At 71.0% G+C, this 56897-nt stretch carries 51 protein-coding genes and 3 pseudogenes (2 of these 54 only partly in view); 27 read left to right on the top strand and 27 right to left on the bottom strand.

Annotated elements, in window-relative coordinates:
- Both AC5P1B_RS22305 and AC5P1B_RS22300 read left to right on the top strand, forming a co-directional pair.
- A protein-coding gene (locus tag AC5P1B_RS22305; RefSeq protein ID WP_493889120.1) for a sensor histidine kinase crosses the window boundary here: on the top strand, positions 1 to 57 show its 3' portion. Its footprint begins 1224 nt before the window's first position; only the last 57 of its 1281 coding nucleotides appear in the window; its start codon lies off the left edge, out of view; its stop codon occupies positions 55 to 57.
- Positions 58 to 211: 154 nt separating this feature from the next.
- The gene (locus tag AC5P1B_RS22300; protein ID WP_493889119.1) at positions 212 to 1015 is read left to right on the top strand and encodes an RluA family pseudouridine synthase; all 804 of its coding nucleotides are present in this window, start codon (positions 212 to 214) and stop codon (positions 1013 to 1015) included.
- 143 nt (positions 1016 to 1158) lie between these two features.
- On the opposite strand, the gene AC5P1B_RS22295 is transcribed toward AC5P1B_RS22300, so the two are convergent.
- From AC5P1B_RS22295 to AC5P1B_RS22280, 4 genes are all read right to left on the bottom strand, one after another.
- On the bottom strand, positions 1159 to 1581 hold the full coding sequence (locus tag AC5P1B_RS22295; RefSeq protein WP_493889118.1) for a hypothetical protein: 423 nt from the start codon (positions 1579 to 1581) through the stop codon (positions 1159 to 1161).
- Between the two features lie 89 nt (positions 1582 to 1670).
- A complete protein-coding gene (locus AC5P1B_RS22290) occupies positions 1671 to 2261 on the bottom strand; it encodes a hypothetical protein (RefSeq protein WP_493889117.1) in 591 nt (196 codons plus the stop codon).
- Entirely contained in the window at positions 2258 to 2569 is a 312-nt protein-coding gene (locus AC5P1B_RS22285; protein WP_493889116.1) for a hypothetical protein, read from the bottom strand. Before AC5P1B_RS22285 ends, AC5P1B_RS22290 begins: the two co-directional genes overlap by 4 nt.
- 196 nt (positions 2570 to 2765) lie before the next feature.
- Positions 2766 to 3998 (bottom strand): helix-turn-helix domain-containing protein, encoded by a 1233-nt coding sequence (locus AC5P1B_RS22280; RefSeq protein WP_493889115.1) that lies wholly within the window; start codon positions 3996 to 3998, stop codon positions 2766 to 2768.
- Positions 3999 to 4290: 292 nt separating this feature from the next.
- Between AC5P1B_RS22280 and AC5P1B_RS22275 the strand changes: the two genes are divergently transcribed.
- The 10 genes from AC5P1B_RS22275 (at position 4291) to AC5P1B_RS22230 (ending at position 16604) form a co-directional block, all read left to right on the top strand.
- On the top strand, positions 4291 to 4845 hold the full coding sequence (locus tag AC5P1B_RS22275; protein ID WP_493889114.1) for a GNAT family N-acetyltransferase: 555 nt from the start codon (positions 4291 to 4293) through the stop codon (positions 4843 to 4845).
- Positions 4846 to 4977: 132 nt separating this feature from the next.
- Positions 4978 to 5625, top strand: a complete 648-nt coding sequence (locus AC5P1B_RS22270; RefSeq protein WP_493889113.1) for a response regulator transcription factor — start codon at positions 4978 to 4980, stop codon at positions 5623 to 5625.
- A gap of 149 nt (positions 5626 to 5774) precedes the next feature.
- On the top strand, positions 5775 to 8972 hold the full coding sequence (locus tag AC5P1B_RS22265; protein WP_493889111.1) for an alpha-N-acetylglucosaminidase: 3198 nt from the start codon (positions 5775 to 5777) through the stop codon (positions 8970 to 8972).
- Positions 8973 to 9201: 229 nt separating this feature from the next.
- The gene (locus AC5P1B_RS22260) at positions 9202 to 11190 is read left to right on the top strand and encodes a hypothetical protein (protein WP_493889110.1); all 1989 of its coding nucleotides are present in this window, start codon (positions 9202 to 9204) and stop codon (positions 11188 to 11190) included.
- 258 nt (positions 11191 to 11448) lie between these two features.
- Positions 11449 to 12375, top strand: a complete 927-nt coding sequence (locus AC5P1B_RS22255) for a metal-dependent hydrolase (protein WP_493889109.1) — start codon at positions 11449 to 11451, stop codon at positions 12373 to 12375.
- Between the two features lies 1 nt (position 12376).
- Positions 12377 to 13477: a PDR/VanB family oxidoreductase gene (locus AC5P1B_RS22250; protein WP_493889108.1), complete on the top strand. Its 1101-nt coding sequence runs from the start codon at positions 12377 to 12379 to the stop codon at positions 13475 to 13477.
- A 158-nt stretch (positions 13478 to 13635) separates the two neighbouring features.
- Positions 13636 to 14358 carry a TetR/AcrR family transcriptional regulator gene (locus AC5P1B_RS22245; RefSeq protein WP_493889107.1) on the top strand — a complete coding sequence of 241 codons (723 nt, stop codon included), beginning with the start codon at positions 13636 to 13638 and terminating at the stop codon, positions 14356 to 14358.
- Positions 14359 to 14544: 186 nt separating this feature from the next.
- The gene (locus tag AC5P1B_RS22240; RefSeq protein ID WP_493889106.1) at positions 14545 to 15429 is read left to right on the top strand and encodes a DUF4253 domain-containing protein; all 885 of its coding nucleotides are present in this window, start codon (positions 14545 to 14547) and stop codon (positions 15427 to 15429) included.
- A gap of 564 nt (positions 15430 to 15993) precedes the next feature.
- Positions 15994 to 16362, top strand: a complete 369-nt coding sequence (locus AC5P1B_RS22235; RefSeq protein WP_493889105.1) for a hypothetical protein — start codon at positions 15994 to 15996, stop codon at positions 16360 to 16362.
- Positions 16359 to 16604, top strand: coding sequence for a DUF7848 domain-containing protein (locus tag AC5P1B_RS22230; RefSeq protein WP_493889104.1), 246 nt, complete (start codon positions 16359 to 16361; stop codon positions 16602 to 16604). Before AC5P1B_RS22235 ends, AC5P1B_RS22230 begins: the two co-directional genes overlap by 4 nt.
- Positions 16605 to 16718: 114 nt before the next feature.
- Here AC5P1B_RS22230 and pulA read toward each other — a convergent pair whose 3' ends face one another.
- The 7 genes and pseudogenes from pulA to AC5P1B_RS22195 form a co-directional block, all read right to left on the bottom strand.
- The gene (pulA, locus tag AC5P1B_RS22225) at positions 16719 to 19466 is read right to left on the bottom strand and encodes a pullulanase-type alpha-1,6-glucosidase (protein WP_493889103.1); all 2748 of its coding nucleotides are present in this window, start codon (positions 19464 to 19466) and stop codon (positions 16719 to 16721) included.
- Between the two features lie 182 nt (positions 19467 to 19648).
- A pseudogene (locus tag AC5P1B_RS22220) lies at positions 19649 to 21073 on the bottom strand (alpha-amylase); the annotation flags it as partial.
- A 323-nt stretch (positions 21074 to 21396) separates the two neighbouring features.
- Entirely contained in the window at positions 21397 to 22431 is a 1035-nt protein-coding gene (locus AC5P1B_RS22215; protein WP_493889102.1) for a LacI family DNA-binding transcriptional regulator, read from the bottom strand.
- On the bottom strand, positions 22419 to 24098 hold the full coding sequence (locus AC5P1B_RS22210; protein ID WP_493889101.1) for a glycoside hydrolase family 13 protein: 1680 nt from the start codon (positions 24096 to 24098) through the stop codon (positions 22419 to 22421). Before AC5P1B_RS22210 ends, AC5P1B_RS22215 begins: the two co-directional genes overlap by 13 nt.
- 100 nt (positions 24099 to 24198) lie before the next feature.
- On the bottom strand, positions 24199 to 24990 hold the full coding sequence (locus AC5P1B_RS22205) for a sugar ABC transporter permease (protein ID WP_493889209.1): 792 nt from the start codon (positions 24988 to 24990) through the stop codon (positions 24199 to 24201).
- Between the two features lie 164 nt (positions 24991 to 25154).
- Positions 25155 to 26165 carry a carbohydrate ABC transporter permease gene (locus tag AC5P1B_RS22200; protein WP_493889100.1) on the bottom strand — a complete coding sequence of 337 codons (1011 nt, stop codon included), beginning with the start codon at positions 26163 to 26165 and terminating at the stop codon, positions 25155 to 25157.
- Between the two features lie 11 nt (positions 26166 to 26176).
- Positions 26177 to 27451: an extracellular solute-binding protein gene (locus tag AC5P1B_RS22195; protein ID WP_493889099.1), complete on the bottom strand. Its 1275-nt coding sequence runs from the start codon at positions 27449 to 27451 to the stop codon at positions 26177 to 26179.
- A 522-nt stretch (positions 27452 to 27973) separates the two neighbouring features.
- Here AC5P1B_RS22195 and AC5P1B_RS22190 point away from each other — a divergent pair.
- Complete coding sequence (locus AC5P1B_RS22190) at positions 27974 to 29041, top strand: LacI family DNA-binding transcriptional regulator (RefSeq protein WP_493889098.1); 1068 nt, start codon at positions 27974 to 27976, stop codon at positions 29039 to 29041.
- Positions 29042 to 29123: 82 nt separating this feature from the next.
- Positions 29124 to 30116 carry a phosphatase PAP2 family protein gene (locus AC5P1B_RS22185; RefSeq protein ID WP_493889097.1) on the top strand — a complete coding sequence of 331 codons (993 nt, stop codon included), beginning with the start codon at positions 29124 to 29126 and terminating at the stop codon, positions 30114 to 30116.
- A gap of 80 nt (positions 30117 to 30196) precedes the next feature.
- Here the strand turns inward: AC5P1B_RS22185 and AC5P1B_RS22180 are convergent, their stop codons facing one another.
- Both AC5P1B_RS22180 and glnA read right to left on the bottom strand, forming a co-directional pair.
- A complete protein-coding gene (locus AC5P1B_RS22180; RefSeq protein WP_493889096.1) occupies positions 30197 to 33451 on the bottom strand; it encodes a bifunctional [glutamine synthetase] adenylyltransferase/[glutamine synthetase]-adenylyl-L-tyrosine phosphorylase in 3255 nt (1084 codons plus the stop codon).
- A 391-nt stretch (positions 33452 to 33842) separates the two neighbouring features.
- A complete protein-coding gene (gene glnA, locus AC5P1B_RS22175) occupies positions 33843 to 35204 on the bottom strand; it encodes a type I glutamate--ammonia ligase (protein WP_493889095.1) in 1362 nt (453 codons plus the stop codon).
- Between the two features lie 335 nt (positions 35205 to 35539).
- Here glnA and AC5P1B_RS22170 point away from each other — a divergent pair, with 335 nt between their 5' ends.
- Both AC5P1B_RS22170 and AC5P1B_RS22165 read left to right on the top strand, forming a co-directional pair.
- Positions 35540 to 37516, top strand: coding sequence for a collagenase (locus AC5P1B_RS22170; protein WP_493889094.1), 1977 nt, complete (start codon positions 35540 to 35542; stop codon positions 37514 to 37516).
- A gap of 173 nt (positions 37517 to 37689) precedes the next feature.
- Entirely contained in the window at positions 37690 to 38361 is a 672-nt protein-coding gene (locus tag AC5P1B_RS22165; RefSeq protein WP_493889093.1) for a GntR family transcriptional regulator, read from the top strand.
- 292 nt (positions 38362 to 38653) lie between these two features.
- Here AC5P1B_RS22165 and AC5P1B_RS22160 read toward each other — a convergent pair whose 3' ends face one another.
- Both AC5P1B_RS22160 and AC5P1B_RS22155 read right to left on the bottom strand, forming a co-directional pair.
- Positions 38654 to 40117 (bottom strand): membrane-associated oxidoreductase, encoded by a 1464-nt coding sequence (locus tag AC5P1B_RS22160; RefSeq protein WP_493889092.1) that lies wholly within the window; start codon positions 40115 to 40117, stop codon positions 38654 to 38656.
- Positions 40118 to 40359: 242 nt separating this feature from the next.
- Positions 40360 to 41397 (bottom strand): D-alanine--D-alanine ligase family protein, encoded by a 1038-nt coding sequence (locus AC5P1B_RS22155; protein ID WP_493889091.1) that lies wholly within the window; start codon positions 41395 to 41397, stop codon positions 40360 to 40362.
- A 169-nt stretch (positions 41398 to 41566) separates the two neighbouring features.
- Between AC5P1B_RS22155 and AC5P1B_RS22150 the strand changes: the two genes are divergently transcribed.
- Entirely contained in the window at positions 41567 to 42106 is a 540-nt protein-coding gene (locus AC5P1B_RS22150; RefSeq protein ID WP_493889090.1) for a hypothetical protein, read from the top strand.
- Between the two features lie 163 nt (positions 42107 to 42269).
- The gene (locus AC5P1B_RS22145; protein ID WP_493889089.1) at positions 42270 to 43949 is read left to right on the top strand and encodes a multicopper oxidase family protein; all 1680 of its coding nucleotides are present in this window, start codon (positions 42270 to 42272) and stop codon (positions 43947 to 43949) included.
- Between the two features lie 40 nt (positions 43950 to 43989).
- Here the strand turns inward: AC5P1B_RS22145 and AC5P1B_RS22140 are convergent, their stop codons facing one another.
- Complete coding sequence (locus tag AC5P1B_RS22140; RefSeq protein WP_493889088.1) at positions 43990 to 44403, bottom strand: type II toxin-antitoxin system VapC family toxin; 414 nt, start codon at positions 44401 to 44403, stop codon at positions 43990 to 43992.
- Positions 44403 to 44669, bottom strand: a complete 267-nt coding sequence (locus AC5P1B_RS22135) for a type II toxin-antitoxin system Phd/YefM family antitoxin (RefSeq protein WP_493889087.1) — start codon at positions 44667 to 44669, stop codon at positions 44403 to 44405. The genes AC5P1B_RS22140 and AC5P1B_RS22135 overlap by 1 nt, the downstream gene beginning before the upstream one ends.
- A gap of 161 nt (positions 44670 to 44830) precedes the next feature.
- On the opposite strand from AC5P1B_RS22135, the gene AC5P1B_RS22130 reads away from it, so the two are divergent.
- Positions 44831 to 46585 (top strand): NAD+ synthase, encoded by a 1755-nt coding sequence (locus tag AC5P1B_RS22130; protein ID WP_493889086.1) that lies wholly within the window; start codon positions 44831 to 44833, stop codon positions 46583 to 46585.
- Positions 46586 to 46674: 89 nt separating this feature from the next.
- Here AC5P1B_RS22130 and AC5P1B_RS22125 read toward each other — a convergent pair whose 3' ends face one another.
- The 3 genes from AC5P1B_RS22125 to AC5P1B_RS22115 are packed head-to-tail and all read right to left on the bottom strand — an operon-like array spanning position 46675 to position 47425.
- Positions 46675 to 46929 (bottom strand): DUF7848 domain-containing protein, encoded by a 255-nt coding sequence (locus AC5P1B_RS22125; RefSeq protein WP_493889085.1) that lies wholly within the window; start codon positions 46927 to 46929, stop codon positions 46675 to 46677.
- Complete coding sequence (locus AC5P1B_RS22120; protein ID WP_493889084.1) at positions 46929 to 47168, bottom strand: DUF7848 domain-containing protein; 240 nt, start codon at positions 47166 to 47168, stop codon at positions 46929 to 46931. Before AC5P1B_RS22120 ends, AC5P1B_RS22125 begins: the two co-directional genes overlap by 1 nt.
- Positions 47165 to 47425: a hypothetical protein gene (locus tag AC5P1B_RS22115; protein WP_493889083.1), complete on the bottom strand. Its 261-nt coding sequence runs from the start codon at positions 47423 to 47425 to the stop codon at positions 47165 to 47167. The genes AC5P1B_RS22120 and AC5P1B_RS22115 overlap by 4 nt, the downstream gene beginning before the upstream one ends.
- 143 nt (positions 47426 to 47568) lie before the next feature.
- On the opposite strand from AC5P1B_RS22115, the gene AC5P1B_RS22110 reads away from it, so the two are divergent.
- From AC5P1B_RS22110 to AC5P1B_RS22095, 4 genes and pseudogenes are all read left to right on the top strand, one after another.
- Positions 47569 to 48435, top strand: a complete 867-nt coding sequence (locus tag AC5P1B_RS22110) for a helix-turn-helix domain-containing protein (RefSeq protein ID WP_493889082.1) — start codon at positions 47569 to 47571, stop codon at positions 48433 to 48435.
- Positions 48392 to 48595, top strand: a complete 204-nt coding sequence (locus AC5P1B_RS22105) for a DUF397 domain-containing protein (protein ID WP_493889081.1) — start codon at positions 48392 to 48394, stop codon at positions 48593 to 48595. Before AC5P1B_RS22110 ends, AC5P1B_RS22105 begins: the two co-directional genes overlap by 44 nt.
- A 221-nt stretch (positions 48596 to 48816) precedes the next feature.
- A pseudogene (locus AC5P1B_RS22100) lies at positions 48817 to 48978 on the top strand (DUF397 domain-containing protein); the annotation flags it as partial.
- Positions 48979 to 49372: 394 nt separating this feature from the next.
- On the top strand, positions 49373 to 49921 hold the full coding sequence (locus tag AC5P1B_RS22095; RefSeq protein ID WP_493889080.1) for a hypothetical protein: 549 nt from the start codon (positions 49373 to 49375) through the stop codon (positions 49919 to 49921).
- 143 nt (positions 49922 to 50064) lie between these two features.
- Here AC5P1B_RS22095 and AC5P1B_RS22090 read toward each other — a convergent pair whose 3' ends face one another.
- On the bottom strand, positions 50065 to 50334 hold the full coding sequence (locus AC5P1B_RS22090) for a transcriptional regulator (protein WP_493889078.1): 270 nt from the start codon (positions 50332 to 50334) through the stop codon (positions 50065 to 50067).
- Between the two features lie 37 nt (positions 50335 to 50371).
- Positions 50372 to 50785, bottom strand: a complete 414-nt coding sequence (locus AC5P1B_RS22085; protein ID WP_493889077.1) for a hypothetical protein — start codon at positions 50783 to 50785, stop codon at positions 50372 to 50374.
- A 56-nt stretch (positions 50786 to 50841) separates the two neighbouring features.
- Between AC5P1B_RS22085 and AC5P1B_RS22080 the strand changes: the two genes are divergently transcribed.
- Together AC5P1B_RS22080 and AC5P1B_RS22075 are read left to right on the top strand one after the other, a co-directional pair.
- Entirely contained in the window at positions 50842 to 51195 is a 354-nt protein-coding gene (locus AC5P1B_RS22080; protein WP_493889076.1) for a UCP032817 domain-containing protein, read from the top strand.
- A gap of 69 nt (positions 51196 to 51264) precedes the next feature.
- Entirely contained in the window at positions 51265 to 52161 is an 897-nt protein-coding gene (locus AC5P1B_RS22075) for a class I SAM-dependent methyltransferase (RefSeq protein WP_493889075.1), read from the top strand.
- Here AC5P1B_RS22075 and AC5P1B_RS22070 read toward each other — a convergent pair.
- Positions 52119 to 53006, bottom strand: coding sequence for an SDR family oxidoreductase (locus tag AC5P1B_RS22070; RefSeq protein WP_493889074.1), 888 nt, complete (start codon positions 53004 to 53006; stop codon positions 52119 to 52121). The two genes, AC5P1B_RS22075 and AC5P1B_RS22070, sit on opposite strands and share 43 nt — an antisense overlap.
- Positions 53007 to 53145: 139 nt before the next feature.
- Between AC5P1B_RS22070 and AC5P1B_RS22065 the strand changes: the two are divergent.
- Positions 53146 to 53332, top strand: a pseudogene (locus tag AC5P1B_RS22065) (IS256 family transposase); the annotation flags it as partial.
- Here the strand turns inward: AC5P1B_RS22065 and AC5P1B_RS22060 are convergent.
- Positions 53329 to 53574: a hypothetical protein gene (locus tag AC5P1B_RS22060; RefSeq protein ID WP_493889073.1), complete on the bottom strand. Its 246-nt coding sequence runs from the start codon at positions 53572 to 53574 to the stop codon at positions 53329 to 53331. The pseudogene AC5P1B_RS22065 and the gene AC5P1B_RS22060 overlap by 4 nt on opposite strands.
- 104 nt (positions 53575 to 53678) lie before the next feature.
- Entirely contained in the window at positions 53679 to 54548 is an 870-nt protein-coding gene (locus AC5P1B_RS22055; RefSeq protein ID WP_493889072.1) for an AraC family transcriptional regulator, read from the bottom strand.
- A 385-nt stretch (positions 54549 to 54933) separates the two neighbouring features.
- Here AC5P1B_RS22055 and AC5P1B_RS22050 point away from each other — a divergent pair, with 385 nt between their 5' ends.
- Entirely contained in the window at positions 54934 to 55719 is a 786-nt protein-coding gene (locus AC5P1B_RS22050; RefSeq protein ID WP_493889071.1) for a DsbA family oxidoreductase, read from the top strand.
- A 120-nt stretch (positions 55720 to 55839) separates the two neighbouring features.
- On the opposite strand, the gene AC5P1B_RS22045 is transcribed toward AC5P1B_RS22050, so the two are convergent.
- Entirely contained in the window at positions 55840 to 56673 is an 834-nt protein-coding gene (locus AC5P1B_RS22045) for a class I SAM-dependent methyltransferase (protein ID WP_493889070.1), read from the bottom strand.
- Positions 56674 to 56858: 185 nt separating this feature from the next.
- Positions 56859 to 56897, bottom strand: partial view of an MFS transporter gene (locus AC5P1B_RS22040; RefSeq protein WP_493889069.1) — the final stretch only. The gene runs 1182 nt beyond the window's last position; the window shows 39 of its 1221 coding nt (coding positions 1183-1221); its start codon lies beyond the right edge, outside the window — the gene reads right to left on this strand; the stop codon is at positions 56859 to 56861.

Here is a 56897-nt window from a genome sequence, read left to right as displayed (position 1 = left end):
ATGGTGACCATGGAAATCCCGTGCCCGCTGCTACCCGGACGGCCTCCGGCCTCCTGACGCCACGGTTTCCGGCGGCGGGTCTCGGCAGCGGGTCCCGTACGCGGATTCCGGGCCCCGGCCCCCTCCCCCGATTTCGCGCCTGCCGCACCGTTTGGGAGCATGAGCCGAACGCTGGCGGACGGCCGCGTCGAGAACGTGAGACGGGCAGCACATGAACGAGTGGACCGAGATCCGGGGCCGTGCCGGTGCCATCGTCCGGGAGGACGGGACGTATCTCGTCCTGAACAAACCCGCCGGGATCTCGGTCATGGGCGAACGGCATGAGACCGACCTGGTCAGGCTGGCCGAGGAGGTCGGCGAGACGCTGATCCCCTGCCACCGGATCGACAAGGTGACCTCCGGCGCCGTGCTGTTCGCCAAGGAGCAGCGCGTCCAGTCCGAGGTGACCCGGCAGTTCAACAAGCGCACCGTCGCCAAGACGTATCTCGCCATCGTGCCGACGGGCGGGCTGCCCGGCGGCCTTCCGGTGCACGGCACGATCGACATGCCGCTGAGCGTGGGCCGTAAGAACCGGGTACGGGTGGGCGCCCAGCGCGAGGACATCACGGCGAAGCTGGAGGGCTCCGCCGACCCCCAGCACGGCACCTGGTCGGTGCCGGAGGAGAAGGTGTTCTCGCACGTCAGGACGTATCCGTCGATCACGCACTTCACCCGGCTGTGGGCGGACGACCAGCACACCCTGCTCGCCATCGAGCCCGTCACCGGCCGCCGCCACCAGATCCGGGTCCACCTGGCGTGGATCGGCCTCCCCATCGTGGGCGACCCCCTCTTCGACAAGCAGAGCGCGGCCCGCGGCGAGCGCACTTGCCTGCACTCCTGGCGCCTGGCCTTCGACGCCACCTGGGAGGGCGGCGAGCGAGTGGAGGTCTCGGCGACTCCGGGCGACGACTTCTGGACCCCGATCGCGACCCGCCTCCCCGAGGGCGGGGCGGCGGGGGTGCTGTCGGGGGCGTGAGGGGGCGCCTTCCGGGGCGGGTTCACCGGATGCCCTCCTGTGTGATCAGGCCCGCCATGCGCGCGCACAGCGGGTGGGCGCCGGTGCCCAGGGTTGCTACCGGGTTGTGCGGTCCGGAGCCGTGCCGCCCGGAAGGGCCAGAGCTAGAGCACCCGGGCGTAAATCTTCGCGCCGGAGTGAAAGCGCAGGGTGAGCCCGCGATGGTCGGCCTTGGCACCGTCGCGACGTGACCAGAGTTCGACGGACTGGATTTCGCGGTTACCACTGGCGGAGAGCACGGTCCCGAGCCACGCCTCAGCGTCCGCGGATGACGGCTCGCGGGTGGCCGGGGCGGCTTCCACAGGGGGTGCGGGGTCGCCCTCGACGGGAGCCTCAGTCTCGCTGTACTTGTCGCCGGGAGCGGACTCCGCGATGAACTGCCACCGCACTTCGCTGCCCGCGACGGTCACGACGAGACCGAACGGGTGCTTGGTGTCACCGGCGTCCGCGAGGGTCAAGACCCGCCCGGCCGTAGGAGCGTTCTTGACCAAGTCGAGCGCGAAGCTCTGGAAGCGGTCGGGGCGCATATGTGATCTTTCCTTCCACCGGCGGCGGTCTCAGCTTAGAAGGAATCACGAGGGGCCGAGCCCCGATCCGGCGGCGGCCCGGGGCGGGTTCACCGGGTGCCCTCCTGTGTGATCAAGCCCGCCATGCGCGCGCACGCGGGGTGGGCGCTTAGGCGCCGTGGCGGTGGATCGCCGGGGCGCGGTGGGCGGATCGCGGCTACCGCTTCGTCGCGGGCCACCGCCCGGTCGCAGACCTTGCACTGGAGCGCCAGAGCATCGAGCCCGTGCACGGACATCACGGCGGGAGCCAGCACGCTGGAGAGGAAATACGGGCTGATGAGGTAGCGGCCCGACCAGTTGTCGGGGAGGTGCCAGTGCGGGCCCCAGCCCGCGCGTCGGTACGCGGGCGGTACGCCCACGTAGTGGACGCTGGCCCCCTCAGCCAGCAGCGCTACGTGTCGGTGCAGCCGCTCCCACTCCACGAACGGCGCCAGGGAGGCGATGCGAGGGGGCATCAGCCAGTAGACCGCATCGGTGTTGGGGTCGATGATCGAGGCCGCGTTGCCCTCGCCGTCGAGAAGCTGGAACGCCCACTCGGCGACCGCCGTACTCGTACGCGCGGCATCCCACTGGCGGCCTGCGGGGAGCAGCATCACGTCGTCGGATGGCGGCGGAAACCAGTCGAAAGGCATCGCCGTCATGAGGCTGACTCGTTCCGGATCTTCTCCCGCACCGTGCCGAGCGCCTCAAGCAGCCGGTCGAGGTCGGTCAACAGCCGGTCGGGGCTGGGCTTGACGCGCCAGTAGGTGGTGCGGTCGCGTTCCATGCCGGGGACGAACATCATGGTGCCGTCGTCGCCGGGCGTGTCGGCGCCCTCCGGTAGCTCGTGGCCGTCGGCCGCGCCGCGCGGGATGAGCCACGTCATGGTGCGCGCGAGATCGTCGCGGATCACGGCGCCGCTGTCCTCGCCGAGATCGGCGAGGACTCGTTCACCGCGCCACTGGGCCACGGTGACGGCGTGCCAGCCATTGTTTGCCGATGGGCACCCAGTTCACGCCGTTACCAGGCGGAATCCACTCGTACGGGCTGGCGGGAAGGGTCGCTTCGGTCGGCATGGCGCAGCCTCCGGCGTCATCGGTGATCGCTTGATGACTGACCGTATGAGCCGCGAGGGGCGGTCAGGGACACAGAGTGTCTCCCTGCCGTCACAGCACGCCGAGACGCATTCCGAACTCGGACATGCCGGTTCGGCGCCGCGCGTTCAGCATGGTGTTCACCGTCTCGCGGACCGCCGGGTGCATCCGGGTAGCCTGCGGCGCCAGCCGCTCAGCCTTCAAGAAGGCGTCCAGCGCCGCGTCGTTCTGGCCGTTGTAGTGGTGCGCCCGGCCTACATCGATGAAGTAATGGCTCCGCCGTTCCCGTGCGTAATCGGGCGGTAGATCCGGTGTCACCTGCTCAGCCCGGGATACCGCTTGGTGGCCCTGCCCCATTTCGACGGGCAGCGTCACTGACCAGATCGCGACGTTTGTAGGACCGAACTGCATCTCGAAGTCATTCCGGTCATCGCCCAGCGCTTGGGCTTGGCGGTCCGCCTTCGCAAGGTGCGCTTTCGCGGCTTCCTTGTCGCTGGCCCGGGCGTAGTTCAGGCTGGCTTTCAGATGAAAGGCGCCCATCAGCGATATCTGTTCCGGGCGTCCGGTACGCAACCGGCCGAGTTCGGTGAGCGCGCCGTCGATGATGGCGCCGGCCTCGTCATGCTCACCAATAGCGAGGAACTCGCCGCTCTGGTACCAGTGCCCGGACAGGGACCGCAACGGATCGCCGGTCTCCTCAGCCGACCAGACCACCCGCTCGGTAGCCAGCGTGGCATCCGAGCTGCGCCCGAGCTTGTAGAGGTACTGCATGGCGCACTCGTAAGCTGAGGCCAGCAAGTCGTACGCCTCATTCCGGTCGCTCATGTCGCAGACCTCTACGGCGACTTGCAGATCGCGGAGTAGGGCAGGCAGCAACTGGCCGCTCTTCGAGAGTGCGGCCTTTTGCCGGTAGCTGTTGGCGGAGGCGACACGGGCGCGGAGGTCGCACAGGTCGACTTCGGCGGCTTCCTGTTCCGAGGGCCGAGCAGGTCGGCCATGGCGCAGGATCGCACGGCGGACAGCGGCCACGGACAGTACGGCGGACTGCCCTTCGAAGTCGGTTTCCGGAGGAGCGTAGGGCTGGCCGGTGATCTCAGTGGGATGGCAGTCAAGTGCTTTGGCGAAACGGAGGATGACATCCGCGCGGTCCAAGGAACGTCGGCCTTGCTCGAACTTCTTCACGGCGGAGAGGGAATATCCGCTCTCCGTAGAGAGTCGCGTCTGATTCCAGCGGCGTCGTTCACGCAGTCGCGCGAGGCGCTGGCCATTGGTGAGTGTGCTTTCGGGAACGCCAGAGTGAAGCATAATGGCTCCTCGTCCTGAAGCTGCGTCACATGAAACGGTACTCCCGGCGAGCACGCGGTGTTCCACGCAATCGACGCTACGTGCTCGTGTCTTGGCGCCCATGCAGGCGCCCGCACGCCCCCGGAGGAGTGCGCCCGCACACCGGTCACCGGTCGGCCGGGGCTGACAACGTCCCTACTGGTCCCGCTGGAACGTTGCCACCATGGCGACGAAACGCCGGTGGTCGAGTCGGTACGGACGCTGTTCGCTGACACCGGTCTGCGAACTGATCGTCAAGGGTAGGGGGCATCCCATGACGCAGCACGGAGCCGTCGCCGTCGAGTGCCTGGACGGTGCGGCCGCCGCGCGGGCAGTGGACGCGTTCCGGTTGATCTATGCCGAGGTGTTCGTCGAGCCGCCCTATAACGAGACCGAGGACGGCGTCGCGGCTACCTTCCGGCGCTTCCGTGCGCAGACCCGCAAACGTGCCTTCCGCGCCGCCCTCGCCCGCGCGGACGATGGCACGCCGGTCGGCACGGCCTACGGCTACCCGCTCGGGCCCGACACGGGCTGGTGGGACCAACTCACCCAACCCGTACCCAATGACATGCGCCGCGAGGATGGACACCGGACGTTCGGTCTCATGGAGCTTGCCGTACGCGGACCGTGGCGAGGGCGGGGGATCGCGCGTCGGCTGCACGAGAGCGTGCTCGACGGCGCCGAGGTCGAACGCGTGCTGCTCAACGTCCATCCGGAGAGCACAGCGGCACAGGCGGCGTACCGGGCATGGGGATACCGCAAAGTCGGCGAGGCCCGGCCGTGGGAGGGCGCCGACCCGCACGACGTCATGATGCTGACCTTGCGGTGAACCGCTCCGGACAACTACATGACAAAGCCGCCCCGGCGGCACCCCCGCACCCCCTCGGTAGAGTGCGACCGCACATCTCTCACCGTTCGTCGGCTCGCGCCGACATCCCTACCTGTCCCGCTGGAGCCCGAAGTGCGCGTTGTCATCGCCGAAGACCTCTTCCTGCTGCGGGACGGTCTCGTGCGGATGCTGGAGGCGTTCGACTTCGAGATCGCCGCAGCGGTGGAGAGCGGGCCCGAACTCAGCCGTGCACTGGCCGAATTGCGACCCGATGTCGCCGTCGTCGATGTCCGGCTGCCGCCGTCGTTCACCGACGAGGGGCTACAGTGCGCGCTCGCCGCCCGCCGGGCCACCCCGGGACTGCCGATTCTGGTGCTCTCCCAACACGTCGAACAGCTGTACGCGAGGGAGTTGCTGGCCGACGGCAGCGGCGGCATCGGGTATCTGCTCAAGGACCGGGTCTTCGACGCCGACCAGTTCATCGACGCGGTCCGGCGGGTCGCCGGGGGTGGCACGGCGATGGACCCGCAGGTCATCTCGCAGCTGCTCTCGCGGCGATCCCAGGACAAGCCCCTGGGGAATCTGACTCCACGGGAGCGCGAGGTGATGGAGCTGATGGCGCAGGGCCGGTCCAACGCGGCCATCGCCGCCCAGCTCTTCGTCACCGAACGGGCCGTCGCCAAGCACACCTCCAACATCTTCGGGAAGCTCGACCTGCCGCCGTCCGACGACGACAACCGGCGCGTTCTGGCCGTTCTCGCCTACCTCGACCGAGGCTGACGCACCCCCGGACGCCCCCCGCGCGGCCCGTCGCGGCCGGTCCGGCTCGCCGGACACAAGTGCCTACGGGTACCTCGACCCCGGATGGGTCAGCGGTTACCGTGCCCCTCGCATGTGTCTGTTGATCCTGCCGAGTCGTGGGGGCATACGTGAGTGACCTGACCAGACGCACCGTCCTGGGCACCGCCGGAGCCATCGGCATCGGAGCCGCCCTGGCAGCACACGGCACCGAGGCCGCCATCGGGGCGCCACGCTCAGCCGCCGACGAGAAGGCCGCGAGCGAGCCGTTCAGCAGCGCGCCCGCGCGCGCCGCCCTGAACAGGCTGCTGCCCGACCACGCCAGGCAGTTCCGGCTGATCCCGCTCGCAGACGGAGGGGGCGCAGGGGGCGGCGGCGCGCACGGCGCGACACATGGCGGAGGCGGCGGCAGCGGCGGACCCGACCGGTGGACCGTCACCGGGTCGGCGGGCCGGATCGTGGTGGCGGGCACCAGCCCGGCCGCGCAGCTGACCGGGGTGCACTGGTACCTCAAGTACGTGTGCCAGGCGCATATCTCCTGGTCCGGCAGCCAGCTCGACCTGCCGGACAAGCTGCCGTCGCCCGGCCGCCGTGAGGTGCGCCGCTCCACCGCGCTGCCGCACCGCTTCGCGTTCAACGACACCCATGACGGCTACACCGCGCCGTACGCCGACTGGGGGCGCTGGGAGCGGCTGATCGACGTCCTGGCCCTGCACGGCTGCAACGAGGTGCTGGTCACCGCCGGTCAGGAGGCCGTCTACCACCGGCTGCTCCAGGACTTCGGCTATACCGACGCCGAGCTGCGGACCTGGCTGCCCGCGCCCTCCCACCAGCCGTGGTGGATGCTGCAGAACATGAGCGAGTACGGCGGCCCGGTCAGCCCCGAACTGCTCGCCAAGCGCGTCGCGCTGGGCCGCCGCATCGCCGACCGGCTGCGTGAGCTGGGCATGTCGCCCATCTTCCCCGGCTACTTCGGCACCGTCCCCGCCGGTTTCGCCGAGCGCAACCCCGGCGGCCGCACCATCGAGCAGGGCACCTGGAACGGGCTGCCCCGCCCGGACTGGCTGGACCCGCGCACCCCCGTCTTCGCCGACGTCGCCGCCGCCTTCTACCGCTACCAGGAGGAGCTGTTCGGCCCGGCCGAAGGGTTCAAGATGGACCTCCTGCACGAGGGGGGCAACGCCGGGGACGTCCCGGTGCCCGCGGCGGCCCGCGCCGTGGAGAGCGCTTTGCAGACCGCGCGGCCCGGCGCCACCTGGATGATTCTCGGCTGGCAGGAGAACCCCCGCAGGGAGCTTCTGGACGCCGTCGAGCACCGGGACCGGATGCTGGTCGTCGACGGGCTCTCGGACCTGGAGACGGTCACCGACAGGGAACGGGACTGGGGCGGCACCCCGTACGCCTTCGGCACCATCCCGAACTTCGGTGGGCGCACCACGATCGGCGCCAAGACCCATATGTGGGCGGATCGTTTCACCGCCTGGCGCGACAAGCCCGGCAGCAAGCTGACCGGCACCGCGTACATGCCCGAGTCCGCCGAGCGCGACCCGGCCGCCTTCGAGCTGTTCAGCGAGCTGGCGTGGCGGGACGATCCGGTGGACCGGGCGGAGTGGTTCGACGGGTACGCGGACGCGCGGTACGGAGGCAGGGACGCCCGCGCCCGCGAGGCGTTCGCCGCGCTGCGCGAGACGACGTACGAGATCAGCAGCCGTGACGGCCGCCCGCACGACTCGATCTTCGCCGCCCGGCCCAGCCTCACCGCCCGCTCCGGCACGTACTACGCCACGCACACCCCCGCCTTCGACTCCGCCGGATTCGACGCCGCCTTCGGCGCGCTGCTCGGCGTCCGCCCCGCGCTGCGCGGCTCCGACGCCTACCGGCACGACCTGACCGACCTCGGGCGGCAGGCGCTGGCCAACCGCTCCTGGCAGTTGCTCCCGCAACTCCAGGACGCCTTCGAACGCAAGGACCTGACGACCTTCCGTGCCCTGTCCCGGCTGTGGCTAAGGCTGATGGGGCTGAGCGAGGAGATGGCCGGGGCGCACCGCCGCTTCCTGCTCGGGCCGTGGCTGGCCGACGCGAAGCGGATGGCGTCCAGTGAGGCGGAGGAGGCGCAGCTGGAGCACACCGCCCGGGCGCTGATCACCACCTGGGCGGATCGTTCCACCGCCGACGCGGGCCGCCTCGCCAACTACGCCAACCGCGACTGGCAGGGCCTCATCGGCGACTTCCACCTGCCGCAGTGGCAGCGCTTCCTCGACGAGCTTGAGGACGCCCTCGCCGAGGGCCGCGAGCCGAAGACCTTCGACTGGTACGCGATCGAGGAGCCGTGGACGCGGGAGCGCAAGAGCTATCCGGAGCGGCCGGTCCGCGACGCGTACCGCACGGCCAGACGGGTGCGTGAGGTGCTGGCGAAGGCCCCGTACCAGGGCACCGTCACAGTCACCGCCCAGCCCCCCGCGCCGGAGCCGGGCGGCACCGCGGTCGTCACCGCCGCCTTCCGCAACGTCAACGGCCTCTGCGCGACCGGCCGCGTGGACTTCACGCTCACCGGTCTCGACGCACAGCCGCAGGGTCCGGTGTCGCTGCCCGGCGTGGAGCCGGGCGGGCGCGGCGAGGCCCGGTGGCGGGTCACGGCGCCAAGCACCCCGCTGGAGCAGCCGCTGAAGCCGCTGCCGTACGAACTGAGCACGGCGTACGGCCCGAAGGGCGAGCCCAGGGTGACGGCCGTCCACCACGGCACTCTCTTCGTCGCCGGTCCGCTGGAGCAGGGCTGGAAGACGGTCACCAACAACGCCGCCGTCTTCGGGCAGCTCGGCGACCGGTTCGCCATCAACGGGGCGGGCCAGGACCTGTGGAGGGCCACCGCGGAGTTCGGCGCGCTCTACCGCGAGGGCGTGCTCACGGCGGGCGGATCGGTGACCGTACGCGTGGACAGCCAGCCCGCCACGGGCCCTTGGGCGCGCGCGGGCATCATCGTACGCAACGCCCTCGCCACGACGGGCTCGCCCGGTTTCCTGAACCTGTCGGTCACGCCAGCGAACGGTGTCGTGCTGTCCTACGACACCAACGGCGACGGCACCCTGGACGCGTACAAGCGGATCACCGGCATCAAGGCCCCGGTCCTGCTGCGGCTGACGCGCGAGTCCTCCGGCGCGTACACCGGGGCCTGTTCGACGGACGACGGCGCCACCTGGCGCACGGTCGCGACGGTCACCGTGCCCGGCGCGGCGGTCACCCAGGACGCGGGGCTGTTCATGACCGCGACCCACGGGGGCACCGGGGCGCGGGGCACGGTGGAGTTCGGCGGCTGGAAGACAGCGGGTTAGCCGCCGGCGGCGGGCCGCTTCCCCAGCGCCCGGACGGGCCGGCAATTCCCGGCCCGTCCGGGCGCTTTCCGGCGATGGCGAGGGGGCGCGGCGCCGCAGAAGGGCCGCTCCCGCGCCCGCCGGCACCGCCCGCGGCGCGCGTCTCCCGCCCGGGCCCGCGGCCCGGGCGCGGGGTGCCGCCCCGCCGGGCTCTGGTGACCAACACCCCCCTTCACTCGTTCAACGGACCGTGGAACAGCAGCAGGCGACAGCGCCCCCCTCCGAGTCCGTCGGCACCATCGACGGCCCCGTCGATGTCGAACTTGCCGAAGCAGCGATCGTCGAGCACTACCCACGGCTCGTACGGCTCGGCTACCTCATCTTGCCGACGAGCCTGGGCCGTACCCGGCGCGTGATGACCGCGCACTCGCTCGCGCAGCGCGCCTTGCCGCGCGGCCGTCTTGGCAGCACCGACGCGGGCGAGGGAGGCACCGGCGCGGCCGGGATGCCGGGGCAGCGCGGGGCGGGCGGGACCGCTGGGGAGGAGAACAGCGGCTCCGGTTACGCGTATGTGCGGCTCCGGGTGCTGCGCTCCGCGCTGGAAGCGGGACGGCCGCGCCGCCGGTGGGAGCTGCCGCGCCGCAGCCAGTTGCCACCGCTGCTGCCCCAGGTCTGGGGGCTGCGGCTGTTCCCGCGCGCGGGCGGGAGCGATGAGCTCGACCTGGAGAGATCACTGGGCGCGCTGTCGGGCCCCGGCCGCGCCGCGTACGTCCTGCGCGGGCTTGAGGCGCTGAACGACCGTGACGTGCGCAAGGTCCTCCAGTCGGCCGGAGTGGCGGACCCGCGTGCCGCGCTGGCCGAGGCGGACACGGTGCGCACCCCGGCGGGCAGCACCGACCACTCGCTGCTGAAGTCACCCGAGTTCGACCCGTGCGCGCTACGGGCCCGGCCCACCGACCTGATGCGGCGGCGGCAGCACACGCGGGCGGCCCTCGCCGCGGCCGCCGCCATCGTCGTGTGCGGCACGCTGCTCGGCATGCCCGGGGAGGGATGGGGTCCCGACGGCGCGGCGGCTCCGTCGTACGCGCGCAACCCCGCGGCCGAGGCGGCGCTCGACCCGGAACGGCTGACGCGAGCCGAGCCCGCCGCGTGGCGGCGTGCCACCCGGGCCGGTTTCGGCGCCTGGCCCGCGCGCGGCGAACGGATCGGCGACAGGGCCCTGCTGCGCCGCGCGCTCGCGGTGTGGGCACGGCCCGGGGGCTCGGTCCAGGTGTCGGCGACGACCGGTACCCAGCCGGGCCCGCCCGCCGGTCCGGCCCAGCTGCTGTACGCGGGGGACATCGACCAGGCCGCTGTGGTGCTGCTGTACGACGGGCTGCGGGTGGTCAGATACGCGGAGCCCAAGGGCAGCGAGGGCGGCGAAGCCTCGCTCGACCTGGCGCGCACCGACGCCGCCGACGCGGCGTCGGCCTCGGCGCTCCTCATCAGCCGGACCGACGGGAACGTCCGCTATCTGACCGCTCCCTGGGTGGGTTCCGCGGCCGTACGTGATCTGCTGCGGCCCACCGTGGAAGCACGCCCGCTGCGCCGGGACGCGAAGGGTGTGACCGTGCCGGTGCGCAGTCCCGCCGAGGCGAGGAACTGTGAGACGTGGCCCGCCCTCCAGTTCGGCTCGCGGCTGGTGACGGATCTGGGCGAGCTGACGCCCGCGCGGCTGACGTACGGCCCGCCGCGCGGCGCGGGCGACGTGACGGGCCCGCTGGCCCGGGCGAGCTGGGCGCGCGGGGCCTGCCATCTGCCCGCTCTGCGCGCCGGCGGGGTGCGCAGCGTGAACTCCTGGGAGTTCGCGACGCAGCCGCTCCCCGAGGGGGTGGGCAACGCGACGTGGGTGTGCACCAGGGCGGAGACCTGGCGCGGCCCGGGTGCGCGGACGCTGGCCCAGTTCCAGCCGCCCGCGAAGCAGCCGTACGCCCCCGGTGCCGCCGTCGCCCGCGCCGAGGACTCAGCGGCGTGCGGGCCGCGCGCGCCCCGGGTGCTCGCGGGTGTGCTGTGGAAGTCGCCGGGCAAGCGGTGGTATCTGCTGGCGGCGGGCAGCCGTCAGGTCACGAAGATCACGCTGAGCGGCGGGAGGCACGGCGAGGTGGAGGGCAATCTCCTGGCTCAGCCCGCCAAGCCTGGCGAGCGGCCGGAGCTGCGGGCGCGGCTCGCGAACGGCGGCCAGCTGTCGGCTCTGCGCTGAGCCGTGTGCGGCGGATGGTGCGATGGTGCTTGGGGGCTGTCTCTGTCCGTGCGTCGCGGAGTGGCGGGTGTGTTGTGGCTGGGTACGCGGTTCCCCGCGCCCCTTACGGGGCACCCCCTCGCCGTGCCAGGGCTGGCCGGCGGCGGCCAGCCCTCGGCCCCGCGCTGCCGCGGTGGGGTGGAGCCTTGTCGGCGCGTGGCGAAAAAGTCGTCCGCGCATACCTGTTGCCAGCGGCTTACTCGCCAGTACATTGACAGCATGTCTAATACGGCCAAGGCGCAGCCCGCCCCCGTAGCCTCGGAGTACATACCGCTCAAGGCTCGCAACGTCGCCTTCGACTGGTCGCGTACGCCCCTGCACTGGGTGCCCGGCGATCCCGCGACCACGCACACGATCAACGTGCTCCACTTGCTGCTTCCGGCCGGTGAACGCTGGTTCGTGCACGTCTACAAGCAGGTCTTGCCGTACATCCGTGATGAGCGGCTGCGCGAGGACGTCCTCGGGTTCATCGGGCAGGAGGCCATGCACTCCCAGGCCCACGACGACGTGCTGCCGCACCTGAAGAAGCTCGGCCTCGATCCGACCCCGTACACCGCCCAGGTCGACTGGCTCTTCGAGAAGCTGCTGGGCGACCGGACGCTGCCGCCGGGCAAGGCACGCGAGTGGTGGCTGATGGAGCGGGTCGCGATGATCGCGGCGATCGAGCACTACACCGCGTTCCTCGGCGACTGGGTCCTGAACGCCGAAGCCCTGGACCGCAAGGGCTCCGACCCGGTGATGCTCGACCTGCTGCGCTGGCACGGGGCCGAGGAGGTCGAGCACCGCTCGGTGGCCTTCGACCTGTTCACGCACGTCGACGGCAGCTACCGGCGGCGCATCCGCACCTGGGCGACCGGGTTCGCCGCGCTGGTGTTTCTGTGGCAGCGCGGGACCCGCTTCTTCATGGAGAACGACCCCACGCTGCTGGACGGCAAGGCCAGCTTCAGGGAGTTCTTCCGGGCCGGGCGGGAGGGCGTGCTGCCGCACAGCAAGGCCGTCGCCCGTTCCATCCCGGCCTATCTGAGCCGGAGCTACCACCCCTCACAGGAGTGCAGCACCGCTCAGGCCGTGGCGTATCTCGCCGGTTCTCCCGCGGCGACCGCCGCCGAGGCCAAGACCCCCGCCCGCACGACCGGAGGTGCCTGACATGACCCGCGTGCCCCTGCCCCGCGTCCGGACCGTCCTCGTCGCCGCCGGTGCCGCGCTGCTCGTCAAGCGCGCCATGGGCCGCCGCGTCGAGAAGTCGCCGCTGTGGCCGATGCCCGCCCTGGAGAACCCCATATCGGGGCGGGGCCGGACCGCGCTCGGCACCACCCTGAGCGTGATGATCACCGAGCGGCACGAGGAGGCGGAGGGCGTCGTCCGGCTGCGGCTGGCGGGCACCGGCCTCCCCGCGTGGGAGCCCGGCGCCCACCTCGACCTGGTGCTGCCCTCGGGCACCGTCCGGCAGTACTCACTGTGCGGCGACCCGGCCGACGGCGACACGTACACCATCGCGACCCGGCTGATCGAGGACGGCAGGGGCGGCTCCCGCGAGGTCCACGAACATCTGCTTGAGGGCGAGGAGATCCAGATCCGGGGGCCGCGCAACCGCTTCCCGCTGGTCGAAGCGCCCGGCTACGTCTTCGTCGCGGGCGGCATCGGGATCACCCCGATCCTGCCGATGCTGCGGGCCGTGGAGGAGTCCGGCGCGCCGTGGCGGCTGCTGTACGGGGGGCGTTCGCTGGCCACCATGCCGTTTGTGACCCAGGTGGAGAAGCTCGGCGGCCCCGAGAAGGTCACCCTGGTGCCGGAGGACGAGCAGGGTTTCCTCGATCTGGCGGGTGCGCTCGCCGAGGCACCGGAGGGAGCCGCGGTCTACTGCTGCGGCCCGGACGGGCTGATGGACGCGGTCGCCGAGCTGTGCGAGGCCGCACCACCCGGCGGTGGCCTGCACATGGAGCGCTTCGCGCCGGGCGGCGGCAGGCGGGGTCCCGGTGCGGACGGCGGGTTCGAGGTCGAGCTGCGCCGTACGGGGGCGACGGTGACCGTCCCCGCCGGGACCAGCGTGCTGGACGCTATCCGCGCCGAGGCCATGCCCGACCTGGCGTACTCCTGCGCGCAGGGCTTCTGCGGCACGTGCCTCCAGCGGGTGGTCTCCGGCGACATCGACCACCGCGACGAGCTGCTGACGGACGCCGAGCGCGATGACCAGATGCTGATCTGCGTCTCGCGCGTGCACGGCGACCGGCTCGTGCTCGACCTCTAGCGCGGGCCCGAGAAACACCGTCACGAGCAGCACCGGCACCAGGGGGCACCGCCGCATCGCGTACGGGGGCCGGGACGGCTTGAGGCGCCGCCCCGGCCCCCGTGCTCACCGAGCGCCGCCCCGGTCCGCCCTGCCGTGCCGCCAACTAGGATGGCCGCATGGCAAACGGCGTGCGCCGCAGAATGGGCGTTGAGCAGCGACGCGAGCAGCTGATAACGGTGGCGCTCGACCTGTTCAGCCACCGCTCCCCCGACGACGTCTCCATCGACGAGATCGCCGAGCGGGCCGGAATCTCACGGCCGTTGGTCTACCACTACTTCCCCGGCAAGCAGAGCCTGTACGAGGCGGCGCTGCGGCGCGCGGCAGACGAGCTGACCGCACGGTTCGTCGAGCCGCACGAAGGACCGCTGGGCGAACGGCTGCTGCGCGTGATGGGACGGTTCTTCGACTTCGTCGAGGACTACGGGCCCGGCTTCTCGGCGCTGATGCGCGGCGGCCCCGCCGCCTCCGTCAGCGGCGGCGGCCGACCCCGGGAGCCTGGCAGCCCCAGCGCGATGATCGACGACGTCCGGCAGGCCGCGTACGAGCAGATACTCGCCCACCTCGAAGTCGAGCGCCCCAGCGCGCGGATCGAGTTGGTCGTCCGCTCCTGGGTCTCGCTCGCCGAGACGACGGCCCTGCTGTGGCTGGACGGCCGCCGGGTGCCACGCGCGGAGCTGGAGCGCCAGCTCGTCCACGACTTCGCGGCGCTGACGGCGGTGAGCGGCGCGTACGACGAGGACACGGCCGCACTGCTGCGGCGGATTCTCGAACAGGAACCCCCGGACGGCATGTTCGCCGACCTGGTCGCCCGGCTGTTCGCGCTGACCCCCCAGGGCTGAGGCGGCCCCCCAGCGCTGAGGCGGCGCGGTCGCGTCCCGCCGCGTATCCGCCCCGAGCCGCCAGCGCCGCGTGCCGCCACCGCCGCGTGCCGCCCGCCCGCACTGTGACGTGATCGTTCAGTGACGTTCGCCGTGCGACGCCTGTTCGACGCTGAGTTGTCAGACACTGGCGGTAGCGTCACCCTCGTGACCACGCACGCGACGCCTCCAAACCCGCTTTTCGCCCTGGCTTCCGACCCCACGGGCCGCTCCCTGGGCCTCGATTTCGACCTGCCGCCGGGGACATTGCACCGCCTCACTCCCGACGGCCCGTGGCATGTGCCGCTGCTGTGGCGCTCCACAGAGCCCGCCACGGAGGACTCCTGGGAGCGGCTGCTGCCCGCGCTGAAGGCGGCGGGTCTGTATCCCGTCCTGCTCGGCGGGACGCGGGAGAGCGATGGAGAGCACCCCTGGGACAGCGAGCTCGGCCCGGACATGGCCACGGACCCGGAGGACTTCGACGCCGCCGAGCTGCTGGCCGACTGGTGGGCGGACAACACGGCGCCCCCGGAGGACGAGGACACCGGCGGAGGCGCCGCTGACAGCGGCAGGGCCGAGGACGACGACGCGCTGACGCTGGCCCCTTTCGGCCTGGACTGGCCCGGCCTCGCGGAGGCCCGGGAGCCGCTGGTGGACCCGGATGAACGGGCGGCGGAAGTGGCCGCCGCGCTCGTCGAGTACGACATCCTGACCGCTCCGCGGATAGCGCTGGTCCCCGCCAGTCGCGGCGCGGACGCGCTGGCCGCCATCGGCTGGCTCGGCCCGCTCAACTACGACAACGACGCCGCCCCGTTCTCCGCCGTGCTGCGCTCCTGGGAGGATCGTTTCGGCGTGCGCGTGGTGGCCCTGGAATTCGACGTCCTGCACCTCTCGGTGCCCACTCCCCCGCAGACCCTGGAGGAGGCGCTGCCGCTCGCGGCCGAGCACTTCGCCTTCTGCCCGGACAACATCTGGCAGGAGAGCGAGACGCTCGTCGAGTACGCCAAGGAGCACCTGATCGGCAAGCACAACTGGTCGTTCTGGTGGGATTAGCGGGTGACCGGGCGGGAGCCGCCGCGCGCCCGGCGGCGGCTCTGACGCCTTGCCGCCTTGCCGCCTTGCCGCAGAGGCGGCCCCGCCCGCACGCCGTGCTGCGGACGCCGGTCCCTGCGCCCCGGCCCCCAGGCGCCGGCCCCTGCGCGCCGGTTGCCGGTTGCCGGTTGCCGGTTGCCGGTTGCCGGTTGCGCAGCGTGATCGTCGTACGTTTCAGTCGGTCAAGTCGCCCGGCTGGTCTCCTCGTTGACGCCAGGTATGCGACGCCCTCTCGACACCCGTTCTGCCGACGCGGCGGGACGCCCGCCGGGCGCAGGATCGTTGCGGCGAGTAACGGAAGCCCTCGCGGGGTACGGCGTGCACATGCCCGTCAGGCCCCCGCACGGTCAGGCACCACGCGCGGTACGGAAAGACCCCCGCGACCGCGCGACCGGCCCGGGGGCGTGGACCACCTGAAAGAGGCAGGCAGTCATGGTCGAGGCTACGTGGACGTGGACCGATCCGGGGCCCGGTATGGGCACTTTCCGGCGCGCCGGAAGACCGGGAGTCAGACGCGCGCGGCTGTTGCCGTGGCCGACGCCCGAGGGCGGGCCGTGTTATCTGGAGCCTTCGCGCTCGGGTGAGCCACTGGCGCGGCTGGCCGACGACATGGAAGACGTGCAGCTCACCATGGCCGCGCAGACGCTGGGACACGTCCGCGCTGTGCTGGCCGACCCCGATCCCCCTGCCCACGTCCTGCGGTACGCGTGCGTGCGCCTGACGGAGTGCCTCGCCGACGCCTTGCGGGTCGCCGAGAGCCGGAGCACCCCACCACCCGCACCGGATACGCGAGATACGCAGGACACGCCGGATACGCGAGATACGCGGGACACCGCGGACGCGGCGGCTACCGGCAGTGAAGGTCCGCGGCTTCCGGCGGAGGCGTTCGGATGAGCCCCAGCGTGTTGCGTTTCGTCCACCACACCATCCGCCAGACCCCCGAAGCCGCCGTGACGTTCGAGGCGTTCTGCATGGCCGTCGGCTGCCACGCGGAATCCGGTGGCCAGGAGCGGCAGGAGGACGCCCAGGACTGGTGCCTGCGGCACACCGGCCGCCATCCCGGGCACGACCTGTTCCGCCGGGTGGTCACCGACTTCGCCCGGGTGATGCGCGAGGGACAGGACGCCTCCGAGTGAGGTCGTCGGCGTAACCGGGGGCGCCTCAGATCTCCTTCGCGGCTGTCCCCGCGAGCGCCGGACGGGCCGGGCAGCAAGCCCGTCCAGCGCTCGCGGGCACGAACACGGGCGGCGTCAGCGTGCCGCCTCGAACACCGCCACCGTGCGGCCCGGCACCGTGAAGGTGCCCGAAGCCGCCTCGTACGACGAGCGTTTGACCGTCTCGTCCGCGCCGTCCGCCTGCACCGGGTGCAGGGCGTAGGACTCACCGGACGACGCGCGGAGCGTCTGCCGCTGGGTGTCCGGGGTCGCGTTGAAGACGACGACCAGGTCCCCGAGGCGCATGGTGATGACGCCGGGCGTCTCGTCCTTGCCGGAGAGCGGGAAGGACAGCGCGGACTGCACGTCGGAGGCCGTGCGCTGGCTGAAGGCGGCTTCGGTGCCGCGGATGGTGAGCAGATCGCGGTAGGCGGCCGAGGCGTCGGTGGTCACGGGGCAGCCGGGGCGGAGCGCCGGGTCGGCCAGCAAGGGGGCGGCGTAGCGCCACTTGGGCTGGTTGTCGGTGGCGGGCGGCAGGCCGCGGCCGAAGCCGTTGCCGGCCTCGCAGCGCCAGTGGATGGCGTTGAACCAGTCGCCGCTGTCGAAGGAGTTGCGGTCGAGGGACTTGGAGCGGAGCAGGTCCGTGCCCGCCTGGCTGAGGGCCGGGCCCTGGGACAGGGCGGCCGTGGCCATGGCCAGTACCTGGTGGCGGGCGCGGTCGGCCGCCGGGGTGCGGCGCGGCAGCTTGAAGGCGAGGGCGTCGTACAGGCTCTCATTGTCGTGGGCGTCCACGTAGGCGAGGGCGTCGCCGGGCGCGGCGGCGTATCCGGCGGGCGCGCCGTTGTAATCGACCTCGGAGCCCTTGACCCGGCTGCCGCCTGTGTCGGTGAAGGTGTAGTCGGCGAGGTTGCCGCTCAGCCCGACCTTGATCAGGTCCTGGTAGTGCAGCAGCCGGGACCTCTGCTCGGCGGGGGTGCCGTTCGCCGGGCTGTCGCCCGGGTCGGTGAACAGGCCGGAAGCGAAGCCCTGGACGCGGGGGTCCTCGTCGAAGGGGCCGCCGCCGCGCACCGCGTCCCGTGCCCGGTCGCTGAAGGTGGCGGTGCCGGTGCCCGCCATGTTCCGCTGGGTGGCCTGCTCGAAGCGGGCGTTCCCGGCGACCTCGCCGAAGTCCCAGCCTTCGCCGTAGAGGACGACCGCCTTGCCGTCGACGCCGTCCTTGGCGGGGGTCAGGGCGTTCAGCGCCTTCCGTACGGCGAGGATGTTGGCCTTCGGGTGGTGTCCCATCAGGTCGAACCGGAAGCCGTCGACCTTGTAGTCGCGGGCCCACGTCACCACGGAGTCGGTGATCAGCTTGTCCATCATGGCGTGCTCGGGCGCGGTGTTCGCGCAGCAGGTGGAGGTGGCGACGGTGCCGTCGGCGAGCAGCCGGTGGTAGTAGCCGGGCACGATCCGGTCGAGGACGGACTTCTCGTCCTGGCCGCTGGCGACGGTGTGGTTGTAGACGACGTCCATGACCGTGCGCAGGCCGGTGCGGTTCAGTCCCTGGACCATCTGCCGGAATTCGCGGGTCCGCCGGGGGCCTTCCGGGTCGCTCGCGTACGAGCCCTCCGGCACGGTGTAGTGCAGCGGGTCGTAACCCCAGTTGTACGCGTCCTTGGCCGCGGTCTTCCCGACGCACGCCTGCTGCTGGTCGGAGTCGGCGGGCAGCGCGGGGAGGTCGCAGCCGGGCTCGGCCTGGTCGGCCTCGCGCTCCGGGACGGTGCCGATGTCGAAGGCCGGGAGGAGGTGGACGTAGGAGGTCCCGGCCTCGGCGAGCCGTCGCAGGTGCCGCATGCCGTCGGAGTCGCGGTCGGTGAAGGCGCGGTACTCCCCCGGGTGGGCCGCGCTCCGGTCGGCGCTGGAGAAGTCGCGGATGTGCAGTTCCTGGATCTGCGCGTCGCGCAGCGCGGTGGCGCGCGGCTTGCGCAGCCGCGACCAGCCCGGCGGCGCGAGGGCCGGGTCGGTGAGGTCGACGGCGAGACTGCGCCGGGAGTCGGTGGTCAGGGCGGTGGAGTACGGGTCGGTGACGTGGTTGGTGACGACCTTCTGGACGGCCGGGGCCCAGACGGTGACGGCGTACCTGTAGGGCTTGCCCCGCCAGCCCGCCGGTCCTGTGGCGCTCCAGACACCGCTGTCGGCGGCGCGGCGCATGGGGACCTTCCGGCCGTCGAGTTCGAGCGCGACGGTGCGGGCGGTGGGTGCCCAGACGGACAGTGTGGTGCGGCCGTCCCGGAAGACGGGGCCGAGCCGGGTGCGGCGGGCGTCGGCGGCGTACAGGTCGTCCAGCGCGCCGGGGATCTGCACGCCGGTGGCCGACAACAGCGTCCCGTCCGTGTCCCGCTGGACAGCGACGACCTGGCCCCGTAGCGCCGTACGGGCCCGGTCGCGGTCGCGCGGGTCGACGGAGAAGGCCGGATAGTCCCGCAGATGCGGGTACTTGGCCCGCTGGTCCGGGGTGAGCGCGGCCGGGATGAGCCGCAGCCGCTGGTCGTCGGCGAGGGCGGCGGGGCGGGTTCCCGGGGCGGTCAGGCGGCCGTCGGCGGCGGTGATGCCGCCGCCCGGCGCGTAACTGAGCTGCTCGGTGGTGGCGCTGGTCGCCGTGACCTTCCAGACCACGGTGGAGCCGTCGATCCACTGCGCCTCGGCCTTGGTGAGGTCGGGGGCCGCGCGGGCGGCGGGGCGGGGCGACGGGGCGGCGTACGCGGACTGCGAGGCCGGTATCGCCGCCGCGACGAGCACGGTGGCCACCAGGGCGGCGGTGCGGCGCCGCGTGGCGCGGCGCGAGCGTCCGGACACACCAGTCACGGGAGATCTCCTTCACAGGTCGGGGGGTGGGGGCGGAGGGGAGGGGGCGCGTGCGGGAGTGGTGCGGAGGAGTGGGCCGCCCGGTGGCCTGCGGCGGAGCCGGGCGGCCCGTCCGGCTCCGCGGCGCCGTCAGCCCGGCCGGGCTGACGGCGCCGCGGGCCGGGGTCACATCACTTGCCCGCCCGCGCGCCCACGTGCAGGGCGAGGGCGACGTTCGCGTCGAGCGACGCCGTGAACTGCCCGGTGGGGCCCACCGTGAAGGACCTGCCGGTGCAGCCGCCGCTGGTGGGCGCGCCGCTCTGCACGTCGCAGTACGTGCCCACCGGAAGACCGGTCTGGTACGTGCGCGAGACGGTGCCGCCCTCGTGGTTGATGGCGACGAAGCCCTTGTCGCCGCGGCCGAAGGCGATGGCGTCGTTGCCGTTGTCCCACCAGTGGGTGGCGGCGGTGCCGCGTACGGTGTTGCGGAAGCCGACCATGCCGGCGATCTCGCGCCACTTGTGCTGGCACTTCCAGTTGTCGCGGTAGCAGGCGCTGACGTCGCCGCCGCCGGGCGGGCCCGCGTCCCGGTCGCTGAACTCGTAACCGGAGTGCACGTCGGGGGCGCCGTAGGGCCAGGCCAGCATGAAGACGTTGGCCAGCGTGTAGGCGGCGCCGTCCTTGTAGCTGAGGGTGTCGCCGCCGCGCTCGGTGTCGTGGTTGTCGACGAAGACGGCGGCCCGGCCGCTGGGGAGGTAGCCCCAGCCTTCGCCGTAGTTCTTCAGGTAGGCGAGGTTCTCGTGGTGGAAGACCCGCTTGAGGTCGCGGGCGTAGCGGAACTCCTGGACGTCGCCGGTGCCCGTGTACTCGTCGGGCGAAACCGCCTCGCCCGCGCCGTGGATCGCCTCCTGCTTCCAGTACGCGTCCGGCCGGTTCAGCTTGGCCTTGATGGCGGTCAGGTCCCCGGCCGGGATGTGCTTGGCCGCGTCGATCCGGAAGCCGTCGACGCCGAGGATGAGCAGGTCGTTGAGGTACTCGGCGATCTCGGAGCGTACGTACTCCTCGCCGGTGTCCAGGTCCGCGAGGCCGACCAGCTCGCACTGCTGGACGTTGGCGCGGTTGGTGTAGTCGGTGATCTGTGCCCGGCAGTCGTCCATGTCCTGGCCCTGGTAGTGCCCAGGGTAGTCGTACTTCGTGTACGACGAGCCGCCGGTGCCGGTGCCCGAGCCCGCCGACATGTGGTTGATGACCGCGTCGGCGACGACCTTGACGCCCGCGCCGTGGCAGGCGCGCACCATGGCGGCGAAGGCGGTCCTGTCACCGAGGCGGCCCGCGATCTTGTAGCTGACGGGCTGGTACGAGGTCCACCACTGGGCGCCCTGGATGTGTTCCTGGGGCGGCGAGACCTGGACGTAGCCGTAACCGGCCGGGCCCAGGGTCTGCCGGCACTCCTTGGCGACGGAGTCGAAGCTCCACTCGAAGAGGACGGCGGTGACGTCCTTCCCGCCCGGTGGGGAAGCCTGCGCCGTGGGGGGCGCGGCGAGCACGGCCGCCGCGGCCGCCGCGAGGGCGACGGCGGCGGCGGTGGGTCTCCTGACTGTGCTGACTTCGCCGGCTGTTCGGGGCATGGGGGCCTCCTGTTGGGGGAGGTGCGCGGGGCACTGGCGTCCACCACTGCGCCGCAAGAACGCAGCAAGTGCCAGCAAGAAATTTCGTTCGTGACCGTACGACTCGCCCAACCCCCGGTCAACCCTTCGGACACAGAGCCGCAGCGCCCCGGAAACCGCCCCGAAATCAAGGCACTTTCTTCATTGCAAAACCTTTCGCAAGGCTTGCTGTGCTGTTACGTTCATGACGACTCCGGCCCGGCCGGCCGGGGGTTCCGCAAGGACCCCACGCGCCCGGCCGGTCGGGCCGGTCAGCGTGATCCTCCGTCAGCACACGGGCCAGGTCAGTCCGTCGCGCGCGCCTGCGCCGTGGACCCGCGGACGACCAGCTCCGGCTGGAAGACGAACTCCGTACGCCGCATGGGGGTGCCGCCGATCTCCTCGATCAGCGCGCCCACGGCAGCCGCCGCCATCGACTGCACCGGCTGCCGCACCGTGGTCAGCGGCGGGTCGGTGAAGGCGATGAGCTGCGAGTCGTCGAAGCCGACCACCGACACGTCACGGGGCACCCGCAGGCCCCGTTCGCTCACCGCGCGCACCGCGCCGAGGGCCATCATGTCGCTGCCGCACACCACGCCCGTACAGCCCTGGTCGAGCAGTGCGCGCGCCGCCGCCCGGCCGCCCTCCAGGCTGAACAGGGTGTGCTGGATGATGCGTTCGGTCTCGGCGCGCGGCTGGTCGAGCACGGCTTCGAGCGCCGCCAGGAACCCCTCGGCCTTGCGCCGGGACGGAACGTCCCTGGCGGGGCCGACGGCGAGGCCGATCCTGCGATGGCCGAGGTCGGCGAGGTGGCTCACGGCCATCCGCGCGGCCGCCCAGTCGTCGGACGACACGAAGGGCGCGTCGATGTGCTCGTTGAAGCCGTTGATGAGGACGAACGGCACTCCGCGCGCGGCCAGTCTGGCGTAGCGCCCCGGGTCGGTGGTGGTGTCGGCGTGCAGACCGGAGAGGAAGACGATGCCGGTGACGCCGCTCTCCTCAAGCTGCTCGACCAGTTCGTCCTCGGTGGCGCCGCCGGGCAGCTGGGTGCAGAGCACCGGTGTGTAGCCGTGTCCGGCCAGGGCCTGCTCGATGACCTGCGCGAACGCGGGGAAGATCGGATTGGTCAGCTCCGGGATGACCAGCCCCACCAAGCCCGCGCTGCGCCGCCGCAGCCGCACGGGCCGTTCGTAGCCGAGCACGTCGAGGGCCGCGAGCACGCGCTGCCGCGTGCCCCCCGCGACCCCCGACTTGCCGTTGAGCACCCGGCTGGCGGTGGCCTCGCTGACACCGGCCTGCGCGGCGATGTCCGCCAGCCGGGGAGTGCTCACATCGCCCACCAGACCGCCGTGTCGGCGGGCAGGTCGGTGAACGCGCCGTCCACGGCGCCGAGTCCGGCGCTGGCCAGCAGCACCCGGCCGGGCACGGGGACGCGCACGGGCGCACCGGTGGTGTTCACGGTGCACACGACGTCACTTCGCGGTGAGCCTTGCGGGGAGTCGCGGCGGAAGGACAGCACGCCCTCCGGTGCGTCCAGCCAGCGCACCGCGTCACCGGCGCCGAGGGCGGACTGCGCCCGCCGTACCGCGAGGGCCGACCGGTACAGCTCCAGCATCGACTCCGGGTCACCGCTCTGGGCGGCCACGCTCAGCCGCGCCCAGCTGTCCGGCTGCGGCAGCCAGCTGGGGCCGCCCGGCTCGGGCCCGAAGCCGTACGGGGCGGTGTCCCCCGACCACGGGATCGGCACCCGGCAGCCGTCGCGCAGCCCGTCCTGGCCGCTGTCGCGGAAGAACGACGGGTCCTGCCGCACCTCGTCGGGCAGGTCGGTGACCTCGGGCAGGCCCAGTTCCTCCCCCTGGTAGAGGTAGGCGGAGCCGGGCAGTGCCAGCATCAGCAGCGCCGCCGCGCGGGCCCGCCGCAGGCCCTGTTCGGGGCTGTCGTCGGCGAACCGGGTGGCGTGCCGTACGACGTCGTGGTTGGACAGCACCCAGGTGCTCGGCGCGCCGACGGGGCGCATCGCGTCCAGCGACTCGTCGATGGCGGCGCGCAGCTCCGCGGCGTCCCAGGGCGTCTTGAGGTAGTGGAAGTTGAACGCCTGGTGCAGCTCGTCGGGGCGCAGGTACAGCGCGGTGCGTTCGGCGCTCGGGGTCCACGCCTCGGCGACGCCGACGCGCTGGCCCGGGTATTCGTCGAGGACGGCCCGCCAGCTGCGGTAGATCTCGTGGACGCCGTCCTGGTCGAAGAAGGGCAGCACCTGGTTGCCGAGCAGCTTCAGCTGTTCGCCGTGGCCCATGTCGGGCAGCCCGGCGGCCTTGACGAGCCCGTGGGCGACGTCGATACGGAAGCCGTCGGTGCCCATGTCGAGCCAGAACCGCAGGATCGAGCGGAACTCGTCGTGGACGGCCGGGTGGTCCCAGTTGAAGTCGGGCTGCTCGGGGGCGAACAGGTGCAGGTACCAGTCGCCGGGGGTGCCGTCGGGGTTGGTGGTGCGGGTCCAGGCCGGGCCGCCGAAGATGGACTCCCAGTCGTTGGGCGGCTGCTCGCCGTCCTCACCCTTGCCGGGGCGGAAGTGGAAGCGGTCGCGCAGCGCCGACCCCGGCCCCTCCCGCAGGGCGCGCTTGAACCACTCGTGCTGGTCGGAGCAGTGGTTGGGGACGAGGTCCACGATGACGCGCAGGCCGAGCTCGTGGGCCTCGCGGATGACGGCGTCGGCGTCGTGGAGGGTGCCGAACATCGGGTCGATGGCACGGTAGTCGGCGACGTCGTAGCCCGCGTCGGCCTGCGGCGACGCGTAGAACGGGCTGAGCCAGACGGCGTCGACGCCCAGCTCCTTGAGGTAGGGCAGGCGGCGGCGGACGCCTTCGAGGTCGCCCATGCCGTCGCCGTCGCCGTCGGCGAAGCTGCGCGGGTAGACCTGGTAGATCACGGCATCGCGCCACCAACCCGGGCGCTCGCCCGTGTCCTGGCGGGCCGTACCGGTGGTGGGAGTGGCGAGGTGCTGGGTCATGTCATCCCTGGAGTGCTCGGGTACGGGGCGAGGCGGCCCGGTCCGTATGCCGGGGGCGCCGCCACGATGGGGCGCGGCGGGCGGCCCGGCCGCCCGCCGGTTACGACTTGGTGGCACCGGCGGTCAGGCCGGACACCAGATGACGCTGTACGAGGAGGAAGACCAGCGCCGCGGGGATGGCGATGATCACGGCTGCCGCGGTCATCGAGCCCCAGTCGGAGCTGTACTGGTTGACGAAGGTCTGCAGTCCGGCGGCGAGGGTCAGGTTCTCCTCTCCGGTCATGAAGGCGGAGGCGTAGGCGACTTCGGCCCAGGCGGTGATGAACGTGTAGAAGCCGGTCACCGCGAGCCCCGGCTTGGCCAGGGGCATCACCAGCCGCCAGAACGTCCCGAACGGGTTGAGCCCGTCCACCCGTCCCGCCTCGTCGATCTCCACCGGGATGGTGTCGAAGAAGCCCTTCATCATCCACGCGCAGAACGGCACGGCGACGGTGAGATAGGTGACGATCAGGGAGATCGGCTGGTTGAGCCAGCCCAGCTTCGCCATGGTGTTGTAGAGCGGCACGATGAGGATGGCCACCGGGAACATCTGGGTGAGCAGCAGCAGCCACATCAGCGGCCGCATGCCGGGGAACCGGAAGCGGCTGACGGCGTAGCCGGTGGTGGCGGCGACGAACACCCCGATGACCGTGGTCAGCAGCACGACGAACAGCGAGTTGCCGAACCACGTGAGGAACTTCGTGTCGTTCAGGACGTGCGTGTAGTTCGCGAAGGTCGCGTTCTGCACCAGGGAGGTGCTGTACGCCTCGGACTTGGGCTTGAACGAGGTCACCAGCAGCCACAGCGGCGGGAAGACCGCGACGGCCGAGGCGAGCAGCAGCGTCGCGTGCAGCGCGACGGAGGCGAGCGGGCCGCGGTGGTGCCGTGAACTGGTCCTGCCCCGGGCGCGCCGCGCGGCCTTCGCCCCGGGCCCGGCGCTGTTGTCGGCAGGACGTACCCCGCCCTTGTCCGCGGGGGCCGTACCGGCCGCCCGCGCGGCTGTCTTCCGCACGCCGTTCACCACACCTCTCCCTGCTTACGGAGCGAGCGGCGGTAGACCACCGCGAAGAGCGACAAGATCAGCAGGATGAGCACGCCCCAGGCCGCGGCGCCCGCGAAGTCGCGGGGGCTGTTGACGAAGGAGAGCCGGTACGCGTACGTCACCAGGATCTCCGTGCTGTCCCCGGGCCCGCCCCTGGTGAGCAGGAAGATCACCGGGAACATGTTGAAGGTCCAGATGGTGCTCAGCAGGATGACGGTGCTGCTGACCGCGCGCAGCCCGGGCAGGGTGATGTGCCGGAACCGCTGCCAGGGGCTGGCACCGTCCATCTCGGCCGCCTCGTACAGCTCGCCGGGGATGGACTGGAGGCCGCCGAGCAGCGCGACCATCATGAACGGCACGCCCAGCCAGACATTGACGGCGATCACCGCGAACTTGGCGGTGGTCGGGTCGTTCAGCCACGGCACCGCGTCGATGCCGCCGCCGCTGAGGATCTTGTTGAGGATGCCGTTCTTCTCGTTGTAGAGAAGCCGCCAGGCGAAGACCGACACGAACGCGGGGACCGCCCAGGGCAGGATCAGCGCCATCCGGTAGGCGGCGCGGCCCTTGACCGTGCGGTTGAGCAGGTTGGCCAGGCCGAGACCGAGGCAGAAGGTGAGCGACACGCACGCCACGGTCCAGGTCACGGTCCAGCCGAGACGGTCCCAGAAGATCTGGTCCTGGAGTATCGCGGTGAAGTTGTCCAGGCCGACCACATCGTAGGTGGCCGGGATGTGGTTCATCCCGATGTCGCGCTCGACGTTGGCCTCGTTGGCGTTGGTCAGCGACAGATAGACGCCGCGCGCCAGCGGATAGCCGATGATCACGCCGACGACGATCACCACGGGGGCGACCATCGTCCAGGCGTACCAGTGGGTGGCCAGTCCCCGGCGGAGGCGGCCGGGGGGCTTCGCCGTGCCGCGGCCCCGGCCGCGGGCGCCTGCCGCGCCCGCGGCCCGTCCCGCCGACGGGCTGGTTTCAACAGCCATCGTCGTGATCCCTACTTCCAGTCGCCCTTGAGCAGCTTGCGGTACGCGTCGCCGACGGAGTTGGCCGCGTCCTCGGGGGAGGCGTCCCCGCTGAGGACCTTGGAGTACTGCACGCGCACGGGCTCGAAGAGGCTGTTGCCCTCGGGAATCCACGGGCGCTCGACGGCCTTGTCGACGGCGGGCTTGAAGAACTTCACGATCTCGTTGTCGGCGACCGCGGGCTGCTTGTAGACGGAGGTACGCGTCGGGAGCAGGCTCAGCTTCTCGGTCGTCTTGGCCTGCACCTCGGCCGAGCCCATGTACTTGGCGAACTCGTAGGCGGCGTCGAGGTTCCTCGAGCCCGCGTAGACGGTGAGGTTCTGTCCGCCCTGCGGGGAGCCCTGCGCCGAGCTTCCGGCGGGCACGGGCACGATGCCGAGGTTGGCCGGGTCCTTGAACTGCTTGCCCGCCCGGGCGTCCTCCACCGCCCACGGCCCGTTGATCATCATGGCGACGTCGCCGTTCTTGAAGGCGTTCTGCATGTTGTCCCAGCCGTCGCTGGAGTCGGTGGTGGCGGCGCCCGACGTCACCAGGTCCTTGGCCGCGGCGAACGCCTTGACCCCGGCGGGGTCGTCCACGGTGACCTTCTTGGCCTCGGTGTCGACCAGGTCGCCGCCCTCGCCGTAGAGGAACGGCAGGTACCAGTACGGGTCGTCGCCGCGCAGGTACATCCCGGTCTTGCCGGTCTTCTGCTTGATCTTCTTCGCCGCCGCCTTGATCTCCTCCAGCGAGGTCGGCGGCTTCACCCCGGCCTCCTTCAGCATCTTCTTGTTGTAGAAGAGGCCGAGGGTGTCGATGACCTGCGGCACCGCGTACGTCTTGCCCTCGAACTCGGCGCTGGCCGCCGCCTTCGGCAGGAAGTCCGACTCCTTGTCCAGCGCGGCGGTCTTGTCCAGCGGGGCGAGGTAGCCGAGGTGGGCGAGGTCCTGGGTCCAGGCGACCTCGGCGCGCAGCACGTCGGGGGCGCCGGAGTTGGCGCTCGCCGCGTTCTTGAACTTGTTCAGCGCCTCGCCGAACGGGACGTTGACGTACTTGATCTTGACCTTGGGGTGCTTGTCCGTGAAGTCCTTGGCGAGCTTCTCGTACGTGGCCTTCTCCGCCTCGTTCGAGGTGTCCCACCACGTCACCGTGCCGGACAGCTCGCCGCCCGAGGACTTCTTGCCGCCGTCGTCGCTGTCGCCGCCGCACGCCGTCGCCGCGAGCGCCAGCGCCGCGACGAGCGCGGTGGCCGCTATGCCACGTCGCATGTCAACTCCTGTCTGAGGAATGCCGAGATGGCGGAGGCGAAGACCAGCCCCTGCCCGACCTCCGCGCCTCGCGGCGCTGGGTTGTCGAGGAACGTAACAGGGATGCAAAAAACCCGAAAGACCTTGCGAGAAACTTCAGCAAGGCTCGCCGATCGTTACGCCGATGTGTCCGCCAAGTAGCCAACGCGCGCCTTGACAGCCAGGTCACGCCCGGGCAGCGCCCGGCAAGAAGGCACCCCCGCCCCGCAAACGGTTCTGCAAGCCGTTCCGCAAGTCGTTCCACGGGGTGACTGCGCAAGTCGTTGCGAAAGAGCGCCGCCGGGCGCCCACGGCCGGCCCCGCACCCGTCGGGCGGCCACACCCGCGGGCGCATGCCGTGCTGCCCTGTCCCGGCCTGTCCCGGCCTGTCCCGCTCGGGCCGGGACAGGCGGCGGAGGGGCGGCGCGCGCGGTGTTCGCGGCGTCACCGGCGACTACCGCCCGTGTGGGCAATCCGACAGGGTGACCGGTACAGTCCAACCCCATGACCGCACGGCTTGCTGACATCGCAGCCCAGGCGGGGGTCAGCGAAGCCACTGTGAGCCGGGTACTCAACGGCAAGCCTGGCGTGGCGGGGGCCACCCGTGAATCCGTTCTCGCCGCTCTCGACGTCCTCGGCTACGAGCGCCCCGTACGGCTGCGGCAGCGCAGCGCCGGGCTCGTCGGCCTGATCACACCCGAGCTGGAGAACCCGATCTTCCCCGCCCTCGCGCAGGTCGTCGGGCAGGCGCTGACCCGGCAGGGCTACACCCCGGTGCTCGCCACCCAGACGCCCGGCGGCTCCACCGAGGACGAGCTGACGGAGATGCTGGTCGACCGGGGCGTCGCGGGCATCATCTTCGTGTCGGGACTGCACGCGGACACCACGGCGGACGTACGCCGCTACGACCAGCTGCGCGGCCAGGGCGTGCCCTTCGTCCTCGTCGACGGGTACTCGCCCAAGGTGCGGGCCCCGTTCATCTCCCCCGACGACCGGGCGGCGATGGTGCTCGCCGTGACCCACCTCGTCTCCCTCGGTCACACGAGGATCGGGCTCGCGCTCGGCCCCCGGCGTTTCGTGCCGGTGCTGCGGAAGATCGAGGGCTTCCAGCGGGGCATGCGCGAGCAGCTTGGCCTGGCTCCGGAGGACTCCGCGGAGCTCATCGAGCACTCGCTCTACACGCTGGAGGGCGGCCAGGCCGCCGCTTCCGCGCTGATCGAACGCGGCTGCACGGCCGTGGTGTGCGCCAGCGACATGATGGCGCTCGGCGCGATCAGGGCCGCCCGCGAGCGGGGGCTGCGCGTGCCGCACGACGTGTCGGTGGTCGGCTTCGACGACTCGCCGCTCATCGCGTTCACCGACCCGCCGCTGACCACCGTCCGCAAGCCGGTACAGGCGATGGGCCAGGCGGCCGTGCGCGCACTGCTGGAGGAGATCGGCGGCAACCTCCCCGCGGACAGCCCCGGGGCGACGGCTGCGGCCCCGCTCTACAGCGAGTTCGTCTTCCTGCCCGAGCTGGTAGTCCGGGGTTCAACCGCTTCGGCACCACGGGCCACGTCGGAACCCTCATAACCCACCCGTAAGAGCGTGGATCGGCGGATAACCGACCTGCGGATGATCTGCCGAGTGGCCACGTCTGGCAAACTGTTTGCCTATGGGTGACGCGATTCCGAGGACTCCGAAGGGCCGGACGGCTACTTCCCCGCCACCCATCGAGGAGTGCGAGGATATCCGCCCGCCGGGTGCCGCAGCGCGCCTGGCGCGGCTCCGCGCCCCCCGCCGCCCGCGGCTGTGGTTCGAGATCCTGCTGATCGCCGTGAGCTACTGGACGTACTCGCTGATCCGCAATGCCGTCCCCGAGCAGAAGTCCTCGGCGCTGCGCAACGCCGACTGGATCTGGCAGGCCGAGGACCAGCTGGGCCTCGCCTTCGAACGCGGTGTCAACCACTCGGTCGACTCGGTCACCTGGCTGGTCGTCGGCATGAACTACTACTACGCCACGTTGCACTTCGTGGTGACCATCGGCGTGCTGGTGTGGCTCTACCGCTGGCACCCCGGGCGCTACGCGGCGACCCGCCTGGTCCTCTTCGCGACGACGGGCGTCGCGCTCCTCGGCTTCTACTTCTTCCCGCTCGCCCCGCCCCGGCTGATGCCGGGCAAGGACTTCATCGACACGGTCATCGTGCACCACACCTGGGGCTCGATGGCCTCGGGCAACCTCGCCGACGTCTCCAACCAGTACGCCGCGATGCCGTCCATGCACATCGGCTGGTCCCTGTGGTGCGGAACCACCATCGCCTGGCTGGCCGGACCACGCTGGATCAAGGCACTCGGCGCGCTCTACCCGGTGGCGACCCTCGTCGTCATCATCGCCACGGCGAACCACTTCTGGCTGGACGCGGTAGGCGGCGTCGTCTGCCTGGCGTTCGGCTTCGCGATCTCCGCCACGTGGTACGCGGCCCTCCCGTACCGCCTGCCGCGCCACGCCCCCCGGCAGCCGGTCCCGGCCCCCACCGACCTCCCACCGCCCTCCGGGGCCACAGCGACCTCCCCGCCCCGCGCCGGACGCTGGACACCCCCCGCGAAAGAGTCGGCCAAGGCCTCCCACCCGGGCACCCCCACTAAGACCAGCCCGCCCGGCGCTTGAGGACACAACCAACACAACCAACACAGCCGACCAACCGCAACCAGCACAGCAGGGGCGGCCCAGGGCACAAACGCCCAGGCTCAAGCCCCGTAGTCGTAAAACAGCCGCTCCACCACGCCACGAGCCCGCCGCGTCGTACGCCGGTAGTCGTCCACCATCTCCCCGACATGGCCCGGCTCATAGCCGAGGTACCGGCCGACGGCCGCCAGCTCCCGCCCGTCAGCGGGAAACGTGTCGCCGGAACGCCCCCGTACCAGCATCACCGCGTTCCGCACCCGTGTAGCGAGCACCCACGCCTCATCCAGCGTCTGCGCGTCCTCCGTGTCGATCAGCCGGGCCGCGTGCGCGGCCGCGAGCGCCGCCCGGGTCCGGGTCGTGCGCAGCCCCGGCTCCGCCCACGCGTGCCGCATCTGGAGCAGCTGGACGGTCCATTCGACGTCGGACAGCCCACCCCTGCCGAGCTTGGTGTGCGTCGTCGCGTCAGCGCCACGCGGCAGCCGCTCGGATTCCATCCGCGCCTTGAGCCGCCTGATCTCACGCACCGATTCGTCGCTGGGGCCCTCGACGGGGTAGCGCAGCGGGTCGATCAGTTCGATGAACCGCCTGCCCACCTCGGGGTCACCGGCGACGGGTTCGGCCCGCAGCAGCGCCTGGCTCTCCCACACCTGCGACCAGCGCCGGTAGTACGCGGCGTACGAGGCGAGGGTCCGCACCAGCGGCCCGGACTTGCCCTCCGGGCGCAGGTCCGCGTCGATGACCAGCGGCGGATCGGAGGTGGGCAGCTGGAGCAGCCTGCGCATCTCGTTGGCGACGGCGTACGCGGCGCGGGCCGCCTCTTGTTCGTCGGCGCCCGGGCGCGGCTCGTGGACGAACAGCACATCCGCGTCCGACCCGTAGCTCAGTTCGTGCCCGCCGAAGCGGCCCATGCCGATGACCGCGAAGCGGGTGGGCAGGGTGTCGCCCCACTTGTCGCGGACGGCGGCGCGCAGCGCGCCCGCGACGGTCGCGGCGTTGAGGTCGGTGAGCGCCGCGCCGACGACGTCGACGGCGGCGCCCGCACTGCGCCCGCCCGGCGGGCCCGACCCGGCGGCGGACCCGACGTCGTGAGCGGCCGGTTCGGCCGCGCCGGGGCGGGTGGCCACCTGGCTCATGGTGCTGATGCCGCTGGTGGAGCGGGTCGGCTCCCTCGGCGTCCTGGCGCCCGCGCCCTCACCCGCCGCTGCCGGCTGGGGCGCGTAGGCGCCGATGAGATCGGCCGCCGCCGTGCGGAACAGCTCGCGGCGCCGCACGCCTCGCGCCGCCACGACCGCCTGTTCGGGCCCGTCGGCGCGGCCCACGGCGGCCAGCACCTCCTGCTCCAGGTGGTCCCGGCCGCGCGGCCGCAGCCCCAGCGGGTCGCCGAGCAGCGCGACCGCCTCGGGGGCGCGAAGCAGCAGGTCAGGGGCGAGCCGCCCGGCGGAAAGCACCCGGGCCAGGTTCTCGGCGGCGGCGCCCTCGTCGCGCAGCAGCCGCAGGTACCAGGGGGTCTTGCCGAGCGCGTCGGAGACCTTGCGGAAGTTCAGCAGCCCGGCGTCGGGGTCGGCCGAGTCGGCGAACCAGCCGAGCAGCACCGGCAGCAGGGTGCGCTGGATGGCGGCCTTGCGCGTCACTCCGGAGGCCAGCGCCTCCAGGTGGCGCAGGGCACCGACCGGGTCGGCGTAGCCGAGGGCGCCCAGGCGCTGGCCCGCTGCCTTCGTGCTGAGCCGGGTCTCGCCCGGCTCCAGCTGGGCGACGGCGTCGAGCAGTGGCCGGTAGAACAGCTTCTCGTGCAGCCGCCGCACCTCGCGCGCGTGCCGCTTCCACTCCTGGCGCAGCCTCGCCACCGGCTCGGTGCGCGGCCAGTCGAACGGCCGGGACAGCGAACGGCCCAGCCGCCGCAGGTCGGCCTCGTCCTCGGGGACGAGGTGGGTGCGGCGCAGCTTGTCCAGCTGGATGTGGTGCTCCATGGCGCGCAGGAAGCGGTACGCGTCGTCCAGCGCCGCGGCGTCGGCGCGGCCCACGTAGCCACCGGCGGCCAGTGCGGCGAGCGCGTCGAGGGTGGTGCCGCTGCGCAGCGAGGTGTCGGTCCGGCCGTGGACGAGTTGCAGGAGCTGCACGGCGAACTCGACGTCGCGCAGCCCGCCGGGGCCGAGCTTGAGCTCCCGGTCGATCTGCGCGGCGGGGATGTTCTCGACGACGCGGCGGCGCATCTGCTGCACGTCGGACACGAAGTTCTCGCGTTCCGACGCCTGCCAGACGAGCGGGGCCAGCGCGTCCACGTACGCCTGCCCGAGCGCGAGGTCCCCCGCGACGGGGCGGGCCTTGAGCAGCGCCTGGAACTCCCACGTCTTCGCCCACCGCTGGTAGTAGGCGAGGTGGCTGGACAGGGTCCGCACCAGGGGCCCGTTGCGGCCCTCGGGGCGGAGGTTGACGTCCACGGGCCAGATCGTGCCCTCGGCGGTGGTGTCGCCGCAGATCCGTACGAGGCGGGCGGCGAGCCGGGTGGCGGCGCGTACGGCTACCGCCTCGGCGTCCGGGTTCGCCGCCGGTGCCGCCTTGCCGGGTTCCGCGCCGGGAGCCGCGCCCGCGCCCCATGCCCCGGTCTGGCCCGGCACGTCGGCCACGAAGATGACGTCCACGTCCGAGACGTAGTTCAGCTCGCGGCCCCCGCACTTGCCCATGCCGATGACGGCGAGGCGGCAGGAGGCGGCGTCGTCGGGGGCCTCCTCGGCGGCGATCTTCAGGGCGGCGCGGAGGGTGGCGGTGGCGAGGTCGGCGAGTTCGGCGGCGGTCTGCGCGACATCGGTGGTGCCGCACACGTCCCTGGCCGCTATGCCCATCAACGACCGGCGGTAGGCGGCGCGCAGCGCGTCGGGCCGGGGGCGCCCCTTGCCGGGTTCGCCCCACACGCCCTCGGCCAGCGCCTTCTCGAACTCGGGCGTGGTGGGGTGCAGATCGGCCGACTCGTAGGTGAGAAGGGAGTGCCAGTCACCGGGGTGCCTGGCGAGGTGGTCCCCCAGCGCGTCGGAAGCGCCGAGCACGCCGAGCAGCCGGTCCCGGAGCGGCTTGGCGGTGGTGAGCGTGTCCAGCAGGGTCGGGCGCTCCTCGTCCGGCAGCGACTCCAGCAGCCGCACCAGCCCGAAGAGGGCACGGTTGGGGTCGGCGGTCGCGCCCAGCGCGTCGAGCAGCACCGTATCGGCCCGTACGGTGGACAGTTCGGGGCTGTCGAGCAGCCGCTCCGCTGCCGCCGGATCGGTGAACCCGTGCCGCAGCAGCCGCCCGAACCTGCTGTCCCGTCGCCCTTGCAGCACGCGCACCCGCCTTTCACCCGCTCGTCCCACCGGAACCGTGTCACCCAGCGACCGCCCCGGTGCAACGGCCGCTCCCCGTGATCCGCCTCCGGAGCCTAGCCCGTCCCCCCGCCACCCCCGGCCGACATGCCGTCACCCCAGAACAAGCCCGCCCAGCGCTTGAGGACAAACCCATCCGCCAACACAAGCCCGTCCGGCGCTTGAGGACAACAGTGACAGCCCACCGGACGCGCGGGCACAAACCCACCCAGCCCAGCAAACCAAGCGAGCCCGCCAAACCAAGCCCGTCCGGCGCTTGAGGACAACAGTTCAGCCCACCGGGCGCCAGGGACAATCCCACCCCGGCCGGCAAACCCAGCCCGTCCGGCGTGCGGACAAAGCGCCCCCCGGCACGGGGCTACAGCACCGGCAACATCTTCCGCAGCTCAAACGCGGTCACCTCGGACCGGTACTCCTCCCACTCCTGCTTCTTGTTCCGCAGGAAGAAGTCGAAGACATGCTCCCCCAGCGTCTCGGCGACCAGCTCACTGCGCTCCATGAGCGCGATCGCCTCGCCGAGGTTCTGCGGCAGCGGCTCAATGCCCATCGCGCGGCGCTCGGAGTCCGACAGCGCCCAGACGTCGTCGTCGGCGCCCGCCGGAAGCTCGTAGCCCTCCTCGATGCCCTTGAGCCCGGCGGCGAGCAGTACCGCGTACGTCAGGTACGGGTTGGCGCCGGAGTCGATCGAGCGGACCTCGACGCGCGTCGAGCCGGTCTTGCCCGGCTTGTACATCGGGACGCGGATGAGCGCGGAGCGGTTGTTGTGGCCCCAGCAGATGTACGAGGGGGCCTCGCCACCCGCTCCGGCGGTCCGCTGCGAGCCGCCCCAGATGCGCTTGTACGAGTTGACCCACTGGTTGGTGACGGCGGAGATCTCGGCGGCGTGCTTGAGCAGACCGGCGATGAAGGACTTGCCGACCTTGGAGAGCTGGTACTCGGCGCCCGACTCGTGGAAGGCGTTGCGGTCGCCCTCGAAGAGGGAGAGGTGGGTGTGCATGCCGGAGCCGGGGAATTCGGAGAACGGCTTCGGCATGAACGTGGCCTGCACGCCCTGCTCCAGCGCGACCTGCTTCATGACCAGGCGGAAGGTCATGATGTTGTCGGCGGTGGAGAGCGCGTCGGCGTAGCGCAGGTCGATCTCCTGCTGGCCGGGGGCACCCTCGTGGTGCGAGAACTCGACCGAGATCCCCATGGATTCCAGCATGGTGATCGCCTGGCGGCGGAAGTCCATGCCGACGTTCTGCGGGGTGTGGTCGAAGTAGCCGGAAGAGTCGGCGGGGACCGGGCGGGTGCCGTCCACCGGCTTGTTCTTCAGCAGGAAGAACTCGATCTCGGGGTGGGTGTAGAAGGTGAACCCGAGGTCGGACGTCTTGGCGAGGATGCGCTTGAGCACGTAGCGCGGGTCGGCGTAGGACGGTGAGCCGTCCGGCATCAGGATGTCGCAGAACATCCGCGCGGTGCCCGGGGCCTCGGCGCGCCAGGGCAGGATCTGGAAGGTGGCCGGGTCGGGCTTCGCGATCATGTCGGACTCGTAGACGCGGGCGAAGCCCTCGATCGCCGAGCCGTCGAAGCCGATGCCTTCGTCGAAGGCCTGCTCCAGCTCGGCGGGTGCCACAGCGACGGACTTGAGGAAGCCGAGCACGTCGGTGAACCACAGCCGTACGAACCGGATGTCGCGCTCTTCGAGAGTGCGAAGCACGAACTCCTGCTGCTTATCCATAGTTCCCTATCCTCGCAGGTCAAACGGCCGTCTCGGGTGCTGGGCAGCTCCGGTGACCTTCAGTATCACGCCACCGGGTTTCCGTTGAGTTTCGCATCCGCGCCGGCACTTCGCTTCAGCGCGTGTTCCTTCCCGCGCGGCTGCCCTCGCACGCGCCGCCACAAGGGTTGCCGCCGGTCCGCTCACGGACGCCGCCCGGACGGCGGGCGCGGCGCGCGGGACGGCGGAAACTCGTTGTTTCCCGCCTCTTCCCGTGCGACGTGACGTGTGAAATTTTACATGGCACACACCACCGGTGTGCGCATGCCATGGCTACCCCCCACGGGAGGCACCTGATGAGAACCACCCCGGTGCGACGGCGCACCGGCACCTTCGCGGCTCTGGCGTTAACCCTCTGCCTCGGCGGCGGGTTGCTCAGCGGTCCCAGCCAGGCGGCCACCGCCGCGCCCGCCACGCCAGGCCCGGCGTCCGCGCCCGCCGCCACCGGCGCGGGCCCTCAGGCGCAGAACCCCGCCGACGGCCCCGTCGAAGACCCCCGGCACGTGGGCGACGCGGCCACGCCACTCTCCGAACGGCCGCCCATCGCCGCGTCGAAGGACGCCCTGCGGCGCGACTACGACGAACCCGCCACGTCAGCCGCCCCCGAGCACCGCCGCCCCTCGGACGGCCAGGGGCGGGCGGCGTGCCAGGTCGGCGACTTCACCGGCAACACCGGCAGCGCGCTCATAGCGAAGATCAAGGGCGCGACCACGAGCTGCGTCAACACCCTCTTCAGCCTCACCGGCACCGACGCGCGCGGCGCCTTCCGCGAGGCGCAGATGGTGACCGTCGCGAACGCCCTGCGCGCCGACTCCGCCACCTACCCCGGCAACGGCTCCACCGGCATGCCGCAGCTCGTCCTGTTCCTGCGCGCCGGGTACTTCGTGCACTGGTACCAGCCGGACGACGTGGGCACGTACGGACCGGCGCTGCGCCGCGCGATCCAGGGCGGCCTCGACGCGTTCTTCGCCTCACCGCGCTCCGGCGACGTCACCGACGCCAACGGCGAAACCCTCGCCGAGGCCGTCACGCTCATCGACAGCGCCGAGGAGAACGCCCGCTACCTCTACGTCGTGCGACGCCTGCTGACCGCGTACAACAGCTCGTACGACAAGTCGTGGTGGATGCTCAGCGCGGTCAACAACGTGTACACGGTGCTGTTCCGGGGGCACCAGGTGCCGGCGTTCGTGAGCGCCGTCGAGAAGGACCCCCGCGTGCTCAGCACGCTCTCCGGCTTCGCCGTCCGCCATCTTGACCTGCTCGGCGGCAAGCAGAGCTACCTCACCTCGAACGCCGGACGCGAGCTGGGCCGCTTCCTCCAGCACGCCTCGCTGCGCGAGCGGGTACGGCCGCAGGTGAAGGACCTGCTGCGGCGGAGCCGCATCACCGGCCGGACCGCGCCGCTGTGGGTCGGCGTCGCCGAGATGACGGACGCGTACGACAAAGACCACTGCGCCAGCTACGGCACCTGCGACCTGGTGGGCCGGCTGACCAGGGCGACCTTGCCGGTCAAGCACGGCTGCGGCGGCGGCATCACGATCCGCGCCCAGCAGATCACCACCGGCCAGCTCGCCGCCACCTGCACCAGCCTGACCCAGCAGGACTCCTACTTCCACGGCATCGCCAAGGACAGCGGCCCGGTCGCCGACGACCGCAACGAGACGATCGAGGTCATCGCGTTCGACTCCAGCGTCGACTACCAGACGTACGCGGGAGCCATCTTCGGCATCGACACCAACAACGGCGGCATGTACCTCGAAGGCGACCCGTCGGCGGCGGGCAACCAGCCACGGTTCATCGCCTACGAGGCGGAATGGCAGCGCCCGGAGTTCGCGGTCTGGAACCTCAACCACGAGTACACCCACTACCTCGACGGCCGGTTCGACATGTACGGCGACTTCGAGTCCGGTGTGAGCACGCCGACCGTGTGGTGGATCGAGGGCTTCGCCGAGTACATCTCGTACTCCTACCGCCGACTGCCCTACGACGCGGCCATCGCCGAGGCCGGGAAGCACACGTACAAGCTGAGCACGCTCTTCAACACCACCTACTCCAACGACACCAACCGCGTCTACCGGTGGGGCTACCTCGCCGTGCGGTATCTGATCGAGAACCGCCGCGCCGACATCGACACGGTGCTGCGGCACTACCGCACCGGCGACTGGCAGGCCGCCAGGCGGCACCTGACGGAGACCATCGGCACCCGCTACGACGCCGACTGGGACCAGTGGCTGACCAAGTGCGCCGGCGGAGGCTGCGCCGCAGCGCCCTGACCGGCCACCGGGCCGCCGGGCGCGGGGCTCACCAGCCCCCGCCCGCCGGTCCTACGCCGCCGCCCCCGGACCGCGCCGCCGCGCGAGCCGGGGGCGGTGGGACGACCAGGGCAGATCCCTTGGTGAAATGTGAAGTTATACTCTCCGTGCCGACCCTAGGACGGAGGGAACCCGTGGCTGACCTGCGGCAACGCAGCCCGATCTTGCTCCAGGAGCGGCTGCGCGACCAGGTGGCGAACGCGCTGCGCGCCGCCATGATCGCGGGCGAACTCCAGGCCGGTACGGTCTACTCCGCCCCGGCCCTCGCCGCCGACCTCGGCGTCTCGGCGACCCCGGTCCGCGAGGCGATGCTCGCCCTGGCCCGCGAGGGCCTGGTGGAGCCGGTCCGCAACAAGGGCTTCCGGATCACCGAGATGTCCGATCGCGACCTCGACGAGTACAGCGAGATCCGGGAGCTGATCGAGGTCCCCACCGTGGGCCAGGTGACCCGCACCGTCTCCGTCGAGGACCTGGAGGCGATGCGTCCCATCGCCCAGGAGATCGTGGCGGCGGCGGGACGGCACGACCTCATCGGCTATCTCGAAGCCGACCGCAGGTTCCATCTCCAGCTCCTCGGCCTCGCTGGCAACGCCCGCCTCGTGGAGGTCGTCGGCGACCTGCGCAAACGCGCCCGGCTCTTCGGCCTCACGCGCCTCGACCAGAGCGGCGAGCTGGCCGCCTCCGCCGAGGAACACCTCGAACTTCTCGACCTGATGATCGCCAAGGACGCCGAGGGCGCCCAGGAGTGCATGCGCCGCCACCTCGGCCACGTCCGCTCGCTCTGGTCATCGCCGGAGAGCACCTGAGGCGTGTCCGACGGATCGTGTGACCGAGCCTCGCTGGTGTCGTTCCGGCCGGCGTGGTGCGAAGCGATCTGCCGGATCGGGAGTGGGCCCCAACAAGGGAGCCGGGCCGCCCGCAGGGTGCGAGCGGTCCGGCCGATTCTCTTGGCTGCTGGCCGCGCGGTCCGCCGCGCCCCTGACGGGGCACACCCCTACCCCTGCGCTGGGCCGGCTGCTTCCCCTGGGCCTGGGAGCTGGGCGGGCCCCATGCGCAGCGCCGATGCCGGGCGCGAGATCCGGTCGTGCGGGCAGGCGGTCACTGGCGGCTGACGGTTCGACTCACACCGGCGAAGACCGTCGTGGCCAGAATCCAACCAGCGACGACGAGGGCGTAGGAAAGCGTCTGGTACCAGCCCTGCGGTGCGAAGGCCCCCTCCTGGCCGAAGGAGATCACCGGTAGCAGCAGGTCGAGCGTGTAGAACACCGGGTCGAAGTGCGGTGCCTCGTCCGCCTTCAGCGTCGGTGGAGCGTGCAGGGCGAAGGCGACCGAGCCGATGGCGAGCAGGGACAGGAGCCAGACGCAGGCGAGCATGGGGCGGAAGCCGTAGCCGACGGTGATCTCTTGGAGGTGCCCCCAGACGCGCCCGTACCAGGGGAGGGTCCGGCGGTGTCTGCGGAGCTTGGCGAGCTGGACGACCCGGGCGGCATGGTCGTCTCCGACCCGGAGGTAGGCCGCGGCCAACTGCTCGTAGCCGTGCGGGAGATAGCCCTCGCTGTCCTTGTTGAGCATGGGCAGGCGGCGCTCCGCGGGCTCATGCGGGGTGAGGGTGGTGTAGTTGAGGCCGTTGAGAAGCACCTCGTCCGGAACCACCTCCGGCTCCAGGAACAGAACCTCGATCTGCGCACGGCGCAGATTCAACGTGCCCTCCATGGGGGGGCTCTTGCGCAACCAGAGTTCTCCGATGGTGCAGCTGCTCGCGCGCAGCGCAGCGCCGCCGGGGTTCGACAGGCGTGCGTACGACAGGTCGATCCGCCCGGTGACGCGGGCACCCCGCAGGCCGATCCAGCCTCGCGTGTGCAAGCGCCGCATGTGGAAGTCGCCTCCCACAACGAGTGTCTGCCCGTCGAGGGCGACGCTGCCCGGGTGGCTGAGCTGGGCGTCGTCGAGGCTGGCCGACCCGGCGATCGAGGCGCCGTTGAGATGCACCTCCCCGTGCGTCCGCAGTCCGGGCGCCCACAGACTGTCCCCGATGGTCGCGTAGCCGAGCCGGAGAGCAGGCCACACGGTGTCCGGCGGAGTGATCTCGCATCCGTCCAGGAACAGCGCCCCGGCGATCTGCGCCCCGTCGAGCCGCACCGGCCCGAGGAACCGGCAGCCGGTCAGATGCACCATGCCCTCCACCCGCACGGTGGCGGCGGCCAGCCCGGGCAGTACGGAGCCGGCCAGGTTCAGCTGGCGCAGCCGGGAGGCGTACAGCATGGGTACGTCCTCGAAGAAGCAATCGCTCAGCCGTACGGCGTGGTCGATGGTGCCGTACTGCAGATCGAGGGCCCCGGTGATCCGCGCGCCCCCCAGTCTGAGGGCCGGTATCTCTCCGTCTTCCAGCGGGCCGTTGAGAAGCAGAGCCCGCAACACGGCTGCCCGTACGGTCCGTTCGGGGCCCCAGCCCGCCCCCTGCGCCGTGTCCTCGTCTTCCGCCGTACGGAAGTCCACGGACGCGCCCCTGGGAAAGGCCTGCCACACCCGTAGCTCGGCAGGCGTAAGATCGTTTATGTCCACCAACCGGGACTCTGGCGCCACGCCCCGAAGCTGTCAACTCCCCCTGGGTTTCTCGCTCGGGCCCCGCTCGCCCCGGCTCGCCCGGAAGAGTGGTTCAGGACAATTCGGCGCGTAGGCGTAGCACTCCGGTAGCACTCCAGCTGTAGAAGCCCCGGCCGCCCGCGACAGCGACAGGCCATCGAGACGGCCCTGCCCCCGCGCCTTGGTGGCAAGTGGTCGCGTGGGCAGGGCAGGGTCGGAGCTCAGCGCGCCGCGAGATCGAGGACGCGCTGGATCAGATCGGGGTAGGTCCAGTCGGCCCCGGTCGCCGCGAGCGGCAACAGGCTCGTCGCCGTCAGGCCCGGGAGCGCGTTCACTTCGATGCACATCGGCTCGCCGCCGGTGTCGCAGCGGAAGTCAGTGCGCGAGTAGGAGTCACTGCCGAACCCCAACGCCCGGTGCGCGTGCAGGGCCAGCTCCCGCAGCCGGGCCGCGAAGGCGGCCGGGACCCGTGCGGGGCATACCTCGCTCACGGCTCCGGGCTGATACTTGGCCGCGTAGTCGAACACCGGAGTCGTCAGCTCGATCTCGACCACCGGAAGCACCTGGCCACCGACCACGGCCACGGTGAACTCGCGCCCCGGCAGGAACGGCTCCACCAGCAGCTCGACCCCTCGGGAGTGCACCTCGGAGGCAGCCTGCGTCAGTTGCGACAGCGAGTCGACCCGGGAGACCGACACACTCGACCCGTCCGCTGCCGGCTTCGCCACCACCGGACCCTCCGCCACCAGCCGTTCCACGTTCTCGGGCACGTCACCGACCCCGGGCCGCCACAGCGCCCGTTCGACCACCGGCAGCCCCGCCGCACCGAGCACCGCCTGCGCCCGCCCCTTGTGCCACGCCGCCGCACACGCCGCGCTGCCCGCACCGGTGAACGGGACGCCCGCCATCTCCAGCAGCGCCTGCACGTGCCCGTCTTCGCCCCAGCCACCGTGCAGCGCGAGGAACACGACGTCCGCGCCGCGCAGAAGGTCAAAGACCGGTCCGCCCGTCAGCGCCGCGTACATGCGGCGCCGCCACTGCTGCTGATCGGAGAGGGACGGCGGCTCCTTCGCGACGATGGCCCCGTCGACCGTGTCACCGGGGTGCAGCGGTCCGGCCAGGACCGGCACCGCGGCGGCCGGATCGACCAGCACCACCTCGCGCCCCCGCTCAAGCAGAGCTCGGGCGACCGACCGGCCCGAGGCCAGCGAAACGTCCCGCTCGGGGCTCTCTCCACCGCACAAAATCACCACTCGCATAACCGGATTCTGCCGCACACCGCTTGCCGCACGCGCTCGCGCCCGCGGTGGGCAGTCGCCAGTTCTTCTCCAGCCGGGGCTTCCACCCCCCGCCGATGGCCTCGCTGACCGGCCGCGGCCGGGCCCCACGTCTCGACCCGTATACCCCGGTGGGGTACGCTCTCCCGCGATGGCAGAGTTGAGGAGCGCGCTACCGCGCGCACGGCGGCACACCGGCACCGGCACCGGCGTCAGGATGTCCTGGTGCGGCCGGTTGCTGCTGCTCACCGCGCTGCTGTTCGGCATCGTCACGATGCACACGCTGGGGCACCCCTCCGAACACGCGGCCCCGCTGGGGCCGACAGCGCACGCGGAGCAGCAGACGCACGCGCACGCGGAGCGAACGGCCCACTCCGCGCACGGGTCGCGGCCCCTCGCAGCCGACCCCGTGCCCGCCCGGCACGCCGAGGGCCCCAGTCGCGCCCGGCACATCACCGCCCCCTCCCCCGCCCAGCACGTCACCGGCTCTGAGCACGGCGGCATGGACCCGATGTCGGTCTGTCTCGCCGTGCTCGCCGCGTGGACCATCGCGCTGCTGCTCAGCGCGGCGGCGCGGCGCCGCGCCACCACCACGGCGGCCTGGCTCGGCACCGCCCTGGCGCACGCGCTCCTGCCGAATCCCCCACCGCGCCTCACACCTCTGGCCCGCCCCACGGTGCTGCGCATATAGGACGGCCGCGCCGCTCCCCTCCCTCCCCGCCTGCCTTTCGCACCCGACGTCCCGGCGCACACACCGCGCCACGGCCGACGGGCGATCAGGCGACCCCGGCGGCCCCGGCGAGCGGCAGACGCGCCAATCCACTCGCATCACACCGTTACGAGGTGCCTTCGTCATGCGCACAACCACCCGGCGTTCCCTGCTCGCCGCCGCAGCGGCGACGGCAGGCGGCGGACTGCTCGCCTCCTGCTCATCCGGCTCGGATTCCGGCTCCGGCTCCGGGTCGCACAAGGCCGGCGACCACGGCGGCGCGCCGTCCACCACACCTGACGGCTATGTCCCGCCGGACGGCGAGGAGGTCGCCACCGCCGAGCGGAAGCGCCGCCCCGGCCCCGTCCGCGAGGTCAAGCTCACCGCCACCCGCGCCCAGCTCGACCTCGGCGGCCTGACAGTCAGCTCCTGGGCGTACGGCGGGGACCTGCCCGGCGAGGAGCTGCGGGTCACCGCGGGCGACACACTCGCGGTGACGCTCGCCAACAACCTGCCCGAGTCCACCTCGACGCACTGGCACGGGCTGGCGCTCCGCAACGACATGGACGGCGTGCCGGGTCTCACCCAGCGGCCCGTGAAGCCGGGCGCCTCCTTCGCCTACCGCTTCGCGGTACCGCATCCGGGCACGTACTGGTTCCACCCGCACTCGGGCGTCCAGCAGGACCGCGGGCTGTACGCGCCACTGATCGTCGAGGACCCCAAGGAGCCGCTGGCGTACGACAAGGAATGGGTCGTGGTGCTGGACGACTGGGTGGACGGCGTGGAGGGCAGCACGCCGGACGCGGTACTCACCGAACTGAGCGCGGGCATGGACCACGGAGACATGGACGCCGGGGACATGGGCAGTGGCGGCATGGATCACGGAGACATGGACGGCAGCGGCGGGGAGGAGAAGCGCGACGGGGGCGCGACGGGCGGGCATGGCGCGCACAGCATGTCCATGCCCGATGCCCGGCGGAAGCCATCCCCGTCCGGGCCGTCCCGCATGATGATGGGCGCCACCAGCAAGCTGCTCGGCGGCGACGCGGGCGACGTGGCGTATCCGCACTACCTCGTCAACGGCCGCACGGGAGACGCACCGCGCACCTTCCGCGCCAAGCCCGGGGACCGGGTGCGCGTCCGGCTGATCAACGCGGGCGGTGACACCGCCTTCCGCGTCGCCCTCGGCGGGCATGAGATGACCGTGACGCACACCGACGGCTTCCCCGTCGAGCACGCGAAGACGGACGCGCTGCTGCTCGGCATGGGCGAGCGCTACGACGTCCTGGTCACGGTCAAGGACGGTGTCTTCCCGCTGGTCGCCGTCGCCGAAGGGAAGAAGCGCTCGGCGCTCGGCGTCCTCAGGACGGGCGGCGGGAGCGCCCCGACGGCCAAGGCCAGGCCGAAGGAGCTGGACGGCAAGCTGCTCACCGCCCAGCGGCTGCGGGCGGCCGGGCCGGTCCGGCTCTCCCCCGGCAGGCCCGACCGTACGGTCAAGCTCCGGCTCACGGGCTCGATGGCCCGCTACGACTGGGCGATCAACGGGAAGCGGTACGACCCGGCGAGCCGCTATCCGGTACGCGCGGGCGAGCGCGTACGCCTGTCCTTCGTCAACAACACGACGATGTGGCACCCGATGCACCTGCACGGCCACACCTTCGCCCTGCCGGACGGCGGACCCCGCAAGGACACCGCGATCGTCCTGCCCGGCCGCCGCCTCGATGTCGACTTCGACGCGGACAATCCGGGGCTGTGGATGCTGCACTGCCACAACGTCTACCACTCCGAATCGGGAATGATGACGGTGCTGGGTTACCGGGCGTAGTCACCGCCCGGGGGTGGGGAGCCTCCCCGCCCCCGGGGGGTCACGCGGGGTCGAACGGATTGAGCAGCCGAACGCCCGTGCGCCGCACGTCCTTCATGTCGCGCGTCACCAGGGTGAGGCCGTGCACCCGGGCGGTGGCGGCCAGCAGCCCGTCGACCGTAGGCAGCCGGTCAGGGGACTCCATCCGTCCCCAGACCTCGGCGATCTCGGCCGTCACCGGCAGGAGCCGGTCTCCGAAGTCGCGGTGGACGTCGGCGAGCCATCTGTCGAGCCGTTCAGCCTGCGACGCGTCCCGCCGTCGGACGTTTTCACACCCCCGGCTGATCTCACCGACCACCAGCGCACTGGTGAACATCTCACCAGGGCGGGTCGAGCGGGCCCACGACACGACCCGCGCGTCACAGGCCTTCTTGCGCAGCTCTGACAGCACGTTCGTGTCCAGCAGAAATGCCACTACGCGCCCCCCAGATCCACCACGCGGGACACGTCCCGACGCGCGACCACATCGTCCAATTCCTTCGCCACGTCATCCCAGTCAGGATCGGAGAGCAGGAAGTCCCTGAAGTCCCGTTCCTCCCCTCGCAGCTTCCGGTACTCCCTTATACCGATGACGACAGCGACCTCTTCACCGTGCCGGGTGACGAACTGGGGCCCGTCCGCCTCAACCGCCCGCAGCAGCGCACTGAAGCGCTGCTTGGCCTCCTGGATCTGCCACCGCATGGCACGCACCTCTCACATGAGTGGAATACCAGCACTCCCGAACCGAACCGCACAAAGGCAGGACTGTCCAGACAGTGCTGAATCTACGATAGCGTGGTCCGCCTCACACCCACACCACACCCATATCCACATCGCGTCAGAAAGACGATTACACTGGCCGGGTGCCTCAACTTCGCCTCGCTCTGAATCAGATCGACTCCACCGTCGGCGACCTCGCGGCCAATGCCGAAACGATCGTCCAATGGACCCGGCACTCCGCCGAGCAGGGCGCCCACCTGGTGGCGTTCCCCGAGATGGCGTTGACCGGCTACCCCGTCGAGGACCTGGCGCTGCGCGCCTCCTTCGTCGAAGCCTCCCGTGCCGCGCTGACCTCGCTCGCCGCCCGGCTGAAGACCGAGGGCTTCGGGGAGCTGCCGGTGGTCGTCGGTTACCTCGACCGCAGCGACAAGGAGCAGCCCCGGTACGGTCAGCCCGCGGGCGCGCCCCGTAACGCCGCCGCCGTTCTGCACCGCGGCGAGGTCGCACTCACCTTCGCCAAGCACCACCTGCCGAACTACGGCGTCTTCGACGAGTTCCGCTACTTCGTCCCCGGCGAGACGCTGCCCGTCATCCGGGTGCACGGCGTCGATGTCGCCCTCGCCATCTGCGAGGACCTGTGGCAGGACGGCGGCCGGGTGCCCGCCACGCGCTCCGCAGGGGCCGGGCTCCTCGTCTCCATCAACGCCTCCCCGTACGAGCGGGAGAAGGACGACACGCGCCTGGAGCTGGTGCGCAAGCGGGCGCAGGAGGCGGGCTGCACGACCGCGTACCTCGCGATGATCGGCGGCCAGGACGAGTTGGTCTTCGACGGCGACTCGATCGTCGTCGGGCAGGACGGCGAAGTGATCGCGCGGGCCCCGCAGTTCGCCGAAGGCTGTGTGCTCATCGACCTCGACCTGCCCGCAGCGGCGGCCGAGCCGCCGTCGGGGACGGTGGACGACGGGCTGCGCGTCGACCATGTGACGCTCTCCTCGGCCCCCCTCCCGGCGTACGAGCCGGAACTGATCGGCGGGCAGGCGGAGCGCCTGGGCGACGAGGAGGAGATCTACACCGCGCTGGTCGTGGGCTTGCGCGCCTACGCGGCGAAGAACGGGTTCCGCAGCGTCCTGATCGGGCTCTCCGGCGGCATCGACTCGGCCCTGGTGGCGGCCATCGCCTGTGACGCCCTCGGCGCGCAGCACGTGTACGGCGTCGCGATGCCCTCCCGCTACTCGTCCGAGCACTCCAAGGGCGACGCGGCCGATCTTGCCCACCGCACCGGGCTCAACTTCCGTACGGTGCCGATCGCCCCGATGTTCGACGCGTACATGGAATCCCTCGGACTGACGGGCCTCGCCGAGGAGAACCTCCAGGCGCGGCTGCGCGGCACGACGCTGATGGGGATCTCCAACCAGGAGGGCCACATCGTGCTCGCGCCGGGCAACAAGTCCGAGCTGGCCTGCGGATACTCCACGCTCTACGGTGACGCGGTCGGCGCGTACGGCCCGATCAAGGACGTCTACAAGACCTCGGTCTTCCGCCTCGCGAAGTGGCGCAACCAGGCGGCCCGGGACCGGGGCCAGACACCGCCCATCCCGGAGAACTCGATCACCAAGCCGCCCAGTGCCGAGCTGCGCCCCGGCCAGGTCGACACCGACTCGCTGCCCGACTACGACATCCTCGACCAGATCCTGGAACGCTACGTGGACCGCGACCAGGGCAGCGCCGAGATCGTCGCGGCGGGCTTCGACCCGGAGATGGTCACCCGCGTGCTGCGGATGGTGGACACCGCCGAGTACAAGCGCCGCCAGTACCCGCCGGGCACCAAGATCTCCGCCAAGGGCTTCGGCAAGGACCGCAGGCTGCCGATCACCAACCGCTGGCGCGAAACCGGCTGACGCCGGTCTTTGCTGGCGGGCGGCGGGCCGACGCCCCGGCCTGGGCGCCAGCCGGGGGCGGCGGGATTCCCGCCGCCCCCGGTCGGGCCTCACGGGGCGGACCGCGCGGCCCAGTCATCGTCGCGGAGCACGCGGGCGTAGTTGGTCACCACACGGCGGAACAGATCGTGTCCGGGATGCCGACCGGCGTGCCGCAGACACCAGTCCTGCGCGTCCTCCTGGACCTCGCGCCCGCCGGATTCGGCACGGCATCCCACGGTCATACAGAACGCTTCGAACGTCACGCCGGACTCCGGGGCCTGTCGGATCGTGTGCTGAACGAAACGCACCACGGTGTGGCTCATCACGTGCCCCCGCCCGTCGTGTCGGCGACGTCCGTCAGGGACCGCCTGTACCGGGTATGCATGCCCCCGGTCTCGTCGAGGTGCGCGAGCATCCATGTCTCGCAGGGGTCAGGAGTCAGCCACTCGTCCGAGTCGGCCCCGCAGTCGGCGTCCGCCGTGCCCAAGCACTCGGCGCGGTAAAGGAGTTCAGCGGAGGCAGCACGCGGAACCCTGCGCCCGAGGACGTTCGCCCCGCTCACCGGTCACTCACCCGCGCATGGCTGTTGCCGCCCTCGGTCACCAGGGGCACGTCCTCGGCGGCTTGATCGTGCCGCGCGACGAGGTCCGCCAGCTTGGCATCGGCTGGCTGGGGGGCGGGGGGCCAGGGAATGGGGTGGGTGTTTGCGGGCTGGTTGCGCGTGGTAGCGCTGTCGGTGCGTACGGAGGCGTGGGGTACAGGGAGCGGCTTCTTGCCAGGCGCCTTGCGGCAAACCCGAAGCCTTAGTTCGTAGTTCATGGCTGATCCTCGGTGTTCTGAACTGCGATCACCCTTTGTGATCGAACCCTCACAGCGTCGCGCCCATATGCGTACTCTCGATAGGGCAAGTGTGTTTACAGCCAGACGGTCACTCGAACTCAGACTCGATCGGGAGGCGGCGGATGATCCAGGCAGGAGACGAGGCAGGCGAGCCACGGAACGCCATGGCGTTCTTCGGAAGCGAAGTCCGACACGCACGGGAGTGGGCCAAGCTGACCCAGGCTCAGCTAGCGATTGCCGCAGCGTACGACCGGACGTACATCTCCCGGGTCGAGAACGGAAGCTTGCTCGGCTCATCCCAGTTCGCGGAGACGTGCGACCAGGTATTCAAGACCAGCGGATACTTCACTCGTCTCCGCGCCCGACTCAGCGAACGTGGACATCCGTCGTGGTTCCTCCCGTACGTCGAGGTCGAGAAGCAAGCACAGACCATCTCCGATTACTCAAACGCCTTCGTCATGGGATTGGTCCAGACACCGGCGTATGCCGAGGCCGTTTTTCGTGCGGCCCATCCTCGGGAGGAGGACGACCAGATCAAGGAGCGAGTCGGAGCGCGACTCGCGCGTCGCGAGGTGATGAAACGTCAGTTACCGCCCCTGCTGTGGTTGGTCATCCATCAAGCAGTGCTGCGTACACAAGTCGGCGGTCAGTCCGTCATGGCAGACCAGCTCTTACATCTGGCACATGAGGCATCCTCCCCACATGTGACCGTGCAGGTGTTGCCTGATGAAGCAGGAGCGCCCGCAGTGAGTACATCGTTCATCCACGTTGATCGGGGCGATCCTGGTTCCGTGGTGTACAGCGAGAGCTTCGGTCGGGGTCACCTTGCGGACGGCCGAGACGATGTGGCCCATGCCGGTGCCACATACGATCGGTTGAGGGCGTCGGCGCTGTCGCCTGAACGCTCCCTGTCGTTGATCCATCAGCTTGCGGAGGAGTACACCTGTGATCGAAAAGAAGTGGGTGAAGTCGTCGTACAGCGGCGGTGAGGGTGGCAATTGCGTCGAGTGGGCCCCGGATCGCGCCGCCACCACCGGGGTTGTCCCGGTCCGGGACAGCAAGGACCCCCACGGCCCGGCCCTCGTCTTCGACGTGTCCGCCTGGGCCTCATTCGTCGCCGGAATCCGACGCGGAGACTTCCCCGCCTAGCTCACGCACGCAGCGGCCCCGGTTGATACGACCGGGGCCGCTTCACGCCAGCCCGCTCCCCAGGGGAGCAGCGAGCACGTCAACGACAGGCCAGGCGAAGAGGACATACGACCGGCTCCGCGCTGCGGCCCAGCGCCACAGCGGTCGTTGACGGTGTTCAAGCGGCTTACAAAGGAGTACGCACGATGACCGACACCATCGCCTGGTAGAAGAGCAGTTACAGCTCCAGCAACGGGGGTCAGTGCATAGAGGTCAGGACCGGAGCGTTCGACGCCGTGGCACTCCGGGACAGCAAGGACCCCCACGGCCCGGCCCTCGTCTTCGACGCGCCCGCCTGGGCCTCATTCGTCGCCGGGCTCAAGGCAGGCGACTTCCCGGCCTGACGATCACCAGGCCGACGGCCCCGGCCGCTACGTCCGACGCGAGTCGATGAGGCTGCGATCCCGGCCAGCCGTTGTTGGATGACCGTGGCCTGCCATCCCTGACGGCGCATTGGCGCCGCACTCGGGGCGGAAGGTAAAAGCCAACAGAAGCCTACAAAATTCGCACATCCCCTGCTCAAAGAGCGCAGTCACTAAAGATGCCTAAATCAGCGGATAGGTTCCGGTCGGAGATGGTGATCATCTGCACTCTGAGTGTTGGCGTGCCGACTCCGTGGTGCATGCAAGTATTTCGTCCTGTGATCATCTCCGTGACCGGGAGGTGACAGTTCCGACCATGGGGGTTTCGTATGTGCACAAGTACCGTGCGCCGTATACCCCTTAACAGGGAGTTCAAGTGAAACTGTTCAACCGCACCGCCCTCGTGTCCATCGCGTGCGTCGCTGCCGTGGGCTTCGGCGGTGTTGGCACTTCTTACGCTGCTGCTACCCAGAGTCCCGCCGCTGCTTCGGTCGCCGCTGAGGAAGTCTCTGAGCAGCAGATTGCCGAGCTTGCGAAGTACCTCGAAGCCATCGATGAAGGGCAACTGCTCGATTCCAACGGCGACTTCGACCGCGACGCCACAGCGGCCAAGTTCGGCGCTGAGTTCGCCGACACGGTCGCGTCCGAGATCGAACGCCAGCAGCCGAAGGCTTCCGACTCCACCGGACGGGTCAAGAGGAGCTACGGTTCCTGTCTGCTGAAGGCCGTTGGGCTCGGCGGGCTCTCCGGCTCCGCCGGGGCCGTCATGAACAAGCTTGCGGACCATGAGTGGTCCGCCGCGGCGAGGCTGCTCACGAGGGAGGCGGCCAAGCGCGGGATCAAGATCGGCGTTAAGGGCGGCGTTGTTGGGCTGGCCGGTTCGCTCGCTGCCAGCTCCATCTGGTGCGCTACGCCCTGGGCATAAAGCCCACAAGGCGAATGAGCTGAATCAACGTCCTATGCAATGCCAGCGGTGACGTGCGGCCGGGTGGGCCCGAGGCAATCTCGGGCCCACCCGGCCGCCGGATCTCTCGCGCGACATCCCTTGTCCGGCAGTCGCGTTGCCTGCTACTCGACCTCCGCGCGCACGACTTTGCGTAGCTCGCCGAGGTACTCATCGAATCGTTCACGCCCGGCGGGAGAGAGCCGGACTCTGGTGACTGCGCGCCGCCGTTCGCGGAACTTCGCGATGTCGACCAGGTCCTCCTTCTCCAGGATGCCCAGCTGCCGGGAGAGTTCCGGGGTGGACAGTTCCAACGACTCCTGCAGATCGGCGAAGTTGATCTGCTGCACCTGACGGAGTGCCCCCAGGATGGCCAGGCGAGTGGGTGAGTGCATCACGGTCGACAGTCGGGTACGTGGCTGTTGCGACACGCTAGCGCCTCCAGCGCAGCATGAGATAGCACGCCAGCAGGGCCGTGGGGATCGCGGCCGCCACCATAGCCGCGACGAGATCAGCCGGGTTGTCCCACAGCAGCTTGAGCCCCGGGAACGCCAGCGTCACCAGGGCGAAGAAGAACACCCCTTCCTCAACCTTGGTGTGCAGCCTCCTGCTGGGGGCCCTCAGATGGAACCACCGCCAGCGGAAAGCGACAGCGAGCGCCGCCAGCAGGACAACGCAGCCCAGCACCATGGGAATCTTGCTCGTACTTGCCACCACAAGGGCCGCGAAGAGCACCGCCACCGACACCGCGCCGAGCACCCGCTCACCACCGGCAGCAGCCTTCCCGAGCGCAGGAGCCCCTTCGATGACCCGCAGTTGCTCTGCCGAACCTGGTCCTTGACTCATCGGTGCCCCTCCTCCGTGCTGTTGTGAGTTGAAGAATAGGCAGCTAGTTTCCAAATGTGCAACTGGTTGCCAAAGTGGGCCTGACTGGGCGGTCGGCATTCCTCGCCGCGACCGGGACGACCAAGGCGAAAATGGCGCCCAGTCTTCGCGTGGACCAGTTCTGGCACGCCTTCGTGCTGCACACTGCCCCGTATGCCGCGTTCTGCGATGCCCTCGGTACCGGCTTCATCCAGCACGTCCCGGACCGGAAGGGACACGACCCCGCCGAGGGCCGGGCCGCCCTGGCCGAGACCCGCGAGACCATCCGCGCGGCGGGCTTCGAGATCGACCCCGAGTTCTGGCCGGAGGCAGGCGCGGCCGACTGCACCCAGAGTTACGCGGGTTGCACCGACAGCCCCGTCAACAAGTAGTCGTCCCTTGAGCCAGCCGCCCGGCGACCATGCCGGGCGGCTGTGCCCGTAACCAAGAACGGACGTGAAGTGTCAGACACCCGTAGCGCCGCATGGGACATCTACTCCAGGACAAAGCCCCAGCGGCGCGGGATGAACGCCAAGGGCGAGACCACGTGGTTCAACTGGACACAGCACCCCGACCACGGCCCCGGCGTCGAGACCCTCGCCGTAGAGGCCGGTAGCCGAGTACTGGACCTCGGGTGCGGGTCGGGTGGCAACCTCGCCCACCTTGCCTCCCTCGGAATGCGGGCAGTAGGGGTTGACCTGTCTCCCGCGCAGCTCGCGAAGGCGCGCGAGCGCTGGCCCGATGTGGACGGCATGGAGTCGCACCAAGGGGAGGCCCTTGCCTTCATCGCCGAGTCGGCCGTGACCTTCGATGCCGTCTACTCCGTCTTTGGGGCCGCCTACTTCACGGACCCCGCGCTGATGCTTCCCGCTGTTCACAGCAAGCTCGTAGCAGGCGGAGTGTTCGCCATGTCCCAGCACCCGGCGGTAGAGGGCTGTTACGGCTGCCAGGCGTCCTACATCCCCCGTGGGCCCGAGGAAGATCCGGCGGTCGTCAAACGATGGGACTACCCGCCGGAGACATGGGCCATGACGCTCAAGGAGTACGGATTCGAGGAGGTGACCGCCGAGCTTCTTCCGGCCCCGGCGGGAGGCAAGCGCCGCATTGGCACCCTGCTTGTCCGTGGGAAGCGCGGAGGCACTGAAATATCCGGATTCAGGTCATTGACGCACTGGGGGACGGTCACAGTGGCTACGCACGCGGGAACGGGAGCCTTTTGGCGACGACTTCGGGCTCTAACACAACCCGAACATTTTCGAGCGGGGCCAGGGGCCGTTCCCCCTGGTCCACCTCCGGTGGGAGGGCAGCGGTGCCGTCAGCCGAAGTCCGCCACGTGGTCCGCGACCCATTCGCGGTAAGTGCGTGCGGGCCGACCGGTGATCTCGGCCACCGCCGGCGACACCTGCTCCGGCTCCGCCTCCATCTGCCCGTGGGCCTCGACGATGGCGCGGGCGTATTCCGGAGGCAGGCCCTGTGCCTCGAACGCGGCCGCCGCTGCCTCTTCGTCCAGTTCTTCAAAGACCACCCGGCGGCCGAGGACGTCGCCAATCGTACGGACCTGCTCAGCCTGGGTCAGCGCCTGCGGACCGGTCAGGTGCGGGGCCTTGCCCTCCAGGTCGGCCGTCGTCAGCGCCCTTACTGCCACCGCCGCGAGATCCGCCTCGTGGACCAGCGACCGCGTCGCTCGGGCATGCGAGCCGCGGACGACGTCCCCTTCTTTGATCTGCTGCGCCCACGCGAGGGTGTTGGACGCGAAGCCGCCCGCGCGCAGGAACGTCCACTGCAAGGTCGAGGCGCGGATCACACGCTCAATCGCGGTATGGAAGGCGAGGATGCCGGGCTCCGGCTCCACGGTGTCGTCGTCCGGCACCCCCCACGCGGACAGGTAGACGATGCGGCGCGCGTGCTTCTCCGCGGCCGCGATCACCGCGGGCGCGGCGTCCGCCGTCAGCAGTGGCCAGATGAGGAAGACCGCGTCCACCCCCTCCATGGCGGCCTCCACGGAAGCCGCGTCTGTCAGGTCGCCGCGTACCACCTCGGCCCCGTCAGGTAGCGAGGCCGCCTTCGGGTCACGGACCAGGGCGCGGACATCCACGCCCGCCGCCAGTAGTTGCGCCACGGCCTGGCCGCCCGTCTTTCCGGTTGCGCCGGTCACCAGAATCATCGAAATCTCCTCGGTATGTAGTGCGGGTGCGGCACCCACATGGTGCGACTTGAAGAAAGGTTGAGGTCAAGGAAGCACGATGAACGACGATCAGGTCGCACGGGCTGTGACGCAAGCGATGCTCTGATGGACCGTAGTTCGAACATGTCGGATCGCCATCAGGGTGGTGCGCGACGAGCGGGCCAAGGTCACTTGGGGCGCGGGCAGCGCGGCCGCCGCGCTGGCCATGGTCTTCAAGCTCGTCGAGTCCGCCCAGACCCGCTGGCGGTCCGTGAACGCACCCCACCTCGTCGTCCTCGTGAGTGCCGGGCGCCCACTTCGAACGCGGTCACGTCGCCGATCGCACCAGGACAATCGCGGCTTAACCGATCGGGAAGGCAGCGCCGGGTGCCGCGTAGTCGACGGGACCATCGTAGCGAGCGGAGGCACGGGCCACCGCCTCCTGCGGTGTGAGAAAGCGGCCGACACGCGCCACGATCAACCGGCCCACCCGGGCCGCGTTGGCGGTTTCGCCGGTGTCTTCGGGTGTGTGGTGAACCCGTTCACCCTCGGCCGGAGGTTGCGCGCTCTCGGCCTCGCACAGCAGAACGTCGCACTCCTCGGCCAAGCTCGTGAGGTTCGTGCACGGTGCTGTGTCTCCCGAGCAGACCAACGACTTGTCCGCGGTCTCGATGCGCAGGGCGAAGGCCGGGACACCGCCACGCCGCACGCTCAGACCGCCGTGGCGCGCTCCACGGGAATCCACAGTTCCGCGTCGGCCTGCGCCTGGTCCGGTGTCAGCCGGGTGCGCAGGATCTCGGGTCCTGGCCTGCTCTCGTACGGATTGGACGGGAACCACTGCGTGAACACGTCCCGCCACAGGTACTGGAGCGTCTGCGGGAACGGCCCGGAGCTCTCGAAGACGGCCCATGTCCCCGCCGGGACGGTGAGCGCGTCCAGATCCTCGGGCACGGCGGAGCGGGTCACCACGCCGTGGTAGTAGTCGAGTTCGGTTCCCTCCGCCCGGCTCGGGTCGAGGTTGTCGCTCACGGCGACGATCCCCTCCGGCTCCTGGTCGGACAGGGCGGTGATACGCCGTATCGTCTCCTGGTCGATGCTCCGGATGAAGTCGGCGATCGCCGGATTCATCCCTTCATGGACGAGAGGGACACGGGCCTTCTTGCCGACCACACAGAACTGATTCTTGCTCACGACCCGGTATCGCATGCTGCTGCTCCCTTCGATGATGAGGCGGAAGGACATCCGTGGCTGGGAGTGCAGAGCCGCACCGGTCCGTCTGACCTCGCCGGGACCAACGCCGTGCACGGCGCGGAACGCGCGCGCGAACGCCTCGCCCGAGGTGTAGCCGTAGCGCACCGCGATCTCCAGCAGCGTCCGCTCCCCGGCGAGCACCTCCGCCCCCGCGACCGTCAGCCGCCTGCGCCGGATGTACTCGGACAGTGGAATCCCCGCCAGTGCGGAGAACAGCCGCCGGAAGTGGTACTCCGACGTCATCGCGATCCGCGCCAGCTCGGTCACCTCGATGCGCTGGTCGAGACGCGACTCGATGTGCTCCATGGCCTGGTTCAGCCGCTCCAGCACTCCTGCCTCCTTCCCTTCTGATCCACCACGTTAGGAAGGGACCACTGTGCCGCACCCGACATCCTGTGCCCGCTGCGGTCGGGTGCGGCGGAACCCCACGGCCCCTCGCACGCCACGCGCGCGTTCTCCGGGGCGGTCACCCCATGCGGCGGCGGCCGTGGTCGGCGGTGGTCTCGCGGGGAGTCGTACGAGCCGGGGCGCGGCGGGCGGCTCACGCCTCAGACGGCTCAACCGGCCGCGCGCCATGGTCGTGTCCGGGGATGCGCTGCCAGTCAAAGACGCCGTGGAGCGTGGTCGAGGTCCGGCGCTGGCCCCCGGTCCGCGCCGGGAACGCGCCGGGAACGGCGGGAATGCCGTCATCCCGGGCACGGTTAGGATTGATTGCTTGAGCGTTCAAGCGATGCCGTACGAAGGCGTGTGGACGCCCCGACGCGTACGGCGCGGCACAGTGACAGGGAGTGACCCGGTGAAGGTCGAGATCTACAGCGACATCGCCTGCCCGTGGTGTTACCTCGGCAAGGCCCGCTTCGAGCAGGCGCTCGCCGCGTATCCGGGGGCGGAGCAGGTCGAGGTGGTCTACCGGCCGTTCCAGCTCGACCCGAGCGCGCCGGAGGAGCCGCTGCCGCACCGTGAGGTGCTGGCGGCGAAGTTCGGTCCGCGCGCGGCCGCGATGGACGCGCGTATCACCGAGCTGGGCGCCGCGGAAGACCTCACCTTCGACTTCGACACGGTCGTGGAGAACAACTCCCTCCTCGCCCACCGCCTGCTCCGCTACGTCCTCGATGAGTACGGCCCGGCCGCGCAGGCCCGCCTCAAAGGGCGGCTGCTGGCCGCCCACTTCGGCGAGGGCATGGACATCGGCGACCACGAGCACCTCGCCGACGTCGCCGTGACCGTGGGTCTCGACCGCGACCCGATCGCCGCCTTCCTCGACAGCGACGAGCTGCACGACGAGGTCCTGGACGAGATCGAGGAGGCCCGCCAGCGTGGCATCACCGCCGTCCCGACCTTCGTGTTCGAGGGCCAGTGGGCCGTCCAGGGCGGCCAGGAGCCCGCGGCTTTCCTGAAGGTGCTTGAGCAGGTGGCGCAGGAGACGGGAGCGGCCGGAGTGACGGGCCCGGGCGCGGACGGCTCGTGCGACGACGGCGCCTGCGAGGTCCCGCGCGACTGAGGCGCCGCACGCGCCATGGGGCGCCGGGGGCCGGGCCACGGCAGGCCCGTCCCCGGGCTCCTGACCGGCGGTCGTGGCGCCCCGCCGGTCAACGTCCAGGCGCGTGCGTACGCAGACGCGTCAGCGCTCGGGCCGGCGGCCGAAGTGCACGGTCTTCGCGGTCAGGAAGAACAGGTCCGCGCGCCGGTCGACGCCCGCCGGGTCGGTCGGGTCGAGCAGCCGGTCCAGCGTCTCCAGGTCCTCGGCGTCCAGTTTCTGGTCGAGCATGTTCCGGTACCGCTCCAGCGACTGCCGTACCGCCTGCCGGGGCTGGTCGGCCAGCGGCGCCGGGTGGTCCACGAGGAAGGTCTTGTTCCGCACCTCGGTGAGCCCCGCGGCCCGCAGCATGCCGGGCCAGTCCTCGACCACCGCGACCGACCCTGGCAGTTCGGCCCGCATCTGGCTGAACCGGTCCGACATCGCCACGTCCAGCCGGGCGTGGAGTCCGGGCTTCCCGAAGCCCAGGTCGCGCGGCAGCCAGCGGGGCGGCAGTCCGCCCTCGACGATGGCCAGGACGCCGCCGGGTTCGACCAGTCCGGCCAGCCGGTTCAACGCGTCCTGCTGGTCGCCTACGTGATGGATGACCTGGCCTGACCACACCAGGTCCGCCCGGCCGAGGCCGTCGAGCCCTTCCGGGAACTCGGCCACCTGGGTCCACAGCCGGACGCCGAGCCGCTTGGCGCGCTGCTCGGCGCGGGCCAGCAGCTCCGGTGCCCCGTCCACGGCGGTGACCTCCGCCTGCGGGAACGTCGCCGCGAAGCGACAAGCCGCGACGCCCGGGCCGCTGCCGATGTCCAGGACCCTCCGGGGGGCCAGGTGTGCCAGCTCTTCCAGGGCCTGTCGCACGTAGGGGCTGTGCGTCTCGCCCTCGGTCTCCAGCATGTCGGCCATCGCGGCCCAGTCGAAGTCGTCCATCGCCCGTACTCCCGTCGTCGTTCCTCGCTCGCGTCCGTCCGTACCCGAACATGGACCCGGACGAGTCCGCACGACAAACCTTGTTGCTGTTCCGGCAACAGGCCCGGCAACAAGGAGGAGGCGATGGGCGGGGAACGGTGCGAGGGCCTCGCGGGCGCCGTCGCCAGCGCGGCAGGCCGCCGGGCTCAGGACACGTGTTCCCGTTCCAGCGCTGTCCGCTCTCC

This window comes from Streptomyces sp. A01 (assembly GCF_059026195.1).
Note: the sequence above shows the minus strand (reverse complement) of the source record. Positions and strands in the feature narration are given on the sequence as shown.

Excerpts from the sequence above, each read along its gene's own strand:
- AC5P1B_RS22300 (WP_493889119.1), top strand. The coding sequence starts at position 212 with ATGAACGAGTGGACCGAGATCCGGGGCCGTGCCGGTGCCATCGTCCGG.
- AC5P1B_RS22295 (WP_493889118.1), bottom strand. The coding sequence starts at position 1,581 with ATGCGCCCCGACCGCTTCCAGAGCTTCGCGCTCGACTTGGTCAAGAAC.
- AC5P1B_RS22290 (WP_493889117.1), bottom strand. The coding sequence starts at position 2,261 with ATGACGGCGATGCCTTTCGACTGGTTTCCGCCGCCATCCGACGACGTG.
- AC5P1B_RS22280 (WP_493889115.1), bottom strand. The coding sequence starts at position 3,998 with ATGCTTCACTCTGGCGTTCCCGAAAGCACACTCACCAATGGCCAGCGC.
- AC5P1B_RS22275 (WP_493889114.1), top strand. The coding sequence starts at position 4,291 with ATGACGCAGCACGGAGCCGTCGCCGTCGAGTGCCTGGACGGTGCGGCC.
- AC5P1B_RS22255 (WP_493889109.1), top strand. The coding sequence starts at position 11,449 with ATGTCTAATACGGCCAAGGCGCAGCCCGCCCCCGTAGCCTCGGAGTAC.
- AC5P1B_RS22250 (WP_493889108.1), top strand. The coding sequence starts at position 12,377 with ATGACCCGCGTGCCCCTGCCCCGCGTCCGGACCGTCCTCGTCGCCGCC.
- AC5P1B_RS22245 (WP_493889107.1), top strand. The coding sequence starts at position 13,636 with ATGGCAAACGGCGTGCGCCGCAGAATGGGCGTTGAGCAGCGACGCGAG.
- AC5P1B_RS22230 (WP_493889104.1), top strand. The coding sequence starts at position 16,359 with ATGAGCCCCAGCGTGTTGCGTTTCGTCCACCACACCATCCGCCAGACC.
- AC5P1B_RS22210 (WP_493889101.1), bottom strand. The coding sequence starts at position 24,098 with ATGACCCAGCACCTCGCCACTCCCACCACCGGTACGGCCCGCCAGGAC.
- AC5P1B_RS22200 (WP_493889100.1), bottom strand. The coding sequence starts at position 26,165 with ATGGCTGTTGAAACCAGCCCGTCGGCGGGACGGGCCGCGGGCGCGGCA.
- AC5P1B_RS22195 (WP_493889099.1), bottom strand. The coding sequence starts at position 27,451 with ATGCGACGTGGCATAGCGGCCACCGCGCTCGTCGCGGCGCTGGCGCTC.
- AC5P1B_RS22190 (WP_493889098.1), top strand. The coding sequence starts at position 27,974 with ATGACCGCACGGCTTGCTGACATCGCAGCCCAGGCGGGGGTCAGCGAA.
- AC5P1B_RS22185 (WP_493889097.1), top strand. The coding sequence starts at position 29,124 with ATGGGTGACGCGATTCCGAGGACTCCGAAGGGCCGGACGGCTACTTCC.
- glnA (WP_493889095.1), bottom strand. The coding sequence starts at position 35,204 with ATGGATAAGCAGCAGGAGTTCGTGCTTCGCACTCTCGAAGAGCGCGAC.
- AC5P1B_RS22170 (WP_493889094.1), top strand. The coding sequence starts at position 35,540 with ATGAGAACCACCCCGGTGCGACGGCGCACCGGCACCTTCGCGGCTCTG.
- AC5P1B_RS22155 (WP_493889091.1), bottom strand. The coding sequence starts at position 41,397 with ATGCGAGTGGTGATTTTGTGCGGTGGAGAGAGCCCCGAGCGGGACGTT.
- AC5P1B_RS22150 (WP_493889090.1), top strand. The coding sequence starts at position 41,567 with ATGGCAGAGTTGAGGAGCGCGCTACCGCGCGCACGGCGGCACACCGGC.
- AC5P1B_RS22145 (WP_493889089.1), top strand. The coding sequence starts at position 42,270 with ATGCGCACAACCACCCGGCGTTCCCTGCTCGCCGCCGCAGCGGCGACG.
- AC5P1B_RS22135 (WP_493889087.1), bottom strand. The coding sequence starts at position 44,669 with ATGCGGTGGCAGATCCAGGAGGCCAAGCAGCGCTTCAGTGCGCTGCTG.
- AC5P1B_RS22125 (WP_493889085.1), bottom strand. The coding sequence starts at position 46,929 with ATGAGCCACACCGTGGTGCGTTTCGTTCAGCACACGATCCGACAGGCC.
- AC5P1B_RS22115 (WP_493889083.1), bottom strand. The coding sequence starts at position 47,425 with ATGAACTACGAACTAAGGCTTCGGGTTTGCCGCAAGGCGCCTGGCAAG.
- AC5P1B_RS22110 (WP_493889082.1), top strand. The coding sequence starts at position 47,569 with ATGATCCAGGCAGGAGACGAGGCAGGCGAGCCACGGAACGCCATGGCG.
- AC5P1B_RS22090 (WP_493889078.1), bottom strand. The coding sequence starts at position 50,334 with ATGCACTCACCCACTCGCCTGGCCATCCTGGGGGCACTCCGTCAGGTG.
- AC5P1B_RS22085 (WP_493889077.1), bottom strand. The coding sequence starts at position 50,785 with ATGAGTCAAGGACCAGGTTCGGCAGAGCAACTGCGGGTCATCGAAGGG.
- AC5P1B_RS22045 (WP_493889070.1), bottom strand. The coding sequence starts at position 56,673 with ATGGACGACTTCGACTGGGCCGCGATGGCCGACATGCTGGAGACCGAG.